The following is a 57,671-nucleotide window of genomic DNA, read 5'->3' as shown; positions in this document are numbered from 1 at the left end:
GTCGAGCTGGAGTGGATGAGCCTCTCCGAGGAGCTGGAAGCCATGGAGCAAGCCTTCTTTGCGTGACACACAGCGGATGGAAGGCACCCGAGTGCAGGCCCACGAGCTGCCCAGCCCGCCCGACTTCTGGGCGTGGAGCACTGGGGCCTATGGCCAGCGCAGCCAGGACTGGCTCCATGTCCAGACGCTGGGGGGCAACGTCAACCTGGCCCTGCTGCTGCACCACCTGGATCTGCTCCGCATCCCGGTCGACCTCACGGACTTGCAACCGGCCCTGGTGCAGACCGAGGCGGTGCTGATCCCCTGGCGCACCCTGCGCCAGCAGGCCAAGGCCAGGCTGGCCGACGACGAGTACCAGACCATGCTGGCCCACGAACTGGAGCTGGAGAGGCTGCAACAGGGAGTCCTGCTGCAGACCCTGCGCGCCCTCACCCTGTTTCGCGGCGACAGCCACAACCTGTCGAACTATCTATCGTTACTGGGAGCCCAGCAGGGCCCCCTCAGAGATCTCATATGCTGAGCTACCGCCACGCCTTTCACGCCGGCAACCACGCCGACGTGCTGAAACACGCCGTCCAGGCCCTGATCATCGAGTCCCTCAAGAAGAAGGAGAAACCCTTCATCGTGCTGGACACCCATGCCGGTGGCGGTCTCTACGACCTGCGCGGCGACTGGTCCCAGAAGAAGGCGGAATACGCCGACGGCATAGGTCGGCTGTGGGACGAGCGGGCCCAGTGGTCCGCCATGGCCCCCTATCTGGGCGTCATCGAGGAGATGAATGCGAGCGGCGAGCTGCACTACTACCCGGGTTCCCCCGAGCTGTCGCGCCGCCTTCTCCGCGAGCAGGACAAGCTGGCGCTGATGGAGCTGCACAACAACGAGGTGGAGGATCTGCGCGCCAACATGGGGTACTACCCCCGCGTCGCCGTGCACCATCGCGACGGCTTCGAGGGGCTGGTGGCCCTGCTGCCCCCCACCCCGCGCCGCGGCCTGGTGCTGATCGACCCGCCCTATGAGCTCAAGGAAGACTACTTCGCCGTGGTCGACACCCTTAAGAAGGCGCAGAAGCGCTGGGCCACCGGCATCTATGCCCTCTGGTATCCCATCCTGGGGCAGGAGGCGGACAAGTCCCGCGACATGCTCAAGGCGATCAAGCGGGAGAACTTCGGCAACGTCCTGGTCGCCGAGCTGGAAGTGGCCGGCCAGACTGCCGACTGGGGCATGAACGGCTCCGGCATGCTCATCGTCAGCCCCCCCTGGATGCTGGACGAGCAGATAGAAGCCTTCCTCAAGCCCCTGTGCGCCAAGCTGGCCCAGGGCGCCGGCGCCCAGTACAGGGTGGAGTGGCTGAACAAGGCCGAGGCCTGACTGTTCATCCGCTGCAAACACGACAAAGCCCCGCAAGGGGCTTTTCTATTGCTGCGGCTGAGGGGACTAGGCTTGCCTGGCATCCGCTCCTGCGGGCATATCCCGCCACAGCGCCAGAATGAGCAGCGCCAGCAGGGCGAAGGGCGGGGCCAGGCAGAGCAGCACGCACAGGACGGTGACAAGCACGGGATGACGGCTCTTGCGCCGGGCCAGTCGCCAGGCCAGGACGCCGACGACGATCATCAGCAGCAGGATAAACAGCACATAGATGTTGGCATTGATGGTCATGAAAGCTCCTTTTTCATGGCAAAAGGCACACTCTAGCGCCGTTGTGGCCCCAGGCAACTCCCGATCCGGTGGGGCTCGCCGGTCGATAGGCTTTTTCTATTTCGCCGATAGATGAGAATGATTTTCATTTGGCGAGATTCTGGGTGATAGTGCCTTCATCGCCAGAGGAGACACCACCATGAAAAAGACCATCAGCTTCGCCATCTTGCACTTCAGTGTCGCCTTCACCGTGGCTTACCTGCTGACCGGCGAGCTGCTGACCGCCAGCCTGATCGCCCTCATCGAGCCCGCCGTCAACACCGTCGCCTTCTACTTCCACGACCTTGGCTGGCACAGGCTCAAACCCGATCACAGCCTGCAGGCCAAGACCAGCAGCTTCGCCCTGGTCCACTTCTCGGTGGCCTTCGGCGTCGCCTTCCTGTTGAGCGGCGAGCTGCTCACCGGCGGCGTGATGGCACTGATCGAACCTGCCATCAACACCCTGCTCTTCTTTTTCCACGAGCGGCTGTGGCGCAGCCGCCAGCCACTGGCGCTGGCCGGCGTCTGATTGTAATGCAGGGCCGCCCGGCGCAAAAAAGCGCTCGGCGGCCTCGTGCCATTATGTTCTAGTAGCGGAATCCCCCCTTGCTGGAACCCTATGGATGAACAAGATCTTGCTTGGCACCCTGCTGTTTTCCCCTCTGCTGGCCGCGGCGGCCACCCCGTCCTTCGAGTGCACCAAGGCAAAAGGCGCCGCCGAAACCCTCATCTGCAAGGATGCCGGACTGGCGGCGCTGGATAACGAGCTGTCAGCCCTCTATCCCAAGGCGATTGCCGGGTTCTCCCCCGAGCAGCAGAAGACGGAGCGCGCCATCCAGCGCGGCTGGATCAAGGGGCGCAACGACTGCTGGAAGGCGGGCGACCTGCGCCAGTGCGTGGAAGAGAGCTACCAGTTGAGGATCACCGAGCTGCAGATCAAGGGCGGCCAGCTGAGGGTGCCGACGCCGGTCGATTACCAGTGCGGCAACAATGTCACCCTCTCCACCTACTTCTACAACGAGGCCAAGCGGCCCGCCGCCATGATCAACCTGAGCGAGGGGGACAACCAGCAGCAGGTGCTCGCCTATGAGACCCCCAGCGCCAGCGGCGCCCGCTACGAGGGGCAAAACCTCACCCTCTTTACCAAGGGGAGCGACGCTAGGCTGGAGCGCCATGGTCAGCTCCCCCTCGTCTGCAACGAGCTCCCGGGCAACTGATCCCCCGCCCGGCCAGGGGCCGGGCAACCACTTCCGTACAGGCAGCAAAAGGTGGCCACTCGCCCCCTTTTACCTATCCCCAGCCCCCTCTCATCAATCCGGCCCGGGCGCCAGGCTTTCGGGCTGGCGTCCATTTGTTGATCTTGCCCGGCAATTCGCCATTTCCCCCTTTCCCTTCGCTCGCGGGCCGATAATATAGCCAATTGGCAACACACGCCTCGTCGGAGTCTCCCCATGAGCCATGCCAACCCTCTCGCAGGTAACGCGCAGCAGGCTGGAGGCTGAGATCCAGTGCGGTAGCGTCGCCAAAGGGCGCGACTGGCAAGGGATAAGTCACTGATTCAACTATGTCGAGTGGAGTGAATGTATGGAAACGCACGCACTGCATCGGGGTCGACTGATCGACCATCTCCAGCTGGTGGTGAAAGACCTGGCCGCCAGCGAGCGCTTTTACAGGGCCATACTGGCCACCCTCGATGTGCCAATCGGCGGCTCGGGTGAGGGTTACTTCTGGGCTGACGAGCTGTTTGTCACATCCATCGACAGCCCTGCGGCGCTCGGCGCACTGACTGGCCGCCATCATCTCGCCTTTCAGGCGCAAGACAGGGCCACGGTGGATCGCTTCTATCAGGCGGCACTGGCCCACGGCGGCCAGGATAACGGCGTCCCCGGCGAGCGTGTCTATCACCCCGGCTATTACGCCGCCTTTGTGCTCGACCCGGACGGCAATAATATCGAAGCTGTGTATCACGGCGAGGCAGCACGCAGCGCGGGGTCGGTGGAAATTCGGTTTTAGAAAAAGAATGGAGCTCAAGTGATATGGGCCTAGCCATGACGCAACGAGGTGACTACGCCTTGTTAAAAATAGTGGACATCCCAAAAATTCGGTTAACAAGGTGTATGCATCTTTGAAGGAATATTTATGTCTATTGAAGTAATTAAAGATCAAATATTTTATTTTTTATCATCAGAACAACCTGAAGTCATGGCTATCAAAGGTGAGTGGGGAGTTGGTAAAACTTTTAGCTGGAAACAATTTCTTGAAGAGGCTAATTCTAAAGGAAAAATAAAATCTGATCGCTATTCTTATGTTTCTCTCTTTGGTATTAATTCATTAGACGCCTTTAAATATACAATTTTTGAGAATGTTATAAAACGAGATATCATCGGTACTCAGGCTAGTATTGAAACGTTCAAAAACAATACTACAAGCCTAATCGAGTCGTTAGGCAGAAATTCTTTCAGCTTATTTAAAGGCACCCCGATAATTAAATCATTCACCCCGGCAATTGAGGCTGTCTCATTCTTATCGTTGAATAACATTCTAATTTGCATTGATGATTTAGAAAGAAAAGGAAAGGGTTTAGATATCAAAGATGTGTTGGGGTTGGTGTCACTACTAAAAGAGCAAAAAAAATGTAAAATAGTTTTACTTCTAAATGATGGAGAAACAGGCCTAGAGGATTATGAAAAATATCGAGAAAAGGTAATAGATATTGAACTTGCATTTACTCCTGTTCCAGCAGAATGTGCGTCCATAGCTTTTTCTGAAAAAACGCCTAACTATTCTAGATTAAGGGAATTAACTACTAGTCTAGGCATTAGAAACATTCGCATCCTGAAAAAAATCGAGAGGTTAGTTACTCTATCTCTTCCTCTTACTAAAGGCTTCGAGCCAGAAATATCAGATCAGGTGATGCACTCACTGGTTTTATATACATGGTGTTATTTCCTCTCAACATCGAATGAGGAAATACCAACTTTAGAATTTACAACCAGTAAAGGCTATACATTGCTCGGCATAGGTGATGAAGATCTCAACGAGCAACAGAAAAAATGGCAAGTTATCCTTCAATCATACAATTATACGCTTACAGATGAACTTGATTTGGTAGTTGCCAAAGCTGTCCAGACAGGTTATTTCATTGAAGAGGAGTTCATATTAAAGGCATCAGAAAAAAACCAACAATTAATAGCATCAAAATCTGAAAATTCATTTTCGGATGCTTGGAAACTTTATCACGACTCATTTAATGACAATGCTGATGAAGTCATTAATGGGTTGTACGACAGCTTCAAAAGAAACTGTAAATACATCACACCTTTGAATTTGAACGGCACCGTCACACTATTTAGAGAATTAGGTGAGGACGACAAAGCATCTGAAATAATTGACCTGTATATAGAAAGTAGAAAAGACGATATTGAAACATTCAATATGGAGGAAGCTAATGTCTTTGGCGATATTAATGACCAAGAGTTAATAAGTAAATTTAACAACGTGTACAATCAAACAATTATCACTAAAACAGCAAGACAAGTATTGGAAGATATAGCTGGTAAAAATGGCTGGAGCCAAAATGACGAAATGGTATTAGCCAAAACATCTGTCGATGAATACTACGATATATTTAAATCTGAAACTGGTCATGTTTTGTCAACTTTTGTTACAACCTGTTTGAGATTCGGCCAGTTTGGTAACGCGAGTGAGCAGCAAAAAGAGATCTCCAAAAGAGCGACCGAGGCACTACGGAAAATTGCTTCAGAGAGTGAAATTAACAGAAGGCGAGTTAAGAAATTCGGTGTAAAAACGGATTAGTAATAAAATATACCGGTCTCGTTATTACCTGACACAGGCCTCAAAACAGTTTCAGGTATACGCTATTCCCCCCGTAGGTTCGAATAGAGAAGCGTATTTGGAGCATCGTCTATAACCCCGCCACGACATAAGCAAGGATCGGGAAATCTCCTTGGAGGGCCCTTTTCGGCTATCTGGTGGCCCTGGCTGGCGTTCCAGAGCCACCATAAACTCAATTTATGGGTTTTCCGATAATGACCCCATATTTGCTTATAGTGGCGTTCACCTGTCCACCAGCGCCTGTTGCGGCCCCATAGCAGGTCAGCTCGGCCATATCCCGCACCTACGGAATGCCAGGGACACGGCGTGAAGTCACAGATCCACACCGTTATCCTCCCTGGGCTGCACCGATGGGGCGCCCCTCCCCCCTGGGGATTCATTCCCCGCTGCCACTGGCCTATAGTGGGCCCCTCTCACACCCCCTTTGCGAGCAGCACCATGTATATCGGCGAATTTGCCCGGCTGGCGGGCACCACCCCAAAGGCGGTCCGCCTCTACGAGCAGCTCGGGCTGCTGCCCGAGCCCAGGCGGCGCGGCAGTTATCGCGTCTACCGGGCCGAGGATCTGGAGTGGGTCGGCTTTATCCGCGAGGCCCAGCGGCTTGGCTGCAAGCTCGGGGAGCTGGTTCCCCTGCTCGCGGGCGTCACCAGCCTCGATCACTTCCCTTGGCAGAAGGTGGAGCAGCTTATCGCGGACAAGCTGGCGCAGATCGAGGCGGAGGTCGCCCGGCTGCAACGCCAGCATCAGGGCTTGAGCCAGTGCGCCACGCTGCTGGCGCAGCACCCCTGCCGCTATGGCGCCCCGGCGCGGCAATCCCCCGACGGGCGGGATCATCCCGCCGCCGCGGATCGGGGGCACAAGGTGGCTTGACTCTGTCCCATGGGACAAGGGGTGTAATGGGGGCTCACTTCAAGGAGCCATACCATGACCCCCAACCTGCTTGTTCTCAACGGCAACCCCAAACCCGACAGCCTCTGCCACGCCCTCGCCCGGGAATATGCCCGCGGCGCCGAGGAGAGGGGCGCCCGCGTCACCCTGCATCACGTGGGAGGGCTCGCCTTCGAGCCGGATCTTCACCACGGCTATGACGAGGCGCAGCCCCTCGAGCCCGATCTGCAGGCGGTGCAACAGAGCCTGGCGCAGGCCCACCACCTGGTGATCGTCGCCCCCGTCTGGTGGGGCCACCTGCCTGCCCGGCTCAAGGGGCTGCTGGATCGCACCCTGCTGCCGGGCTTCGCCTTTCGCTACCAGCCGGGGAAGGCGCACCCAGAGCGGCTGCTCGCCGGCAAGACGGCGCGCCTGCTGCTCACCATGGACAGCCCCCCCTGGTATTACCGCTGGTGGCAGGGTGCCCCCGTGGAGCGTACCCTGGACCAGCCCGTGCTCGGGCTCTGTGGCATCCGGCTAACCCACCGCCAGCATCTGGGGCCCGTCCACACCTCGGATGAGGCGGCCCGCCAGCGCTGGCTCACTCAAGCCGGGGCCGCCGCCCGCCAGGATGTGCGGCGGCTGGGCAGACGCCCCGCCTAACCCCTGCCATGGGCATTTTTTGCCCATAAAAAAGCCCCGCCATGGCGGGGCTTTTTGTCACGGATGGCGCGGGTTATTTCACCGCGATCGGCTCGGCCATGGGGCTCTGAAACTCCTGCTCGGCATCGGCAAAGCGTTCCAGCATGGCCTGGGAAGGGGCCTTGTCCAGCAGGCTGAACACCACTATGGCCAGGGTGGCGAAGACGAAGCCCGGGATGATCTCGTACAGCCCCAGCCAGCCGAACTGCTTCCAGACGATGACGGTCAGGGCGCCCACCAGCATCCCCGCCAGGGCGCCGTTGCGGGTCATGCGCGACCAGAGCACGGAGAGCAGCACCACGGGGCCGAAGGCGGCACCGAAGCCGGCCCAGGCGTAGCTCACCAGCCCCAGCACCCGGTTTTCCGGGTTCACGGCCACGGCGATGGCGATGAGGGAGATCAGCAGCACCATGGCGCGGCCGACCCACACCAGCTCTTTCTGGGAGGCGTTCTTGCGCAGGAAGGGCTTGTAGAGATCCTCGGTGATGGCGCTGGAGCAGACCAGCAGCTGGCAGCTGAGGGTACTCATCACCGCCGCCAGGATGGCGGAGAGCAGCACGCCGGCGACCCAGGGGTTGAACAGGATCTTGGAGAGCTCGATAAAGACGCGCTCCGGGTTGCCGGTGACGCCGGTCGCCTGCTCGGCGAAGGTGGCGAAGTAGGCCAGGCCGAAGAAGCCGATGGCCACGGCGCCGCCCAGGCACAGGATCATCCAGGTCATGCTGATGCGACGGGCACTGGCCATGGAGTGGTGGGAGTCCGCCGCCATGAAGCGCGCCAGGATGTGGGGCTGGCCGAAGTAGCCGAGACCCCAGGCCATCAGGGAGACGATGGCGATGAAGTCCAGGTTCCGGAACATGTCGAGGTTGCTGGCGCTCTTGGCGGCCACCTCCACCATGGCGGTGTCGATGCCGCCCACCGCGATGATGACGAACACCGGGGTCAGGATCAGGGCGAAGATCATCAGGGTCGCCTGCACAGTATCGGTCCAGCTCACCGCGAGGAAGCCGCCGAAGAAGGTGTAGGTGATGGTGGCCGCGGCACCGACCCAGAGGGCGGTGTCATAGCTCATGCCGAAGGTGCTCTCGAACAGGCGGGCGCCGGCCACCACGCCGGAGGCGCAGTAGATGGTGAAGAACAGCAGGATCACCAGGGCGGAGAGGATGCGCAGCACCCGGCTCTTGTCCTCGAAGCGGTAGGTGAAGTAGTCCGGCAGGGTCAGGGCGTTGCGGTTCTTCTCGGTGTGGACCCGCAGCCGGCCGGCGACCCAGCGCCAGTTGAAGTAGGCACCTATGATGAGGCCGATGGCGATCCAGCTCTCGGAGATGCCGCCGATGAAGACGGCGCCAGGCAGGCCCATCAGGAGCCAGCCACTCATGTCGGAGGCACCGGCGGAGAGGGCGGTCACCCAGCTCCCCATGCGGCGGCCGCCGAGAATGTAGTCGTCAAAGTTGCGGGTGGCGCGATAGGCGATGAAGCCGATCAACACCATCCCGAGGATGTACACCAGAAAGGTGATGAGCATGGGGGTGCTAGCTGTCATTCAAAACTCCGTTATGTGACGTCTGTGTCCGTTCTTGTGACGGACTCTTCCTTAAAAAACCGGCCTAGAATAATCAGCAGATCGCCTGATCACAACCATTTTTAACAAATAAAAAACACACAGAAAACGTTTAACACCTAATCAAGTAACCACTCAGAGCCATAAGGGCCGGATTTTATCCCAACCAACCAGGAATTTCCCCTGACGATCCCCTCCCCGAAGACACAAAAAAGCCCCGACAGTGGCCGGGGCTCGCAATCCGGGACCGGGGATCAGCGGTTGATGGCGATGGGCATGCCGCTGCGCTGCTCCAGGGCCTGCTTGACCAGCTGGGAGTCGCTGTCCGCGTGGGCGATGAAACGGGTCACCGCGGTGGACATGGGCAGCGGGGCCGGCAGGCTGGAGTCGAACTCCTCCTGGTTGCGGGAGAGCGGCTGGTGCACTTCCAGATAGCGGCGGCCATCCGGCTCGACAGAGGCCTTGATCGGCTGGTTCACGAACTGGACGCGGGTACCGACCGGAACCTGCTTGAACAGGTACTCGATGTCGTCGTTGCGCAGGCGCACGCAGCCGTGGCTCACCCGCAGGCCGATGCCGAACTGGGCGTTGGTGCCGTGGATGGCGTACATCTTGCCGATGTAGAGCGCGAACAGCCCCATGGGGTTGTCCGGGCCGGCCGGCCAGACCGCGGGCAGGGTCTCGCCGCGGGCGGCGTACTCGGCGTGCATCTTGGCCGTAGGGGTCCAGGTCGGGCCCGCCTTCTTGCGCTGCACGCTGGTCACCCAGTCTTCCGGGGTGTCGGTGCCGAGCTGGCCGATGCCGATGGGCAGCACTTCCACCACCTTCTTGCCCTTCGGGTAGTAGTAGAGGCGCATCTCGGCGACGTTCAGCACTATGCCCTCACGGGGGGCATCCGGCAGGATCAGCTGGTGCGGGATGACCAGCTTCTCGCCCGCCTGCAGCAGCAGGGGATCCGCCTTGGGATTAGCCTCCAGCATGTTGGTCAGGCCGAGCTGGAACTTGGCGGCGGCCGCCTCCAGGGGCTGGCCGGCCTCTTCGGGCGACACCACATAGTCCAGGTTCTCGCCCACCAGGCGGCTGTTGGCCGCAGGCAGGGCATATTCGATGGCGAAGGCGGGCATGGCGGTCAGGATCAGACCGCAGCACAGGGCGGCCGCCGTGTTGTGGAGGAGCTTCATAACTTTCCTGTGATAAGGGGATGGATCAGCACTCTGGCCAGACCGGGAGCGGCTTGCACACCCGGGGCGACGAGAAGGCCGCCATTTTTCTCCTCTGTCTTGCAAATTTCAACCGCCACGTGGCGACGGGTCGGCGATTAAATAGGGGCGGCGCCCCTCCCCCATGTCACGTGAAAAGCAGCATCAGCCATTTTTCCAAGCATGCATGTCATAACCGGTTGGAGACTGATGCAGGCGTAGATGGAATTGCTCGATAATGGAAAATATGTGGTCGAATATATCAGCCTGTATTCCCTCGTACTCGGCCCAGGCGGTGGTCGCCGTGAAGCAGTAGATCTCGAGCGGCAGGCCGTCCGGGGTCGGTGCCAGCTGGCGCACCATCAGGGTCATGTCCTTGCGAATGCCGGAGTGGGCGCGCAGGTAGGCATCGAGGTAGGCCCGCAGGGTCCCCAGGTTGGTGAGATGGCGGCCATTGATGGGGCAACTGATGGCATCGCTGAGCTGCTGGTTGTAGCTGCTGAGTTCCTGCTCCTTGCGGCTGAGATAGGGGGCCAGCAATCTGGCCTGCTTGAGCCGCAACTGCTCCTCCGCGGTGAGGAAGCGCACGCTGGTCATGTCGATGTTGACACTGCGCTTGATGCGCCGACCGCCGGATTCGGTCATCCCCTGCCAGTTCTTGAAGGAGTCCGAGATGAGGGCATAGGTGGGGATGGTGGTGATGGTCTTGTCCCAGTTCGACACCTTGACCGTGGTGAGGCCGATGTCGGTCACCTCGCCGTCCGCCCCGTACTTGTCCATCTGCAGCCAGTCACCGACGCTCAGCATGCGGTTGGCGGAAAGCTGGATCCCGGCCACCAGGCCGAGGATGGGGTCCTTGAACACCAGCATCAGGACCGCAGTCATGGCCCCCAGGCCGCTGAACAGGAAGAGTGGCGACTTGCCGAGCAGCAGGGCGATCATCAGGATGCCCACCAGGATGCTGGCCACCAGTTTCACCCCCTGGAAGATGCCGCGCAGGGGCAGATCCCGTCCGAGCCGGGTATGGCGGCTCACCGACAGCAGGCAGTCGAGCAGGGCGAACAGCGCCAGCAGCAGGAACAGCAGGATCCAGAGCTGGGCCACCAGTTCGATCAGTTGCAGGCTGTCGGACGCCCTGGGCAGCCAGATCTCCGCCTGACCCAGCAGCACGGCCCCCTGCAGCACGAAGGCGAGCCGGTAGAAGAGCCGCTGCTGCAGCTGGGGCGGCAGCCACACCTGCTTGGTCTTGCCGAGCAGAGCCACCAGACGTACCAGCAGGATGCGATGCAGTACCAGGTGCAGCACCAGGGCGGTCAGCACGATGAACCCCAGGGCGATCACCAGGGCCATCATGGCAGTAACCTCTACTCCCAGACTGGCAAGCCAGTCGAAAAACATCTTCTTCATCGCACTCTCCGCAATATCACACTGCGGTCAGGGTACGTATCTGGTCCGTCATGTCAAATGACAGGCCGCTCACTGGGCGCCGGAAATGACAACGCCCGGCAGGGGCCGGGCGTTGATTCGCTGCGAGGTGGCCTTAGCCGACCAGGCTCAGGGCATCGCGGGCGATGACCAGCTCTTCGTTGGTGGGCATCACCATGGCCAGGCGGCTCTCTTTGGTGGTGATAGGGCCTTCACCGCCCAGCACGGCGGCGTTGTTGGCCTCCTTGTCGACCTTGAAGCCGAACAGGGCCAGGCGCTCCAGCACCATCTCGCGCACCATGGCGGCGTTCTCGCCGATGCCGCCGGTGAACACCAGGGCGTCCAGGCGACCGTCCATGGCGGCGGCGTAGGCGCCCACATACTTGGCCACCCGGTAGGTGAACACGTCCAGCGCACGCTTGGCACCGGCGTCGGTGGCGTAGTTGGAGGTGACATAGCGGCAGTCGCTGCTCGCCTCGGTCATGCCCAGCAGGCCGGACTCGCGGGTCAGGGTGTGGTTGATCTGCTCCACGCTGTAACCGAGCTGGTCGTGCATGAAGAAGACCACGGCGGGGTCGATGTCACCGGAGCGGGTGCCCATCGCCAGCCCTTCCAGCGGGGTCAGGCCCATGGAGGTGTCGACGGACTCGCCGCCACGGATGGCGCAGACGGAGGCGCCGTTGCCCAGGTGGCAGTTGATGATGTTGAGCTCTTCGAGCGGCTTGCCGAGCGCCTTGGCGGTCTCTTCGGCGATGAAGCGGTGGGAGGTGCCGTGGGCGCCGTAACGGCGGATGCCGTTCTCCTTGTAGAGCCTGTAGGGCAGCGCGTAGAGGTAGGCCTCCTCTGGCAGGGTCTGGTGGAAGGCGGTGTCGAACACGGCCACGTTCTTCTCGGCCAGGGCCGGGAACACCTTGAGGGCGGCACGGATGCCGATGAGGTGCGCCGGGTTGTGCAGGGGGGCGAACGGGATGGCGGCCTCGATGCCGGCGATCACGCCCTCATCGATGCGCACGGAGCGGGAGAACTGCTCGCCGCCGTGCACAATGCGATGGCCGATGGCCACCAGCTGCTCGGCCAGCGCGGGATCCTGGGGCAGGATGTGACCCACTATGTGGTCGAGGGCTTCCTGGTGCGCGGCACCCGCGCCCAGCATGGCCTCGCCCTTGGCCCCGTGGAGTTTCCATTTGATGCGTGCATCGTCCAGATTGAAGCATTCGGCCAGGCCGGACAGCATGTCCTCACCCGTTTCGGCGTCCATTACGGCAAATTTCAGGGAAGAGCTACCGCAGTTAAGGATCAATACCAACTTGCTCATGTTCTACATCTTCCTGTGCTTCGGCTTTATGCCGACAGTGTCGTGTCATCCAGCGATGGATGGGATTCCCCTGCCGGGGGCTTATGGTCGCAGGAAAGTGCGCCCAATTTTTCAAACTGTCTGGCGCCGACCGCCAACTCTGGGCCTGGCGCGCTTATCCTTTCAAACTGTCTGGCGCCGACTCATAGTCTGGCGCGCTTATCCTTTCAAACTCTCTGGCGCCGACCCATAATCTGGCGCACTCATAGAATCATCGATTCGGTCTGCGCAGTGCGCTCCGCAGGCGGCCGGTACGGGCGATCAGAGCCCGGCCAGCAGATCCCGGTGCACCTTGACCACCAGCTTCTTCACCTGAGCCGGCGAGTGGGGGGTGCAGAGGGGGCGATGCAGTTCTCCCGGCCAGAAGATGGCAAAGTCGCCGGGCTGCAACGCCAGATAACTGGTCTGTTCGTCGTCGACGAACCAGAGATCGGGGTAAGGATGATCGGCGCCCTCCCCCTCATAAACATGGGGACCGACGCCGATCCACTCCTCGCCGCGCAGCAGCAGCTGGATGTCCAGGTACTGCTGATGGAACTCGCCGCGGCGATCCGCCACCGGCTCGGTCAGATCCTCGCTCACCAGGCAGAACAGCCTGAGGCCGTCTATCTCCTGTTTGCCGAGGGGGGCGTTCAGCCAGCGCTCGACGCCCTGCACCACCTCGACCATGATGCGGTCCAGCGGGGCGGGCAAGGGGGTGCGTTGCAGGGTATTCAGACTGCCGGTGATCATGGGGCTCGCATCCTTAGGTGTATCCGTGGTCCATCTTTCTTCATCAACGAAAAAGGACCCGCAAAGGTCCTTTTCGTGGTGTCACCTGCCATCCGTGCAGGCTTGAACTGCGTCTCTCGCGACGAGGACGCCGGCTCACTGTTGCACAGCCGCCCGCACCTTGCCAAGAGATAGTCGCTCGTTCACTCGATGATCGTACCAGTTGAAACAATATTATTCACTACCCAATCACCCCTGACTTTGACCAGACGCAAAAACGGGAGCATCTGCTCCCGTTTTTTTCGCATCACCTGGTGATAACCGGTGCCATTCAAACCTTGCCGGCGTTTTCCACCGGTTTGGCGTACATGGCGCGCCAGATGACCTTGTGCTCTTCTGGCACCTCCGACTGGCGAGTCAGGAAGGCGGTCTGCTCTATGGTGCTGGCCTTGCCGGGCACATCCGCCGCCAGATAGTTGCCGGGGAAGAGGCGATAGCTGCTCCAGATGGCCTTGTCGATCAGGGCGGCCAGCTCGTCCGGATCGCTGAACCCCTCGGTGATGGGGGCGCCGAAGGAGACGTGTACCCGCCCCTTCTGGCCGACGATGCCGGCGACTATGCTCTCGATGTCCTCGAACTCACCCTTCTCGTAGCTGCCGTTGACCGATTTCTCGTAGAGCTCGCGCGCCTTGGCCTTGTCGGTGGGATCCAGCTCGTAGCTGATGCTGACAGGCACTATGTTGAGGCTGCGCATGTAGTCGACGAACTCGATCTTCTGCTTCTTGCCGTCCACGTAGAACATCTTGAGGATGGCCGGATCCGTCTTGTCATCCCCGTCCTTGGCGCGCCCTTCCTTCTGGGCGATCCAGATGGAGTGGCCTTCGTGCACCGACTGGCCTATGTAGGCCGACAGCTCGCCGAGGGCCTTCATCATCTCCCGCGGCCCCTTGGCGGAGCGCTTGACGATGAAGCTCTTGTTGAGCTTCATCAGCTCGGTGGCGCAGGGCTTGCGCAGCAGGTTGTCACCGATGGCGATGCGCACGGTATCGAAGCCGTGGGTATGCAGCCCCCAGTTGACGAACGCCGGATCCATGGCGATGTCCCTGTGGTTGGAGACGAACAGGTAACCCTGCTCCTTCTTCAGGTGCTCCAGGCCGGAGAAGCTCACCCCCTGGGTGGAGGTGGCGATCATCCGGGTCATGTAGCGGGTCACCCCCATCTGCACCTGGTGAACCGTGCTGACCTTGGCCCACTTGTGGCGCAGGAACTGGCGGATCAGCGGGCGGATGGCCCAGCCCAGCCAGCTCATCAGGGAACCGAAACGGTATTTGGCGATGGCGCCGATAAACTCGTCATCCTGGATCAGCCGCTCGATGGCAGCCGGCACTTCTTCATCGCGATAGGGGCGAATGTCCGCGAATCTGTCTACTTCTGTCACAATGTCTGCCTTGCAAGTATGGAGTCGCGGCCAGCGTCTGCCGGCCGGGAAAATTCAGGGCGCAATTTTACACGCTTTTGTGGTCAGGGGTATGAGACGCATACAGATAGTGCGATCTTGCCGTGAAAAAGCCCTCTGTGGACCGGGCGCCATCGCGAGCCGTGCCGAGGGAATGCGGGCTGGCGCCGGTTAGACGGCGGGGTTGATCCGCGCGGTGAGGACATGATCCTCCCAGCGGCCGTTGATCATCAGGTAGTCCCGGGCATAGCCTTCCCGCTCGAAACCGAGCCGCGTGAGCAGGGCGCCGCTGCGCAGGTTGGCGGGCATGTAGCTCGCCATGATGCGGTGCAGGCCGAACTCATTGAACAGGTAGTCGATGCCGGCGCTCACCACTTCCCGCATCACCCCCTGCCCCTCGTGCGCCTGGTCGATGGCATAGCCCAGGTGGCACGCCTTGAACATGCCCATCATGATCTGGGTGAAGTTGCAGGTGGCCAGCACCCGCTCCCCCTGGGGGTCGAGCGCCACCAGTTGCACGGCGCTGCCGTCGAAGAACTGGCCGTAACCATCGCGCAGGCGCGCCTGCCAGTGGGCCAGGGTATAGAAGCTCTCGTCCCGCCTGGGCTCCCAGGGGGCGAGGTGGGCGCGGTTGCGCAGGTAGAAATCCAGCATCAGACCGGCCCGTTCCGGGGGCAGCACGGTCATCCGGGTACGGGCCGTGACGAGATGGGGCAGCGTCGTCATCTTTCCCCCCGGAAGTGGGAGCCGGACAGGAGGGCCATCAGTGCTCCCTCTGCCTGAGCCATTCGTCCCGCAGCAGGCCGTAGTTGACATGGTCCACCACCCTGTCCGCCAGCCGCTCCGCCCGCCGGGTCACCCCCTCCTGCACCATGCCGAGCCGCTCGCACACAGCCCGGCTCGCCTCGTTCTCCAGGGCGGCGCTGATCTCCACCTTCTCCATCCCCATCTCCTCGAAGGCGTGATGGATCAGGGCCTGGCAGGCCCGGGTGATGATGCCGTGCCCCTGCCAGCGCTCCGCCAGCCAGTAACCGATGCACACCTTGGCCAGCTCATGATCGATCCGGTTGTAGCCGATGACGCCGACCACCTCTCCCTGATACTCGATGGCTGTGGTCAGCCCCTCGCCCCGGGCAAATTTCTCGATGGCATGGCGGATGAAGGTGGCGCTGTCCGAGGGTTGCTGGATATGGGGCACCCAGGGCAGCCACTGACTCAGGTAGTCGCGATTGCGCTGGCAGAGGCGAAAGAGTTCGCTGGCCATGTCGGGTTGCAGGAACAGGAGCGCCAGCTCGTCATCCAGTTGCCATGAAAACATCGCCACTCCCCCTGTTTTGACCCGGCATGCGCCGTCATGGGAGCCAATGTAGTCAATCAATCCCTTGTTTGCCAAGGACTTTCGGCGCGCCTCCCCCGCTGGCAACCCCCATATGGCGATGCCCATCCGGGTGCGTTATCGAGCATGTCATCAATCTCGCCGTCCATTGGATTAACACACTAAAAACGCCCGGTTTTTTGGATGATAAGTGCCACAAAAGTGAATTGTGCTACCCACTTTCTCTGCCCTGTGACAAATGACAGGCCGTTATTTCCCCCCTTCCCACTAGTGTAAGAGCGCCGGGCAACGGACCCGGCGTGCAATCTTCATCGACTAAGGAAAGACGAGATGAACAAAGTCTATTTGGCCGTGGTACTGGCCTGCTGGGGAAGCGCCGCCGTGGCGGCAGAACAGGTGGAAGTGAATCGGGTCGCAGGCCTTCAGGGGGCACCGAGCGGCGCCGCCGGGGTCAGCGCCCTGGCCGGGGATGGCGAGTTTCGGCAGGTGCGGGCGGTCAAGCTGCCCAATGGCCAGCAGCGGGTGCGCTATGAGCAGACCTGGCACGGCATCCCGGTCTGGGGCCAGGTGCTGGTGGCCGAGCACTCCCTCGGTGGCCAGATAAGCCAGGTTTCCGGCACCATGCTGCGCCAGATCGAGGCCGATCTGGCGAGCCCGACCGCCGCCCTCTCCCCCAGCGATGCCGCCAGCAAGGCGCGTGCCGGCGCCAAGGGCAGCAACGAGCGGGTCAAGCTGTTCGTGGTCCAGGATGATGCCGGCCAGGCCCGGCTGGTCTACCTGGTCTCCTGGCTGGCGGCGAGCGAGCAGCCGAGCCGCCCCTTCGTGATGATCGACGCCCAGACCGGCAGCGAGCTCAAGCGCTGGGAGGGGATCAACCACAAGGACGCCACAGGCCCGGGCGGCAACATCAAGACCGGCAAGTACTTCTACGGCGCCGACTTCGGTCCCCTCCAGGTGGACGACAGCTGCCGCATGAGCAGCGCCAACGTGGACACCGTCAACCTCAACCACGCCACCAGTGGCGGCGCCGTGCACCAGTTCACCTGCCCGGAGAACACGGTCAAGGAGATCAACGGTGCCTACTCGCCGCTCAACGACGCCCACTACTTCGGCAATGTGGTGTTCGACATGTACCGCAACTGGTACAACACGGCGCCGCTGAGCTTCAAGCTCAAGATGCGGGTGCACTACAGCCGCAACTACGAGAACGCCTTCTGGGACGGCAGCCAGATGACCTTCGGTGACGGCGCCACCACCTTCTACCCGCTGGTGAGTCTGGACGTGGCGGCCCACGAGGTGAGCCACGGCTTCACCGAGCAGAACTCGGGCCTGGTCTACTCCGGCCAGTCGGGCGGCATCAACGAGGCCTTCTCCGACATGGCGGGGGAAGCGGCCGAGTACTACATGAAGGGCAGCAACGACTGGCTGGTGGGGGCCCAGATCTTCAAGGGCAACGGCTCACTGCGCTACTTCGAGGACCCGACCCGGGACGGCAGCTCCATCGGCCACGCCAGCGATTACTATGACGGCATCGATGTGCACCACAGCTCGGGGGTCTACAACCGCGCCTTCTACCTGCTGGCCAACACCGGCGGCTGGAATACCCGCAAGGCGTTCGAGGTGTTCGTGCTGGCCAACCGCCTCTATTGGGGCGCCAACACCACCTTCGATCAGGGCGCCTGCGGCGTGACCAAGGCGGCCACGGATCTCGGCTACAGCCTGACCGATGTGGCGGCAGCCTTCACCGCGGTCGGCGTCAATGCCAGCTGTGGCACCACGCCGCAACCGGGCAGTGTGCTGCAGAACGGCGTGCCGGTGACCGGCCTCGCCGCCGCCAAGGGGGGCAAGCTGAGCTACACCATAGAGGTGCCCGCCGGCAAGAGCCAGCTGGTGGTCGCCAGCAGCGGCGGCACCGGGGATGCGGATCTCTATGTGAAGTTCGGCTCGGCCCCGACCAGCACCAGCTATGACTGCCGCCCCTACAAGAGCGGCAACGCCGAGACCTGCACCCTGAATGCGCCCAAGGCGGGTACCTGGCATGTGCAGCTGAGCGGGTTCAGCGCCTTCTCCGGCGTGACCCTCAAGGCCAGCTACTGAGCCTGAACAGGCATAAACGGGAATAAGAGAAGAGCGCCGGCCTGGTCCGGCGCTTTTTCATTCCCGCTTGCCCGCCCAGCGCCGGGCCAGAGTGCGGGCCGCCTCCAGCACCCGCTCCTTGGCAGGATTGGGCCGTTTTCCGCTGCGCCAGGCCATCATGACGTCCCAGTGATCCGGCGGCAGATCCACCACGTCCAGCTTCACCAGGCGACCGAACTCCAGATCCCGGGTGATGGCGAGCGCCGGCATCAGGGTGATGAAGCCGTGCTCCAGCGCCAGCTCCCGCGCCGCGCTGGCGGGCTGGATGGCGTGCAGCGGGCTCGCCACCTGGCGCAGCAGCCGCAGCTGCAGGATCAGCTCGTCGCAGCCCGTGCCCCACTGCTGGGGCGCCAGCCGCTCGTTGGCGATGTCCTGCAGGGTCAGCCCCTGCCGCCCGGCCAGGGGGTGGGTGGCGCAGGCCACGGCGATGATGGGGGAACGGTAGAGCAGCTCGAGCTGGATGCCGGCGATGGCGGGACACTTGAGAATGAAGCCGACGTCGGTCTCACCGGTCAGCAGCTCCTGCATGATGATGCCGGAGTGATCCGTGTTGCAGCGGATCTCGAAGGACTCGTCCACCAGGGCCAGCAGCAGGGGACCGAACACCGCCGTGGTCAGAGAGGGCAGGCAGGAGAGCCGGATCCGCGGCAGGGCCGGCGCCCCCTGCATCGCGAGCCGCCCCCCTTCCAGCGCCGTCAGGGCCGCGGTCGCCGCCGGCAGAAACTGCTCGCAGGCCGGAGTCGGGGTGGCGCCACGGCGGTGGCGACGGAACAAGGACTGGCCCAGCTCCTGTTCCAGCACGGCGATCCGCTGGCTGACCATGGGTTGTGACCAGCCGCGAATGGCCGCCACCTTGCTGAAGCTGCCACGGTTGGCCACATCCAGCAGCAATTGCAAATCGTCGAGTGTCACAGCCATAACCAAATCCAATATGAAATATAGCCAGTTGTCGGCTACCACTATATCTGGCGCCCCACCAGAATAGCAGCATCAATCGTCATGAAATGGCAAAACGCCACCGAGTCAGGGACTTGTCATCGCCCTTGGCTCTGTTTGGTGACGGTGCCATTCGGGCAAAAAGACAAAACGACAATATCAACGAAGCGAACAGAGGTAACAGGATCATGGTGGAGCGGGCGAGGCGGTTGGGGCGGTGGTTCTTGGCATTGGATTCCCTCCTGGTGATCCTCGGCTTCTTCGTGGTCATGCCCATGATCAGCCTGCGCTTCGTGGATCAGCTCGGCTGGGCCGCCGGAGTGGTCGGGCTGGCGCTGGGTCTGCGCCAGCTGACCCAGCAGGGGCTGGGGGTCTTTGGCGGCTCCCTCGCCGACAAGTTCGGAGCCCGCCCGCTCATCGTCTGCGGCATGCTGCTGCGGGCGCTGGGGTTTGCCAGCCTGGCTTATGCCCAGAGCGGGCTGGAACTCATCCTCTCCTGCGTCATCTCGGGCCTCGGCGGCTGCCTGTTCGATCCCCCCCGCGCCGCCCTGGTCATCAAGTTCACCCGGCCACGGGAGCGGGGTCGCTACATCTCCCTGCTGATGATGCTGGAGAGCGCCGGCGCCGTGGTGGGCGCCCTGCTCGGCAGCTGGCTGCTGAACTTCGACTTCGAGTATGTCTGCCTGCTGGGAGCCGGCCTGTTCGTCTGCGCCGCCCTGTGCAACCTGCTGATCCTGCCCCCCTACAAGCTCTCGGTGCGACCGACACCGATCCGCGACGGTCTCGGCCAGGTGCTGGCGGACAAGGCCTTCTGCCGGCTGGTGCTGATCCTGAGCGGCTACTACGCGCTCTGGGTGCAGGTCATGCTCATTTTCCCCATCCTGGTCAAGCAGATGGCGGGCAGCACCACGGCAGTGGGCTGGATGTATACCCTGGAGACCGCCATCTCCCTGGCCCTGCTCTACCCCCTGGCCCGTTACGGCGAGCGCCACTTCAAGCTGGAGAACCGCCTGATGGCCGGGGTCTTGCTGATGACGGCGGGGATAGGCCTGGTCGCCTTCGCCACCACCCTGCCCGCCGTCTTCCTGCTGCTCGCCTGCTTCTACCTCGGCATCGTCATCGCCGAGCCGGCGCGGGAGACGCTGATGACCAAGCTGGCCCAACCCGGGGCGCGCGGCAGCTACATGGGCTTCAGCCGGCTGGGGCTAGCGCTCGGCGGCATGACGGGTTACGTGGGGGGCGGTGCCCTGCACGACTACGCCATGGCCCAGGGGCAACCCTGGCTGCCCTGGCTGGTGCTCGGCACCGTCGGCGTCACCACCCTGCTGCTGCTGGCGAACTGCTTCCAGCGCGGCTCCCGCCTGGCCGGGGTCAATGCCTGATCCCCTGGCAATCACGCCATCCAACCCGGGCGCCCTTCTCTTGAGGGGCGCCCTCTTTTTATCCTCCCCTTGCGTCATCCTCCCCCGTTGACCCGTCGCCCCACCCGAAAAGCGCCCATAAAAAAAGCGGCAGATTGCTCCGCCGCTTTGTGTCCATCTGACCGGATTACTTGTCGATGTCCAGCAGGTTGTTGTTCAGCATGTAGTCGATGACCTGATTGGCCGTGGTGCCCGAGCTCCCCGTCAGGGTGTCGAAGGTGTGGTTCACCAGCACGATTTCCTGGGTCACCGGCGCCGCGCTGCTCTCCTTGACCTGCAAGTGCACCCCTTCGCTGTCCTGGAACACCGAGAGCAGGCTCTTCAGGGAGCTCTCGTTCTTGCTGCCATCGCTGTCGAGCAGGTCGCTGAGATCCAGCTTGTCCCCTTCCGACTTGCTGAAATCGACGATGTAGTCCTTGGCGACCTTGCCAGCCTCGGTATCCCCCTTCAGCCAGGTGAAGGCATCGGCTCCTGCATCCCCCTTGAGGATGTCGTCGCCGAGCCCGCCAACCAGGATGTCGTTGCCAAGGCCGCCGCTCAGCACGTCGTTGCCAGTCCCGCCGTACAGGGTGTCGTTGCCGCTGCCACCACTCAGCACATCGCTACCACTCTCACCATAGAGGGTGTCGTTGCCGCTGCCACCGAACAGGATGTCGTTGCCGGCACCGCCATACAGGAAGTCGTCACCGCCCTGACCGAACAGGATGTCATTGCCATCCCCGCCGTAGAGGGTGTCGCCCTTGTCATTGGCCGACGACTGATCGAACTCGCTGGCGTGATCCCTGATGTAGGAATGCACCTGGGCATCGGTCGCCGACCCGGCCCCCAGCTTGCCGCTCACGTACTGCTTGATGGCCGCATAGCCTTCCCCGCCGATACCGGTGAAGCGCACCGCGTCGCCAAACAGGATGTCGTCGCCCGCCCCGCCATTGAAGCGGTCGGCCCCCGGCAGGTTGTTGATGGAGGTCCCCAGGATGGAGTTCGCCAGATCGGAGGCAGACACGTTGGACTGCACCACCTGATCGCTGTCGAACTGCTTCAGGGTATCGATGGAGACGTTGTTACCTATGCCGATGGCCTGCAGAACCACCTTGTTGGCGGCCAGGAGCGGCAAGACGGCCAGGGCGTTTTGCAGCGCCCAGTAGTTGCCGTCATAGGTGGTGGAAATCTCGAAGGTGCCATCCCCCTGAGCTCTCAGGGTGCCGATGGACGTCGAGTTCCACTTGTTGTTGTTGCTGTTCTGCGACCACTGTTGCACCCTTCCGTTGGCATCGATCAGAACCCTGCTGGTGCCGCCTATGGTGGCGTAGAAGGCCTGACCCGGCACATAGTTGTTGACGTTGACGAACGCATCGAGCCGCTCGCCAGTCACCAGGTTAATGACTGGGTTGGTATCCTCATAGCCGTAATAGGTGTTTGGCGCCCCATCAGTGATGAAGTAGGCCAGGTTCTTCGCATTGGCGTTATTCTTGGCGGTGTCGCTGTTGAACCAGTTGGAGGTGGTCTTGAGGGCATCCTCGTAGTTGGTTGCACCACCGTCCCAATAACTGCCATCCATGCTGCCGAGCACACTCTGCAGCTTGGTCAGGGCATTGGGATCCTTCAGATCCACGCTGATGGACTTGTTGGCCTGACTGTCGAAGTCCACCAGGAAGATATTGACCTTGCCCGCTCCCTCGGTCCCGGCACTGTTCTTGAGACTGGCGAAGACTTGGGTCAGTTGGGTCTTTATCGTCTCCATGGCCTCGTTGCCGATACTGCCGGAGCTGTCCACCATAAAGGCGATGTTGTAGTTCTGGCCGGGCAGCACCACGCTGCCATCCAGATCCCCCACCACGATATTGTGCTCGCTGCCATAGGTCCGGTTCTGATCCCCCGGCTCCCCTTCGGTGGCGTTGAAGTAGCTCAGGCGGATGCTGTCATCGTCGGACGCGGAGCTGGTCTGATCGGTCCCCACCTCCTTGGCGATGGCGTCCACCTTGAGATCGACCTGACCGGCATTGTTGCCGGGGACTCGCAGCGTCAGGCCGGTCAGCTTCACATCCAGCGCGCTCGGACTCCACAGGCCGCTGCTGGCGGTGAGAGTGAGCTTGCCATCAACCCCGACGGTCCCCAGCAACTGGTTGCCGTTGTAGAGCTCGGCCCCCTTCGGCATGCCGCTCAGCACCAGGCTGTCGAGTACTTCGCTGCCATCCCGATCGCTCAGGGAGGCGCTCAGCTCCAGCGGGTAGTCGACCACCACCGGCTGCACCAGGGTCAGCTCGCCGGTGCTCTGGTTGAGCTGGTAGATGCCGTCGGCGAACTGGACATATTCCACGTCGTGCAGCGCCTTGGTGATGCCGACGCCCTTCTCCGTGACGGAGAAATCGAACCAGCGATCATTGATCGAGTAACCCTCGCCTTTCTTGATGGCGTAATCGGCACGGTTGCCGGTCAGCACGGCGATATCGGTCCCGGCACCGCCATAGAGGCCATCGCTGCCAAGACCGGATACCAGCACATCATTGCCATCACCGGCGTAGAGGGAATCCCCCTGGGTCGCATTGCCGCCGACCAGGACATCGTTCCCCGCCTGTCCATAGAGCAGATCGCCACCGCCGTGGGTGCTGACGATATAGTCGTTGCCGCTGCCGCCAAGCACCTGCTCCTGGCCACTGCTGCTGTCCGTCAGCGAGTTGGTGATGCCAAGGGCCGTCTTGTTGACGTTGCCGGATTGGAACTGCTCAGTGGTAACGCCCGCGCTCGGGAAGCTCGGGCTGTACAACGGAATGCCATTCCCCGTCAGGGTGACGTTGACGATTGGCTTGTCGGCCACCGCAGTCACATCGATCACCAGCTTGCCGCCGTTGCTGAGGTTGGCGCCGTCGCTTATCTGATAGCCGATGCTGGCATAGTCCCCCTTCAGGTTGCCGATCAGGGCGCCGTTGCCGTTGCCGGCATTGGTGCTCGACTCGTTCAGACCGGGCACGAAGCGCAGATGGCCTGCATTGACCTCTGCATAGGAGATGAGGGCTCCGGTTTGCACCGCAACCCACTGACCCGCAGCGTTCAGATATTCGAGGGTGCCATTCAGCGGCAGGGTGTTGATCTGCACCCCGAGATCGGTCGCGGCCTGATCGTCACTGGCACCGAACTGGGCCCAGGTCAGCACCTGAGGCTTGTCTTCCTGCCCGGCACTGTGGCCCCCGGCAGCCGTCGGCGCCCGATCGTTGTCCACTATGGTGCCGGTGCCGCTCTGGCCACCTATGGTCAACGACAGGGTCTCGTTTGCCTCGACCAGACGGTCGTTCACCGTCGGAATGGTCACAGTGAAACCGGATACCCCGGCCGGTACCGTGATCTTGCCGGTGGTGCTGTTGTAGGTCACGCCGTTGCTGAACTGGGCATTGCCCCAATCTTGGTTGGAGGCGGGGTTGCTGCCGCTGCCCCTGATGGCGAAGTCATATTGCGTCGCCTCCTGGGTCGCGTCGGACAGGGTCACCGTATGTTGCAGGCTGCCACCTTCGGTCACGCTGTCGGCAGAGATCCCCAGCACCGTCGGCGTAAAGAGAGGTTTGGTGGCAAAGGACCCAATGCTGACGTCACCATCCCCATCCACCACCCGGATCTGGAAGTCGATGTCGCCATCTCCCTGGGGCTTGGACATGTTCTGATACTGGAAGAACTCCCACTTGCCGGTGGCCGGGGTGAACTCCAGCCGGAAGACCAGATTGCCACCCGCATCCTTGCCGAGCAGGGTATTGGCCCCGCTTGAGCTGATGGTGACCAGGGAACCGGCGGCCGTCCGCAGGCCGCTCTCGAAGGCGTCCGGATCCAGGACCAGCCCCATAGAGCCCTTGCCATCGGCCCCCCACTGCGGGGTCACGGTACCCGAGCCATAGGCGATGGCCTGCGCCGTGTCGGCACCGAGGAACTCGATGCTCTTCACCGTGAAGTCGCTGTTGTCACCGTAGAGGCCGTTACCATTGCTGGTGGCCTTGATCACCATGGTATCGAAGCCGCCCTGCTGCACCTGGAAGTTCTGGTTGAACTCCCCACCTGCCGCCGTCGAGTTGAATACCAGGGTATTGATCAGTACCCCGCCACGATAGAACTCCACGACCCCGCTCTCCAGCTCGCCACCAAACATCTGGCTGAACTTGATATTGGCGCCATAGGCCACCTTGCCCGCATCCAGCTTGATGATCAGTTGCTCGGAAGCGGAGGAGCCATCCGCGAAGTGGCGGAAATCTATCTCGTTGGCGAGGTTGTGGTTCGGTGAGCCGACGCTGGACACACCAAGTCCGGCGCTGGAGCCGTTGACATTGGCCGCCGTCAGCGTCGAGTCGGTCGCCGAGGTGAAGCCCATCGCCGCGATGCTGAAGCCGTTCGCGTTCAGGGTGGCCTGATTGCCGCTGTATTTGGTCAGATCGAACAGACCAGTCAGGGTGTCAGGGATATTCGTTCTGGTCACGGCCACGGCATCCATGTCGCCTGCCACCGGCGAGTCGTCCTCGACCGAGATGGACAGACTCTTGGTATCGGTGGTCTTGCCATCCGATACCGTCACACCGATCTGGAAGTTCAGTACGTCTTCGCTTCCCTTGACCGGATGGTCAATCGAGGCCTTGAGGGTCACCTCATAGGTCCAGTCCCCCTTGCCGCTGGCATTAGGGGCAGTCAGCTTGACCTCGACCACCGCCTTGTAGTCGGCGGCCCCCACTGCACCTGTATACCCGACCAGCGTCTTGCTGCCCGCATCCCAGCTCCACTGGACCTTGGTCCCACCGGACGTCAGCCCGGCCGGCCCGTTCAGGGATATATTGAGGGTGCTGCTGTCCACATCCCCCACCGAGAGGGTGCCGGACGCCTTGACGGCATTGGTGGTATCCGGGTTGCCGGCCGTGTCTGCAATGCCGTTTACCAGCCCCTCCTCCGAGACGACAGCCCCGTTGGAGATGGTCAGCGTCGGCAGGTCGTTGACCGCATCCACCCTGATGGTCACGGTCGCCGGGCTCGCATCCAGGGCGCCGTCGTTGTCCACCGCCGCATAGTTGAAGCTGGTGTTGCCGTTCCAGTTGGCATTCGGAGTGAAAGTGAGCTTGCCGGCATCTGCCACCGCAATGCTCTGATCCGCTGTCACGGCCACCCCGTTCAGATAGAGGGTGCCGTTGGCCGGCAGGCTCTTGATGGTGAAACTCACCACGCTGCCGTCAATGTCGCTGCCGGAAAGCGGCGGGATGGCGATGCTGGATGCATCTTCCTGACCGCTTGCCTGCTTGTTCGCCGTCTCCGGGGCCTCGTTCAGGATCTCCGCCGTGTCGCGGCCCGGTAGGGAGACATTGCCCGCCGCGTCGGTCTGGGTCGCGGTCACGGTCAACGCCTTGCCGTTGGCCGGGGTCGTCTCGGTCCAGCTGATGGTGCCATTCTGATAGCCGTAGCTCTTGCCATCGCTCGCCAGCAGGGAGCCATCAGCCTTCAGCGTCAGCTGCACCGTGCTGTTCACACCGCCATTGTTGATGGTCAACGTTACCGTGCCACCCGCCACCAGATCACCGTGATTGACTCCAGCTTGCACCTGGATCTGATCGCTGCCGATCTCGGTCTTGGTCAACATCTGGTCGTTGTTGGCATCGTCCACGATGACCACGGTCGGCGCACCGGTCGCGGTGGTGTCACCCAGGGTAGCGCTGTCGCTGCCCGGCAGCGAGACGTTGCCCGCCGCGTCCACGATGGTGGCGGTCACGGTGAGCGTCACCCCGTCCGCCGGACGGTCAACCTCGTAGCCCACCTTGCCCGCCGCGATGTCGGCGTCGGTCAACAGCCGGTCGGCCTGGCCGCTCACCTTGAGGGTGTCCCCCGCCTTGGCATCCTTCGGCAGGCTCACTTCCACGTCCACCTTGCCGCTGATCTCGCTGCGGTCGATGGTGCCGTCGTTGTTCTTGTCTTCGGTGATGACCACGGTCGGCGCACCGGTCGCAGTGGTGTCGCCCAGGGTGGCGCTGTCGCTACCCGGCAGGGATTCGTTGCCCGCCGCGTCGACGATGGTGGCGGTCACGGTCAGTTTCACGCCGTCCGCCGGACGGTCAACCTCGTAGCCCACCTTGCCCGCGCTGATGTCGGCATCGGTCAGCACCCGGTCGGCCTGGCCGCTCACCTTGAGGGTGTCACCCGCCTTGGCATCGCCCGGCAGGCTCACTTCCACGTCCACCTTGCCGCTGATCTCGCTGCGGTCGATGGTGCCGTCGTTGTTGATGTCTTCGGTGATGACCACGGTCGGCGCCCCGGTCGCCGTGGTGTCGCCCAGGGTGGCGCTGTCGCTGCCCGGCAGGGAGACGTTGCCCGCCGCGTCGACGATGGTGGCGGTCACGGTGAGCGTCACGCCGTCCGCCGGACGGTCAAACTCGTAGCCCACCTTGCCCGCGCTGATGTCGGCATCGGTCAGCACCCGGTCGGCCTGGCCGCTCACCTTGAGGGTGTCACCCGCCTTGGCATCGCCCGGCAGGCTCACTTCCACGTCCACCTTGCCGCTGATCTCGCTGCGGTCGATGGTGCCGTCGTTGTTGATGTCTTCGGTGATGACCACGGTCGGCGCCCCGGTCGCCGTGGTGTCGCCCAGGGTGGCGCTGTCGCTGCCCGGCAGGGAGACGTTGCCCGCCGCGTCGACGATGGTGGCGGTCACGGTGAGCGTCACGCCGTCCGCCGGACGGTCAAACTCGTAGCCCACCTTGCCCGCGCTGATGTCGGCATCGGTCAGCACCCGGTCGGCCTGGCCGCTCACCTTGAGGGTGTCACCCGCCTTGGCATCGCCCGGCAGGCTCACTTCCACGTCCACCTTGCCGCTGATCTCGCTGCGGTCGATGGTGCCGTCGTTGTTGATGTCTTCGGTGATGACCACGGTCGGCGCCCCGGTCGCCGTGGTGTCGCCCAGGGTGGCGCTGTCGCTGCCCGGCAGGGAGACGTTGCCCGCCGCGTCGACGATGGTGGCGGTCACGGTGAGCGTCACGCCGTCCGCCGGACGGTCAAACTCGTAGCCCACCTTGCCCGCGCTGATGTCGGCATCGGTCAGCACCCGGTCGGCCTGGCCGCTCACCTTGAGGGTGTCACCCGCCTTGGCATCGCCCGGCAGGCCCACTTCCACGTCCACCTTGCCGCTGATCTCGGTGCGGTCGATGGTGCCGTCGTTGTTGATGTCTTCGGTGATGACCACGGTCGGCGCACCGGTCGCGGTGGTGTCGCCCAGGGTGGCGCTGTCGCTGCCCGGCAGGGAGACGTTGCCCGCCGCGTCGACGATGGTGGCGGTCACGGTGAGCGTCACGCCGTCCGCCGGACGGTCAAACTCGTAGCCCACCTTGCCCGCGCTGATGTCGGCATCGGTCAGCACCCGGTCGGCCTGGCCGCTCACCTTGAGGGTGTCACCCGCCTTGGCATCGCCCGGCAGGCTCACTTCCACGTCCACCTTGCCGCTGATCTCGCTGCGGTCGATGGTGCCGTCGTTGTTGATGTCTTCGGTGATGACCACGGTCGGCGCCCCGGTCGCCGTGGTGTCGCCCAGGGTGGCGCTGTCGCTGCCCGGCAGGGAGACGTTGCCCGCCGCGTCGACGATGGTGGCGGTCACGGTGAGCGTCACGCCGTCCGCCGGACGGTCAACCTCGTAGCCCACCTTGCCCGCGCTGATGTCGGCATCGGTCAGCACCCGGTCGGCCTGGCCGCTCACCTTGAGGGTGTCACCCGCCTTGGCATCGCCCGGCAGGCTCACTTCCACGTCCACCTTGCCGCTGATCTCGCTGCGGTCGATGGTGCCGTCGTTGTTGATGTCTTCGGTGATGACCACGGTCGGCGCCCCGGTCGCCGTGGTGTCGCCCAGGGTGGCGCTGTCGCTGCCCGGCAGGGAGACGTTGCCCGCCGCGTCGACGATGGTGGCGGTCACGGTGAGCGTCACGCCGTCCGCCGGACGGTCAAACTCGTAGCCCACCTTGCCCGCGCTGATGTCGGCATCGGTCAGCACCCGGTCGGCCTGGCCGCTCACCTTGAGGGTGTCACCCGCCTTGGCATCGCCCGGCAGGCTCACTTCCACGTCCACCTTGCCGCTGATCTCGCTGCGGTCGATGGTGCCGTCGTTGTTGATGTCTTCGGTGATGACCACGGTCGGCGCCCCGGTCGCCGTGGTGTCGCCCAGGGTGGCGCTGTCGCTGCCCGGCAGGGAGACGTTGCCCGCCGCGTCGACGATGGTGGCGGTCACGGTGAGCGTCACGCCGTCCGCCGGACGGTCAAACTCGTAGCCCACCTTGCCCGCGCTGATGTCGGCATCGGTCAGCACCCGGTCGGCCTGGCCGCTCACCTTGAGGGTGTCACCCGCCTTGGCATCGCCCGGCAGGCCCACTTCCACGTCCACCTTGCCGCTGATCTCGGTGCGGTCGATGGTGCCGTCGTTGTTGATGTCTTCGGTGATGACCACGGTCGGCGCACCGGTCGCGGTGGTGTCGCCCAGGGTGGCGCTGTCGCTGCCCGGCAGGGAGACGTTGCCCGCCGCGTCGACGATGGTGGCGGTCACGGTGAGCGTCACGCCGTCCGCCGGACGGTCAAACTCGTAGCCCACCTTGCCCGCGCTGATGTCGGCATCGGTCAGCACCCGGTCGGCCTGGCCGCTCACCTTGAGGGTGTCACCCGCCTTGGCATCGCCCGGCAGGCTCACTTCCACGTCCACCTTGCCGCTGATCTCGCTGCGGTCGATGGTGCCGTCGTTGTTGATGTCTTCGGTGATGACCACGGTCGGCGCCCCGGTCGCCGTGGTGTCGCCCAGGGTGGCGCTGTCGCTGCCCGGCAGGGAGACGTTGCCCGCCGCGTCGACGATGGTGGCGGTCACGGTGAGCGTCACGCCGTCCGCCGGACGGTCAAACTCGTAGCCCACCTTGCCCGCGCTGATGTCGGCATCGGTCAGCACCCGGTCGGCCTGGCCGCTCACCTTGAGGGTGTCACCCGCCTTGGCATCGCCCGGCAGGCCCACTTCCACGTCCACCTTGCCGCTGATCTCGGTGCGGTCGATGGTGCCGTCGTTGTTCACGTCTTCGGTGATGACCACGGTCGGCGCACCGGTCGCCGTGGTGTCGCCCAGGGTGGCGCTGTCGCTGCCCGGCAGGGAGACGTTGCCCGCCACGTCGACGATGGTGGCGGTCACGGTGAGCGTCACGCCGTCCGCCGGACGGTCAACCTCGTAGCCCACCTTGCCCGCGCTGATGTCGGCATCGGTCAGCACCCGGTCGGCCTGGCCGCTCACCTTGAGGGTGTCACCCGCCTTGGCATCGCCCGGCAGGCTCACTTCCACGTCCACCTTGCCGCTGATCTCGCTGCGGTCGATGGTGCCGTCGTTGTTCACGTCTTCGGTGATGACCACGGTCGGCGCACCGGTCGCGGTGGTGTCGCCCAGGGTGGCGCTGTCGCTGCCCGGCAGGGAGACGTTGCCCGCCGCGTCGACGATGGTGGCGGTCACGGTCAGCGTCACGCCGTCCGCCGGACGGTCAAACTCGTAGCCCACCTTGCCCGCGCTGATGTCGGCATCGGTCAGCACCCGGTCGGCCTGGCCGCTCACCTTGAGGGTGTCACCCGCCTTGGCATCGCCCGGCAGGCTCACTTCCACGTCCACCTTGCCGCTGATCTCGCTGCGGTCGATGGTGCCGTCGTTGTTCACGTCTTCGGTGATGACCACGGTCGGCGCCCCGGTCGCGGTGGTGTCGCCCAGGGTGGCGCTGTCGCTGCCCGGCAGGGAGACGTTGCCCGCCGCGTCGACGATGGTGGCGGTCACGGTGAGCGTCACGCCGTCCGCCGGACGGTCAACCTCGTAGCCCACCTTGCCCGCGCTGATGTCGGCATCGGTCAGCACCCGGTCGGCCTGGCCGCTCACCTTGAGGGTGTCACCCGCCTTGGCATCGCCCGGCAGGCTCACTTCCACGTCCACCTTGCCGCTGATCTCGGTGCGGTCGATGGTGCCGTCGTTGTTGATGTCTTCGGTGATGACCACGGTCGGCGCCCCGGTCGCCGTGGTGTCGCCCAGGGTGGCGCTGTCGCTGCCCGGCAGGGATTCGTTGCCCGCCGCGTCGACGATGGTGGCGGTCACGGTGAGCGTCACGCCGTCCGCCGGACGGTCAACCTCGTAACCCACCTTGCCGGCAGTGATGTCGGCATCGGTCAGCACCCGGTCGGCCTGGCCGCTCACCTTGAGGGTATCCCCCGCCTTGGCCTCGGCCGGCAGGCCCACCTCCACGTTCACCTTGCCGCTGATCTCGCTGCGGTCGATGGTGCCGTCGTTGTTGATGTCTTCGGTGATGACCACGGTCGGCGCCCCGGTCGCGGTGGTGTCGCCCAGGGTCGCGCTGTCGCTGCCCGGCAGGGAGACGTTGCCCGCCGCGTCGACGATGGTGGCGGTCACGGTCAGTTTCACGCCGTCCGCCGGACGGTCAAACTCGTAGCCCACCTTGCCCGCGCTGATGTCGGCATCGGTCAGCACCCGGTCGGCCTGGCCGCTCACCTTGAGGGTGTCACCCGCCTTGGCATCGCCCGGCAGGCTCACTTCCACGTCCACCTTGCCGCTGATCTCGCTGCGGTCGATGGTGCCGTCGTTGTTCACGTCTTCGGTGATGACCACGGTCGGCGCACCGGTCGCGGTGGTGTCGCCCAGGGTGGCGCTGTCGCTGCCCGGCAGGGAGACGTTGCCCGCCACGTCGACGATGGTGGCGGTCACGGTGAGCGTCACGCCGTCCGCCGGACGGTCAACCTCGTAGCCCACCTTGCCCGCGCTGATGTCGGCATCGGTCAGCACCCGGTCGGCCTGGCCGCTCACCTTGAGGGTGTCACCCGCCTTGGCATCGCCCGGCAGGCTCACTTCCACGTCCACCTTGCCGCTGATCTCGCTGCGGTCGATGGTGCCGTCGTTGTTGATGTCTTCGGTGATGACCACGGTCGGCGCCCCGGTCGCCGTGGTGTCGCCCAGGGTGGCGCTGTCGCTGCCCGGCAGGGAGACGTTGCCCGCCGCGTCGACGATGGTGGCGGTCACGGTGAGCGTCACGCCGTCCGCCGGACGGTCAAACTCGTAGCCCACCTTGCCCGCGCTGATGTCGGCATCGGTCAGCACCCGGTCGGCCTGGCCGCTCACCTTGAGGGTGTCACCCGCCTTGGCATCGCCCGGCAGGCTCACTTCCACGTCCACCTTGCCGCTGATCTCGCTGCGGTCGATGGTGCCGTCGTTGTTGATGTCTTCGGTGATGACCACGGTCGGCGCCCCGGTCGCCGTGGTGTCGCCCAGGGTGGCGCTGTCGCTGCCCGGCAGGGAGACGTTGCCCGCCGCGTCGACGATGGTGGCGGTCACGGTGAGCGTCACGCCGTCCGCCGGACGGTCAAACTCGTAGCCCACCTTGCCCGCGCTGATGTCGGCATCGGTCAGCACCCGGTCGGCCTGGCCGCTCACCTTGAGGGTGTCACCCGCCTTGGCATCGCCCGGCAGGCCCACTTCCACGTCCACCTTGCCGCTGATCTCGGTGCGGTCGATGGTGCCGTCGTTGTTGATGTCTTCGGTGATGACCACGGTCGGCGCACCGGTCGCGGTGGTGTCGCCCAGGGTGGCGCTGTCGCTGCCCGGCAGGGAGACGTTGCCCGCCGCGTCGACGATGGTGGCGGTCACGGTGAGCGTCACGCCGTCCGCCGGACGGTCAAACTCGTAGCCCACCTTGCCCGCGCTGATGTCGGCATCGGTCAGCACCCGGTCGGCCTGGCCGCTCACCTTGAGGGTGTCACCCGCCTTGGCATCGCCCGGCAGGCTCACTTCCACGTCCACCTTGCCGCTGATCTCGCTGCGGTCGATGGTGCCGTCGTTGTTGATGTCTTCGGTGATGACCACGGTCGGCGCCCCGGTCGCCGTGGTGTCGCCCAGGGTGGCGCTGTCGCTGCCCGGCAGGGAGACGTTGCCCGCCGCGTCGACGATGGTGGCGGTCACGGTGAGCGTCACGCCGTCCGCCGGACGGTCAAACTCGTAGCCCACCTTGCCGGCGCTGATGTCGGCATCGGTCAGCACCCGGTCGGCCTGGCCGCTCACCTTGAGGGTGTCACCCGCCTTGGCATCGCCCGGCAGGCCCACTTCCACGTCCACCTTGCCGCTGATCTCGGTGCGGTCGATGGTGCCGTCGTTGTTCACGTCTTCGGTGATGACCACGGTCGGCGCCCCGGTCGCAGTGGTGTCGCCCAGGGTGGCGCTGTCGCTGCCGCCACTGCCCTGGTTGCCCGCCAGATCGGTGTAGCTCTCCGGTTTGACGGTCACGCTGGCGGTGCCTTCAAAGCCCGGGGTCGGGGTAAAGGTCGCGCTCCAGGTCTTGCCGCCATCACTGCTGGTGAGCCCGGTCACGGTGCCACCGACCACATCGAGGTCAGTCAGGTCAAAGCCGGTCACCTGCTCGCTGAAGGTGAAGGTCACCGGGCTGGTCTCGCCCGCGATGATCTGGGTGTTAACGATGTCCACCACCACGCTCGGCGCGGCGGTATCCACACCGTAGCCTTCGCTGTCGGTCGCGGTGGCGCGGTTGCCCGCCGCGTCGGTGCTGGTCACGCTGGCATCGATGGTGCGGTCGCTATCCGCCGCCAGATCGCTGCCCGCCACCAGGATGGTGAAGCGGCCATCGGCGTCCACCGGACCGGTGAACGGTTTGCCGTTGACGGTCAGGGTGACAATGTCGCCGGCCTTGAACTCGCCGCTCACGGTGCCGCTGACCGGGATCGGCTGACCCGCTTCGGCGGCGTTGATGACGTCGTCGGCGGTGATGTCGGCATCCAGGGTGATGCGGGCTTCCGGTGGTGTGGTATCCAGCAGCGTGGTGTCGTCGGTGGCGCTGGCGCGGTTGCCCGCCCCATCGGTCACGCTGGCATCCACCACCAGATTGCCATCCGCCAGCCCGCTCAGGTCGGCGGTGGTCTGGTAGCTGCCATCGGCATCCGTCTGTGCGGTGACGGTCACGCTCTTGCCGTTGGCATCGGTGATGATCAGGGTCACGGTGCGACCCGGGCCTACGTCGGAGGTGCCGCTGATGGGCGCGTTGCCCACATTGCCACCGTTCACCTCATCCAGGCTCACCGTGATGGTGGCGGTGGTGTCCACGCTGCCGTCATCGGTGGCGCTGCCAGTGTTGCCAGCAGGATCGGTCACCTTGGCGGTCACCTCATAGCCGCCATCCGGCAGAGGGGTGAGCACGTCTGTGCTGTAGCTGCCATCCGGCTGCACAGTTGCGGTCAGCGTCTGCTGGTTGCCGTTGGCATCGGTCACCGTCAGTGTCACTGCGCTGCCTGGCGCTGCGTTCGTGGTCCCCGTGATGGTCGGCGTGCTGTCGCTGGTATTGTCCGGGGCATTCACCGTCACGGAAGGCGCCGTGGTGTCCACGCTGCCATCGTCGCTCCCCGTCCCCGTGTTGCCGGCGGGATCGGTGACGGAGGCGGTCACCTGATAGCCCCCCTCGGCCAGCGGCGTGCCGACATCCACGCTGAAGCTGCCATCCGGATTTACCGTGGTGACCAGGGTCTGCTGGTTGCCATTGGCGTCGGTGACCACCAGAGTGACCGTGCTGCCCGCCGGGGCATCCGTGGTGCCGGTCAGGGTCGGCGTCCGGTCATTGGTGTTGTCGGGGGCTGAGACTGTGATGACGGGAGCGGTGAGATCGAGCAGTTCATCCTCGTTGCCTTGCGCGTCCACCAGCGGCGCCACCGCCTCCGGATTGGCGGTATCGAAGCCGGCAGTGGAGATGGTGGCATCGCCGGTTCTGTCGATGGTGATGAAGCCGCCATTGCCGCTCGCCCCCGCGACACCGCCCCCGGTGCCCGCAGCGGGTGCCCCGCCCGCCGCCGACGCCTCAAATGTCTGGGTCGGGTCTATCCCTTCCAGAATGGCCTGCTGCAGGGCCGCAATGTCGTCAGGAGCCCCGGCTTGCGCCCGTTGTGCCAGCTGGGGCTCTTCAGACTCGAGAGTGTTGCTCGGGCTCAGGGTGAAGGTGGTCTCCCCACCCTGGAAGCTGGCCCCTTCCGGAGCAAGCAAGACCGCATCCTTGGGCAGCGCATCGCCTTCTACAAGAAGCGTCTGGCTCCCGTCAGCGGCAACCAGATAGACTTTTCCTTGCAAGTGGCTAACGACGACGGCCTGATCCAATACGATGCGCTTGTTGCTCATGGTTTCTCCTGAAATATCGATGGGCATATGGCTCCAGCGTGCAATTTGCCTGTTAATCGGGCCAGAAACCAGTGAGAAAAATCGAACGAACAGACCGAAATGAGGCCTAGTTTCGCGATGAAACCGAAGGGATGTGGGAAGTGAATAAAATTAACTAAATCAATAGCATCAATTATGACAGCAAGAAGATGGGAGCCGTAATGGCCCCCATTTTTTCCCCATCAGGCACCGGCCCACAGCAGGATGGCCAGCAGCTGGGGAGAGATGATCCGCAGGAACATCACCAGGGGGTAGACGGTCGCGTAGGAGAGCGCGCTGGCCCCGCTGGTAGGGTGCATGCCGTTGGCGAAGGCCAGGGCGGGAGGATCCGTCATGGAGCCGGCCAGCAGGCCGCACAGGGTGAGGTAGTTGACCTTGCCATAATGGCGCGCCAGCATCCCGACCACCAGCAGCGGGATCAGGGTGATCGCCACGCCGTACATCATCCAGGCCGGGCCGTCGCCGTTGATCAGGGTGTCGATGAACCCGGCCCCCGACTTGAACCCCACCACCGCCAGGAACAGCACTATGCCGATCTCCCGCAGCGCCAGGTTGGCGCTCGGCGGCATGAACCAGTAGAGCTTGCCGATGCTGCCGATGCGCGACAGGATGAGCGCCACCACCAGGGGTCCCCCTGCCAGCCCGAGCTTGAGGGCCGCGGGGAAGCCCGGCAGATAGAAGGGGATGGAGCCGAGCAACACCCCCAATCCGATGCCGATGAAGACCGGCAGCATCTGCACCTGCTGCAGCTTCTGCTGCACGTTGCCGACCACGCTGGTCACCGCCTCGATGGCGTCCAGCCGTCCCACTAGGTTCAGGATGTCGCCAAACTGCAGACTGGTCTGGCTGGTCGGGACCAGCTCGATGCCGGCCCGGTTCAGGCGCGAGATGACCACGTCATACTTCTGCTTGATGTCGAGATCGCGGATCCGCTTGCCGAGCACCTGCTCGTTGGTGACCACCACCCGCTCCACCCGCAGCTCGGTGCCCCGGGTGGAGAGGGACGTATCCACCTCCTCCCCCAGCACCAGCAGCACCTTGTGCAGGGCGTGGCGCTCTCCCACCAGGTGCAGCAGATCGCCGAGCTCGATGCGTGAGTCGGGTCTGGGCACCATCAGCTCGTCGCCGCGCTTGAGGCGCGAGCAGATGACGTCGGCCTCGTCCAGGCTGGGGATCTCGCTCAGCATCAGGCCGTGCATGTTGGGGTTGCGCACCGCGATGTTGATGGTTTGCAGGCTCTCCTTGGTCTTGCCCGCCTGCTGCTCGAATGCGGCCGCCTCCTCCTCGATCTTGATGTGGAAGAACACCCGGATGAGCCACATGGTGAGCAGGATGCCGCAGATCCCGAACGGGTAGGCCACCGCGTAGCCCATCCCCATCAGGCCGGTGGAGCCCGGATCCGCCCCGAGCTCCGCCAGGATCTGCTGGCCCGCCCCCAGGGAGGGGGTATTGGTCACGGCGCCGGAGAAGACCCCGAGGATCACCGGCAGCGGCACGTCGAACAGCTGGTGCAGTGCCGCCGCCACCACGCAGCCGAGCAGCACCAGCAGGGCGGCAAAGCCATTGAGCTTGAGGCCCGAGCTGCGCAGGGAGGAGAAGAAGCCGGGACCGACCTGGATGCCTATGGTATAGACGAACAGGATCAGGCCAAATTCCTGAATAAAATGAAGTGTTTGCTCATCCAGCTTCAAACCGGACAGGCCGGCGAAGTGGCCCACTATGATGCCGCCGAACAGCACCCCGCCAATGCCCAAACCCACGCCATAGACCCGCCAGTTTCCCAGCCAGAGCCCCAGCACCGCCACCAGCGACAACATGCTGATGGAAAGCGCGATCTCACTCATCGTTTGCATCCTTTCCAAGCTGAACTGGCCCTAGCTTGTCAGCAAACGAAGGGAGCAACTGTGGGGTGCCGCACGAATTCGGGCTTTGATGAGCGCAAAGATACCAATTAAGGGCTAGATCCGGTCATTGCTCGCCACCATCTTCTGTGGCCGCACGACTCCTGCGACAGGGCCTGGCCCTGTGGCTAGACGTAGCCATAAATGGCCGCGAAGTGGCACAGGCTGCCCCCCAGCACGAACAGGTGCCAGATGGCGTGGTTGTAGGGGATGCCCCTGGCCACGTAGAAGATCACCCCCAGGCTGTAGATGAGTCCGCCGAGCCCCAGCAGCAGGAGCCCGGCACCGTCCAGATGCAGGTAGAGCTGATAGACGACCACCAGGGACAGCCAGCCCAGCATCAGATAGGTGAAGAGCGACAAACGCCTGAAGTGGTTGATGAAGAGCAGCTTGAACAGCACCCCGGCCAGGGCCAGCCCCCAGATCACCACCATCAGCCCCTGTGCCAGCGGCGTATCGAGCGCCACCAGCAGGAAGGGGGTATAGGTGCCGGCGATCAGCAGATAGATGGCGCAGTGATCGAACAGCTTGCACCTGCGCCTGGCCCGCTCCGAGGTCATGCTGTGATAGAGCGTCGAGGCGAGATAGAGCAGCACCAGGCTGGCCCCATAGAGGCCGTAGCTCAGCAGCACCCTGGGTCCCTGATCCCACCCCTTGTGCAGCAGCAAGGCAAGACCCAGTCCGCCCAGCAGCAACCCCAGCCCATGGCTGAGGCGATTGGCCCACTCTTCCCGAGGGGAATACCCCGTCACATCCGTCATCACCACCTCCTGACCTGAACCGGTTCACTCTAGCGGCCGACGTTTCAGGCTACAAGTGTTAGCTCAAAATAAAGAACCAACGGTCGGGGGGCCAGGAGATGGCTGTGCCCCCCGCCCCTTTGGTGTATGCTCTGCGGCCGACGCCGCCGGGACGGATGGCCGCGTCTGCCCGACAATCTGGTCTGGAGAACCCGATGAAGCTGACTGAACTGTTTACACAACCGGATCCTGACTTCGGCCAGGCCATGACGGCCCTGCTGGAGACCTTCCATCACTCCGACGACAGTCAGGCTCCCTATGAACGCGACAGCTTCATCCACCAGCTCGACCAGTCGTCCATGCCTGCCACCGGCATCAGCACGCAAGCCTATCTGGAACGGCTCGCCACCCTGGTGCCCGGCGCATCACACCTGACCTCCCCGCGCTATATGGGGCACATGACGGCGCCCCTGCCAGCCTTCACCGCCGAGCTGTCGCGCCTCTTGGTGATGCTGAACCAGAATCCCATGAAGATGGAGTCCTCCCGCCTGCTGAGCTTCCTGGAGCGGGAGGTGCTGGCCAAGTTGCATCGCCTCGTCTATCGCGAGGACGATGCCTTCTATGCGGCCCAGATGCACGCCAAGGATGCGGCCCTGGGCGTCATGACCAGCGGCGGCACCATCGCCAATGTCACCGCCCTCTGGCTGGCCCGCAACCGGGCCTGTGGCGACAACCTGTTTTCGCTCTTTGAGCAGGGCTATCGCGGCGCCGTGATCCTGGGGTCACGGTTGATGCACTACTCCTTCGACAAGGGGATGGATCTGCTGGGACTGGGCGCCCGCAGCGTCTGGCGCCTCGACACCGACGAACACAACCGGCTCAGCCTGGCCGCGCTGGAGCAGGCGCTGCGCCAATGCAAGGAGCAGAGGCTCAAGGTGCTAGCCCTGGTCGGGGTCGCCGGCAGCACGGACTTTGGCTCCATCGATCCCCTGCCGGAACTCGCCGCCATCGCACGGCGCGAGCAGATCCACTTCCACGTGGATGCCGCCTGGGGTGGCCCGACCCTCTTCTCCCCCCGCTATCAGGGCCTGCTGGAAGGGATCGATCAGGCCGATACCGTGACCCTGGACGGCCACAAGCAACTGCTGGTCCCTCTTGGCACCGGCATGCTGCTCTGCCGCCAGCCGGATCTGATGATGGCGGTGAAGCGCGAGGCGCCCTACGCCATTCGCGCCACCTCCTTCGATCAGGGACGCTTCACCCTGGAGGGCACCCGTCCCGCCAACGCCCTCTATCTGGATGCCGCCTTCCAGATGCTGGGGCGGCAGGGGTATGCCGAGCTCATCGACGCCAACTACGACAGGGCGCGGCGGATGGCGGCGCTCATCGAGGCGAGCCCCGCCTTCGAGCTGATGTCGGCGCCGGTGATGAACCTGCTCTCCTACCGCTGCATCCCGCCCCATCTACAGGACAAGGTCCTGGACGAAGTGGCCAACGACGAGATCAATGCCTTCAACGTGGCACTGCAGAAGGCACAGCGCGCCGAGGGGCACAGCTTCGTCTCCCGCACCCAGCGGGCGGTGAGCCGCTACGGCGAGCAATCGCTCACTCTGCTGCGCGCCGTGCTGCTCAATCCGCTGATCGAGGAGCGCCATATTCGCGAGCTGCTGGCGGATCAGCAGCGGCTGGGGATCGAGGTGGCACGGCAGCTTTTTGGCTGAGGAACTGGGGGGCAAATGAGCGGTCTTATTCATTTGCCGTTGTCTGACGGACAGGTACACTGAGTGAAATTTTGAGGTAATGAGCCCAGCATGAAGCAGTTTATCGAGTTTATCCCCCTGATCGTCTTCTTCGCGGTCTACAAGTTCTACGACATCTACACCGCCACCGGCGCCCTGGTGGTGGTCACCGGTCTGCAGCTCGCCTACGGCTGGATCCGCTATCGCAAGGTCGAGAAGATGCAGCTCTTTACCTTCCTGCTGGTCGGCTTCTTCGGCGGCCTCACCGTCTTCTTCCACGACGACGCCTTCATCAAGTGGAAGGTGACCGTCATCAACGTGCTGTTTGCCTTCGCCCTGCTCGTCAGCCGCTACGGCTTTGGCAAGAACCTGATCAAGCAGATGCTGGCCAAGGAGCTGCAGGCTCCCGACCGGATCTGGGACAACGTCAATCTCGGCTGGGTCGGTTTCTTTGCCCTCTGCGGCCTGCTCAACCTCTATGTGGCCTTCAACCTCTCCCAGGAGATGTGGGTCAACTTCAAGGTCTTCGGCCTGCTGGGCATGACGCTCGTATTCACCCTGCTTAGCGGCGTCTACCTCTATCGCCACATGCCGGCCGAGCAGAAAGCAGAGCAGAAAGCAGAGCAGAAAAAATAACCGCAACCAGAAAAGGATCCTCTCATGTGGTATCTGATCTACTCCGAAGACGTCGCGAACAGCCTGCCACAGCGCAAGCTGGCTCGCCCCGCCCACCTCGCCCGCCTGCAGGCGCTGCAGGATGAGGGGCGCCTGCTGACCGCAGGCCCGAACCCGGCCATCGATGCCGAGGACCCGGCCGATGCGGGTTTCACCGGCAGCACCGTCATCGCCGAGTTTGCCAGCCAGGCCGACGCCAAGGCCTGGGCCGATGCGGATCCCTATGTGGCGGCCGGCGTCTACGCCCGCGTCACCATCAAGCCGTTCAAGAGAGTCTTCTGACCTCATCGAGGCTCATCGCAAACAAAAAGGCCGGACAATGTCCGGCCTTTTCGCATCCGATGCCCGGCTCAGGCCCTGGCCACGAACCAGGGGTTGAGGATATCCGGCTTGTTGTAGCGCAGGGGGGAACCGTCCAGCTGGGTGACGCTGCCCCCCGCCCCCTCCAGTACCGCCTGGGCAGCGCCGGTGTCCCACTCGCAGGTCGGTGCGAGACGGGGGTAGAGCTCGGCCCCGCCCTCGGCAATGATGCAGAACTTGAGCGAGCTGCCCATGGAGACCAGCTCGATATCGCCCCGCTCCATGTCACCAAAGCGGGCCAGGTAATCCAGGGTCTCCCCGGAGAGGTGGTTGCGGCTGCCCACCACGCGCCACGCCTGCCCTTCTTCGTGGGGATGGGTCTGGATGGCCTCATGCCTGCCATCGACCACACGCCAGGCCCCGAGCCCCTTGCCCCCATACCAGAGCTTGTCCAGCACAGGGGCATAGACCAGCCCCCAGACCGGAGCGCCCTGTTCAATCAGCGCGATGTTCACGGTGAACTCGCCGTTGCGGGAGACAAACTCCTTGGTGCCATCCAGCGGATCCACCAGCCAGTAGCGGGACCAGGCGAGCCTGGCCTGCTGGGTCGCCACGTCCGACTCTTCCGACAGCACGGGGATCGAGGGCGTGAGCCGGGCCAGCGCCCGGACGATCACCTCGTGGGCCCCCTTGTCCGCGGCAGTCAGCGGGCTCTCGTCCTGCTTGTACTCCACCGCGAAGGGTTGACTGTAGATGGCCATGATGGCCTCACCGGCGGCGCGGGCGATGGGTTCCAGCTCGGAAATGGTGGGTAGATACATAGAAAAGACATCTCGCTCAAAGGGTTAGTCAGTGTAACCGAGCGGGCATCTTCGGCTTATAGCCGATTTGCCTGAATTATTACCCTGCTACTTTTCACAGACGAAAAGTGACGCAGTCCAGCTAGCTTTCTATAGCCATCCGGCATCCAACAAGGACGTGAAACCATGAACCACAAAGCTCTCGTCGCCGCCCTGTTGCTGGGCTGCCTCCCTCTGCTGACTCAGCCCGTACTGGCCGCCGACAAGCCGGCCACCAAGCCTGCCGCGACCGTCGCGACCACCACTGAGGCCGGCAAGATCAACCTCAATACCGCCAGCGCCGATGAACTCGCGTCCCTGAAGGGCATCGGCGAGAAGAAGGCACAGGCCATCGTCGACCATCGCGAGAAACAGGGCAAGTTCACCTCGGTGGATCAGCTGGCGGACGTGAGCGGCATAGGGCCCGCCACCCTGGAGGCGAATCGGGACATGATTATCGTCAAGTAACCGGTTTGAATCCCCATCATCCCGAGGGCGGCCTGTGGCTGCCCTATTTTTCTTCGGGTATCATGAGCCCACTTCGTATCTTCGGACTCACTCCATGAAAAAGACACCCCTCGTTGTTCGCAAGGCCGTTCTCCCCGTCGCCGGCCTGGGTACCCGCATGCTGCCCGCCACCAAGGCCATCCCCAAGGAGATGCTGCCTGTGGTCGACAAGCCGCTGATCCAGTATGTGGTGCGCGAGGCCATCGCCGCCGGCATCAAGGAGATCATCCTGGTGACCCATTCGAGCAAGAACTCCATCGAGAACCACTTCGACAAGAGCTTCGAGCTAGAAGCGACCCTGGAGAAACGGGTCAAGCGCCAGTTGCTGGAAGAGGTGCAGCACATCTGCCCCAAAGACGTCACCATCATGCACGTACGCCAGGGTGAGGCAAAAGGCCTGGGCCACGCGGTGCTGTGCGCCCGCCCGCTGATCGGTGATCAGCCCTTCGCCGTCCTGCTGCCGGACGTGCTCATCGACGAAGTGGCCAGCGATCTCAAGCAGGACAACCTGGCGGAGATGGTGCACCTGTTCGAAGAGAACCAGATCAGCCAGATCATGGTGGAGGCCGTCCCCGAGAGCGAGGTGGACAAGTACGGCATCGCCGACATCAAGGGCGAGGCGCTGAGCGCCGGCATGTCCCTGCCCATGCAGGCCATCGTCGAGAAGCCGCCCCGTGACGAGGCCCCCTCGAACCTGGCCGTGGTCGGTCGCTATGTGCTCTCCGCCAACATCTGGCCCCTGCTGGAGAAGACCCCGGCCGGTGCCGGCGACGAGATCCAGCTGACCGATGCCATCGCCATGCTGATGGAGAAAGAGCAGGTCAACGCCTACTTCATGAAGGGGCGCAGCCACGATTGCGGCAGCAAGCTCGGTTACATGAAGGCCAACGTGGAGTACGCCGTGCGCCACCGCGAGCTGGACGGCGAATTTACCGCCTGGTTGAAGCAGTTCGTCAAACAGTTGTAATCGCTGAATATTTGCACAACAAGCAGAATAAAAAACTGGGCATCATTCGATGCCCATTTTCATTTTATAAACAAATATTCAACCATCGATAGATAAAATATCGTCAAAACCTGTCATTGTAATTCAATCCTGCTTGTTTTATAAGGAATATGGCTTGTTCCTAGCCCTTGCATAAAATTTCTAAAAAAATATAAGACACAGGTGGAAGTTCCAATGAATAACCCGTCCAAAGGGACCTTTTTAGGTCACCCTAAAGGGCTTTTTTTGCTCTTTAGTACCGAACTCTGGGAGAGATTCTCCTACTACGGCATGCGTGCCGTGCTCGTCCTCTATCTGACCGACATGACCGCCAACGGCGGCATGGGCTGGACCCAGGCCGATGCCCTCAAACTGTACGGCATCTACACCGGCCTGGTCTACATCACTCCGATCATCGGCGGCTGGCTGGCAGATACCTTCCTGGGCCAACGTCGCGCCATCCTGTTCGGTGCCGTGCTGATGGCCGCCGGCCAGTTTACCCTGGCTCTGCCCCACGCCATGTTCCCGGACATGGTCAACACCGTCTTCTACGCGGGCCTCGGCCTGCTGATCCTGGGGAACGGCCTGTTCAAGCCGAACATCTCCACCATGGTGGGTGACCTGTATCAGGAAGGGGATCACCGCCGTGACGGTGCCTTCACCATCTTCTACATGGGCATCAACCTGGGCTCCCTGCTGGCAGGGGTGATCTGCGGCGCCGCCGCCACCGCCTACGGCTGGCAGGCCGCCTTCGTCAGCGCCGGTATCGGCATGCTGCTCTCCCTGGTGGTGCAGGCCACCATGGCCCAGCGTTTCCTCGGCGACATCGGCCGCGTGCCGGCCGCCCAGCGCGCCGCCCTGCAGCGCTCCAAGGAGCAGAAGGCCCCGCTGACCAAGCAGGAAGTGGATCGCATCAAGGTCATCCTGGTGCTGGGTCTGTTCACCATCATCTTCTGGGCCGGCTTCGAGCAGGCCGGCGGCCTGATGAACCTGTACGCACAGGAATATACCGATCGCATGATCGGCAGCTTCGAAGTGCCGACCGCCTGGTTCCAGTCCCTGAACCCCTTCTTCATCATCACCCTAGCCCCCATAGTCGCGGCCATCTGGATCAAGCTCGGCAAGAAAGAGCCGAACTCCCCGGTAAAGTTCGCCATGGGTCTGCTGTTCCTGGCCATCGGCTTCCTGTTCATGATCGGTGCCGTGCTGGAGCAGGGGGGTGATCAGGCTGTCAAGACCTCCATGTTCTGGCTGGTCGGCGCCTACCTGTTCCATACCCTGGGCGAGCTCTGCCTCTCCCCCATCGGCCTCTCCATGGTGACCAAGCTGGCTCCGCTGCGCCTGGCCTCCCTGATGATGGGTGCCTGGTTCGGCTTCGTGGCCCTGGCCAACTATGCCGCCGGTTTCATCGGCTCCTTCGTCGGCGAATCCGGTGCCATGGCCATCTTCGGTGGCATCGCCCTGGCCGCCGTGATCAGCGCCCTGATCCTGCTGACCATGGCCAACCGCCTGGTCTACTGGATGCACGGTGCCGAAGGCCCCGCCAAGGAGCCGGAGCAGGAGAACAAGCTGCAGTCCGCCACCGTCTGATTCGGTCAGGATTGTGCAATGCAAGCAGGGCGCCCATGGGCGCCCTGCTTGTTTGTGCCGTCGTCGGCGTGCTCAGTGATGGCGTACCTGCATCTTCAGGGCGCTGCCGCTGTCGCTGCGAAACAGCAGCTCGAACGGCTCATGCCAGCTGCGCCTGTGCAGCGCATAGCGGCTGCTGCGCATCAGGCCGAGCGGCAGCCCGCCACAACGCATCAACCAGTGGGGGGAAGTGAGACCGGCATTGGCGAAGACCAGCCCGTCCTCCTGATCGAACAGCAGCGCCGCCATGGCGAAGGAGTGGCGCAGGCCAGATTCCAGCAGTTGCAGGTTGAGGTAGTCCAGCAGCCTGTGTGGCTGGGTCAGGAGTCGGCTCTCCTGCTGCTGGAACTGGCGATAGGGGCCGTTCATCAGGGAGCGCACCAAGGCCCCGCAGAAGGCGGCGTCCACACCGAGGATGGGCAGCTCCATCACCAGCACCAGCAGCTTGTCGTCCAGCTTGAAGGTATCGGGGATGAAGAGGTTCCCCATGCCGGCAAAGGTCACCTGCCAGGGTCCCCACTCCTGCATGCCCGGCGGCGCCAGCCAGGCCAGCAGGCGACTGGAGGCCAGATCGTGCCCCCGGAAGAAGTCGATGTGTTCCATCAGCTCCAGTTGCTGGCTCTGGTGGCCGTTGTGCATCAGGCACTGATCGATGCTGCGCCGGATCTGCTCATAGTCATCCACCGGCTTGATGAAGAAGTCGCGGGCCCCCGCCCGCAGCGCCCGCTCGATCGCAGCCATCTGATCCTGGCCTGAGATGACGATGACGGGCACCTCGGGGTAGCGGGCACTGAGGCAGGCGATCACCTCATGGCCATCCATGTTCGGCATGTTGAGGTCACACAACACGACATCGGGGTGATAGAGCGCCGCCGCCGAGAGCCCCTCTATTCCATCCTCGGCCTGGAAGACGCAGGCCCCGTCGTGCTCGAGATAAGATACCAGCGAGTGGCGAAAAACCGCTTCGTCTTCCACCACCAAGATCCGTAGTCCGGCTTTTGACATCTTGACAAAGCTCTTATTAGTCAAATGGTTATTTGAGCATTAAGACTAGATCATGGGGGTTGAATCCCGCCACTCCATCTTGCCGCCAACGGTCGCGATGTCTGCCAACCATTTGAAATGGACTGATTATTTTATCAACACTCCCTGTGCGGTCATGGCCGCCTTGAAGAGCGGATGCCCCGTCCAAGATCGTCTCGAATTGTGTGAGACCCCGCCATGAGGGATAATGCCCCCCACTCCAGATCGTGAAGCAGACCATGACGCCAGCCGAATACAGCGCCCTCGCCCATCCCAGACTCTCCCATCCGGCACGCAGCCTCTATACCCTGCAGCTGCGCCGGCTGGTGCTGGAAAATCGGCAGCAAAGGCTCAACTACCCTGAACTGGGTCGCGCCCTGGCGGTCGTCGATCCGGGCAATCCCGGCGGTTTCAGCTATCAGGTCAACGCCCGCCAGCTGACCGAGCTGCTCGACGAGCTGATGGAGGCCGAACTGCTGCAGGTCGAGGCGCAGGCTGACAGTGAGCACTACCATCAGTGCCCCTTCCTGCTGCCACTGCTGAGCCAGCGGGTACGCAGCCCGCTGCCGGAGCGGCCGTTCCAGATGCACCTGCAGTGGCGGCCGGATGAAGAGCTGCCCGCCCTCGCCCGCCTGTGCGGAGTGATCGACGCCAGCTACAGCGAGGAGGATCTCGGCGAGTTCATCGCCTACTGGCTCGGCCGCCCCGAGGTGTTCGATTCCCAGCACCAGTGGATGCTGAAATTCATTCGCGCCCTTAAGGGTCGGCGCTATGCCCGTCGCCAACCGACTGTGGTAGCGGGATATCAGCAGATCACCCCGGCCCCGGCCGAGACGGGCCCGAGCAAGCGGGCACAGGAGATGATCGAAGTGGCCAAGCGTCTCGCTCAGGAGCCGGAGAATGATTGATCCCGGGTATTCGCCGCTGGCACCATTAGCCGTATCATCAGACGCTTGCCATTTCCCTCGCAGAAGGAGCCATTCATGACAGATCCGCACGACCCACTGCGCGAGGAGCTGCAGGAGATCGAGGCAAGACGCCAGAAGATCGCCAAGGCCAAACAGGATCAGCGCGTGCGCGATCCCGAGCTGAGCCGGCATGTGGGTGGCCTGCTCGAGCGCATCCGCCGCCTGCAGGCCCAGACCGGCGGCACTCAGTACGACTACGAGACCCTGCGCAAGGAATACGACGCCAAGGCCAATGCCGAGGTGCGCGAGCTGCAGAAGGCGGCACGCCAGGAACGGATCCAGAAGCTGATCGCCCAAGCCGATCTCAACCCCGACTGGATCTTCGACAAGATGGACGCCACCGATCCCGCACTGCAGTATCCCATCGAGACGGCCCGCTACTTCATCAGCGGTTTCGAACACTGGGAGAAGAGCGGCGGCGGCTGCATGCTCATCTATGGCGACTACGGCACCGGCAAGTCGACCCTGGCGGGCGCCGTGGCCCACGAGCTGATCGAGCGCCACCAGAAATCGGTGATCTTCCAGCAGTGGGCCTCCATCGTAGACAGGCTCTTCTTCAACGTCATCCAGGATCAGGAGGAGCGCAACCAGTACCGCCGCGCCCTGGAAGAGGTGGATCTGCTGATCATCGACGAGGTGGCGGCCAACCGCGCCAAGATGGCGGAGAGCCAGTCCAGCTTCCTCGGCCACCTGCTGCGCCGGCGCCGCAACCTGTCGAAAAGCGTCATCATCATCACCAACCACGGCCCCCAGAGCCTGCATCAGGCCATCGGCGACTTCAGCTTCGAGGCGATCAAGGCGTTCAACCCGGTGGACATTCACCTGAGCGGCCCCAGCCGTCGCCCCAGCATAGGCAACTATCAGGGTTGACTCCTCGGGCCGGCGTCCCCGACGTCCGGCCCGTCATTTCCCCTCTCGTCCTCACAAATAAAAACGGCTCTCATTTACAGGAGGGCTGCGCCCTCCTAGGCTAACCCTTTTCTTCAAAGGGAGCCTCTCATGCCAACCACACTCATCTTCGGTGCCAGCCGCGGGCTGGGCCGTGCCTTCACCGGGCAGGCGCTGCGCCAGGGTCACAGGGTCGTCGCCCTGGTGCGCCATGCCGACATGGCCGCCGAACTGCAATCTCTGGGTGTCGAGGTCGTCACCGGGAATGCCCTGGACCCACAGGCCGTGACCATGGCATGCCAGGCAGCCGACAACGCTGCGCGAGTCATCTCCACCCTCGGCAGCTTCCGCCAGGCCGAGCCCGTCGACTACCTGGGCAATCGCCTGGTGATCGACGAGATGGAGCGGGCCGGGCTCAGCCGCCTGCTGCTGGTGACCTCCCTCGGTTGTGGCGATAGCTGGCAATACCTGCCCCAACGGGCGCGGGAGGCCTTCGGTCACGAGGTGAGGCTCAAGAGCCTGGCGGAGAGCTGGCTGCAGACCAGCACCCTTGACTGGACCATCTTGCGGCCCGCCGGCTTGCAGGATGGGGAGGCGACGGGACAGGCCGAGCTGAGCCAGAACAAGGAGCTACACGGCCTGGTGCGCCGCCAGGATGTGGCGATACGGGGTATGCAACTGCTCACCGACCCGCAGGCCCTTGGCCAGATCTATGCCATCGCCGACCCCAGCCTCAGCCGGGGGTGAGCGGGGCGAATAGCAAAACGGTCAGCCCAGGGGCTGACCGTTTTGTTGTTCACCTTGCGTTGATGGCCTCTAGCGAGAAGAAGGTTCACCCGCTCCCGCCGTGGCCGGCTCATCCGGCGTTCCCTGATGGCCCGCAGGGCGCGGCTGCCGCCGATGAAGCAACCAGCAAGCCAGTGTTCCATACAGCAGCGCCAACCCCCACAGCCGCCACCAGTAGGCAGAGACCTGGGCAAAGCTCGCCCCCATCTGGTTGAGGCGCAGGAAGCCTTCGATGGCCGGCGTGCTCGGCGCCCACTGGGCCAGCCAGTTGAGGGGGGCCGGGATGAGCTCAAGGGGCCAGATAAAGCCGGCGAGGAACACCAGCGGCAGGGATGACACCAGCACCACCTGGGTCGGCAGATCGCGCCGGGTAAACAAGGCCCCCAGCACCACACCTAGCCAGGTGGTCGCCAGCAGGAATGGCAGGGTGAACAGCCAGAGCGCCCCCGGCGTCGCGGTGCGGGCAATGCCGTAGTGATCGAAGCAGAAGCCGAAGAAGTAGGTCACCGGCAGCACGAAGAGCCCCCCCACCACCAGGGTGCGGGCCAGCAGCAGCGCCAGCACGGGGGCACTCTGCCAGTAACCTGACTCCCCACGGCGGCTGCGCTGGTTCTGGGTCGCCCCCAGGATGCCGGTGCCCATGAGTAGTACCTGGTGCAGGATCAGCACGAATACCGCCGGCACCACGTAGTTCACATAGCCCATGGTGGGGTTGAACACAGGCAGCACGTTGAGGGCCACCGCATTCCAGCCCATGGCGGCCTGGGGCAGCGCCTCCCCATGGCTCAGCAGCCGGGCCACCTTGATCTGGGCGGCGAGCGTCCCCCCCGCCTGGGCCAGCCCTTCGGCTATGGTGCCGTAGACCAGGAAGTAGGAGGCATCGCCCGCATAGCCCAGGGTCACGCTCCTGCCCAGCATCAGGTCCCGATAGAAATGGCGGGGGATGTGCAAGATGCCGCTCGCCTTCCCGGCCACCATCATCTGGCGTGCCTCATCGAGGGAGTCTGCCCGCGCCACCAGTTTGACCTGCGCCGTGGCATCGGCCATGAACTCCAGCTGGCGCGAGAGCTGGCTGCCATCCTCGTTAACCACCACCACGGGCTCTTCCCGCGGCAGCTGGTGCAGGTAAGGCTGCGGATAGAGGAAGGAGTAGAAAAGCACGCCGCCAAACAGGGTCAGCATGATGGCGCGATCCGCCAAGAGGGTGCGCAGCTCCAGGCGCAACAGATCGACAAACCCCAGCATCACTCAGGCTCCTTCTCGGCGATTGCGACGGATTGACGGACCAGTTCCGCCTGCTGCCGGTAACGGCGCACCACCAACAGCAGGGGCAGCAGAAACAGCAGCAGGGCCCCGAGCTGGGGCAGGGCCGCCGTCAGCGGCTGGCCGTAGTTGCTCTGCCCTATCTGCAATTCCACGTAGTGGGAGATGGGCAGCAGGCCGCGCCAGAACTGGGCCACATCCCCCATGGCGCTGACCGGAAAGGTGACCCCCATGAAGGCGAAACCCGGCGCAGTGTAGGCACCGGCCAGAGAGAGCGCCCGCGCCGGATCCCGGATGATGGCGTAGAAGAAGGCCCCCATGGTGACACAGGCGGCCGAGGCCAGCCCCAGCCCCGCCGTCAGCACCAGCCAACTGCCTTGCATGGGGTACCCCAGCCCCTTGAACAACAGCAGGCTCCACGCCAGCCCCCACCCCCAGCCGATGAGCACATGGGGCAGCAGGGTACGCCAGAGGCCGAACCAGACCCCTCTGGTGGTCCAGTCCAGCCCGAGGCGATCGGTGCGGGCCAGGGCATTGAGGCCATAGAGCACCACCAGGATCTGCCACACCGCAGGCAGCAGGGCGCTCAACAGAAACTGGGCGTAGCTGGAATTGAGGTTGTAGAGCGCAGTCACCTGGCTCGCGATGGGCATCGACTGCCCCAGCGCACCGGGCAGCGCCTTGCCGTCGGCCATGGCCTCCAGTACCCCTACCTGGCCGTTGAGAGTCCCCACCACCTGGGCCAGCGCGGAGTTGACCAGCTTGGCGATCAGGATGAACTGGCCGTTGTTGAACACCGTCACCCTGGGCTGGGTCCCCTCGCGGGCGTCCCGCTCCAGGTGATGGGGGATCACCACCAGGGCATAGATGTCTCCCCCACGCAGTGCCCTGGCCCCCTCGTCGATGGTGTCGAACTGCCGCGCTATCTTGAGCCCGGCGGAGCCATCGAGAGAAAACGCCAGTTGGCGGGAGAGGGCACTGCGATCCAGATCCACCAGACCCACCTTGAGGTCACGCGCCAGTCCGGCCGAGAAGATCCAGCACAGGATCCCTATCAGCACCAAGGGGACCCAGCTCGCCAGCGCCCGGCCGAACGGATCCTGCCACAGCAACCGCCATTCGCGTCCCATCAGAGTTCGACCAGCACGCTCATGCCGACCCGCAACCCCTCAACCGGCTGCAGGGGGCGCGCCTCCACCTGGAAGCTCTTCATATCGAACCCCTGGCGGGTGTCGGTGGCACGCCAGGTGGCGAAATCCCCCATCACCGCCACATGGGTCACCTTGAAGCGCACCTGCTGATCCCCCAGGCCGGGAATACGGGCATCAAACTCGGTACCGACCGGGAACCTTGGCAGCAGGTCTTCACGCACATGGAACTGGGCCCAGGCATCCTTCATGTCGAGCAGGGTCACTACCGGGAAGCCCTGGGGGGCCAGCTCGCCGCTGCGCAGCAGCACCTGGGCGACTTCCCCCTCGTGGGGGCTGGCGATGCGGGTGTCGGCCAGATAGGCCTCCACTTCGGCCACTCCCCCTGCCGCCATCTTGGCCTGCTCGCGGGCCGCGATCTTGGTCTCTTCCCGCGCACCTTCCAACGCCATCTGGTATTGCTGCCAGGCCATACCCTCGCTGTATTTTGCCGCTTGCCAGGCCGTCCAGGCCTCGTCACGCTTTTGCAGCGACATCACGCCATCCCGGTGCAGGCTGGCGATGCGTTCATAGGTCTTGCCATGGAGCAGGGCGGCCGCCTTGGCCTGCTGCCACTGATCCTTGGCGGCGGCGATCTGCTGGACTCGCGCCCCTTTCTCGGCCTCCTCGGCCATGGCGCCGGCCGCCGCCTGGCCCGCCTTGGCCTGGCTCAGCTTGGCCTCGATCTCGGGGCTCGCCAGGGTGAACGCCAGCTGTCCCCTGGCCAGTTGATCCCCCTTCTTCACCAGCACCTCGTCGATACGGCCCGCCACCTTGGAAGAGACCGAATACTGCTGCGCCTCTATCTGCCCCTGCAGCCGGACCGGTTCCGGCTGATAGGCCAGCCAGAAGCGCCAGCCGAGCCAGAGGACCAGCAGCACCAGGACCAGGGGCTGCAACCAGGGCTTGCCCTGGCTCATCTTCTTCTTGATGGGGGGATGACTCATGAATTCACCTCGGCAAACGGGCGACCCTTGGCGGTCGACACGGACATGAAAACGGGAACGGAGTGGCGCGTGCTCATGAGTTCACCTCGATGGCCTGGCCATGCTGATACTGGTTGAAACTGTTCATCTGGCCGGAGAGCGCCAGCAGGCGGGCCAGGGAGATCACATATTGGTAGGCGGCAGCGGCGCGCTGGGTCTTGACCCCGGCCAGCTGGGTCTGCGCATCCACCACATCCAGCGAGGTGGAGAGCCCCTGCCCGAACGCCTTGTCACGCAACCGCACGTTCTCCTCGGCCAGCGCCTGGGTCGAGGAGAGGGAGTGGTACTCCTCCAGCCCCTGGGCCGCCTCGCGCCAGGTCTTCTCGACCAAGAGCTCCAGATCCTGGCGGGTCTTGGCTTGCAGCAGGTTGACCTGGAGTTCGGCGCTCTTGGCCGCCTGGACCGTCTCGGAGCGGCCATCGCGGCTCACCAGCGGCATGCTGACCCCGACCCCGACCAGCCAGTCCGGTGTGGTCTTGGAGACGATGGAGTCATCCTCATAGAGGTTGTAGTTGCCGAACAGGAACAGCTCGGGGGCGTATTTGCCCTTCTCCAGCTTGATCATGCCCTGGGCCTGCTCCTTCTTGGCCGCCAGCAGCTTGAGGCCTGGGTGCACCGCCAGGGTCTCCTGCACCAGGGGAGCGAGCTGTGGCATCCCCTCGTTGATGAAGAGGCGGGTATTGGGCTCAGCCTGTTTGAGCTTGAGCAGGTGACCGAGGGCCAGCTGGGCGATCTCCAGACTGCGTCGCGCCTTCTGGGTGTCGATGCGTGCCCTGTCATAGGCCGACTGGGCCGAAAGGCGCTCCACCTTGGCGATCTGGCCCTGGGCCTCGAGTTTGTTGGCATGATCCAGGTGATGGGCAAGCCCCTCCTCGATCTCCTGCTTGGTTTGCACCACCTGGGCCGCCAGCACCACGCCGAAGTAGGTCTGGGAGAGGCTCTCGAAGGTGGACTGCTGCTTGAGCACCAGCAACTGCTCGGCCTCGCTCACCTGGGCCTGACGAATGTCCTGGGCCGCATCGATGCGCCCGCCGGTGAACAGTGGCCACAGCATCTTGACCGAACTGGTGACCACGTTCTGCTTGGTGAGCGGGGTGACGAAGTCGCTCGGGCTGAGATTGAGCGCCTGCATGACGGGCCCCAGCACCTTGCCGAACTCGGGGTGGTTGGCTATGGGGTTGAGATCCAGCATGTCCAGCTCCATCGGCTGATCGAGGTGGGTATAGCTGGCCCCCACATCCACCTTGGGCAGGTACATGGCCTTGGCCGCCTCCCGCAGTTGCTGGGCCCTCTCCACCCCGGCCTGCTCTGCCGCCAGTCCGTCATCCTGCTGGATGACCCGGCTCCAGGCCTCGCTGAAGCTGACCGTCTGCGCCTGGGCCGACCCCAGCATCATACCCAGCAGGCATGGGCAGAGCGATTTGATGAACCTTGCCGTCATACATCCCCGATCCGTTTGTAATGAAATTGTGTGGAGCTTTTGCTCGATTCAGGCCCGCTATCATAGCCTAAACCGGCCAGGGAAGGAGACTCACAATTCACCGCGCCCCTCACTCATTTGACCCTGAACATGCTCCCAGACAATATGCCCGATTTTCAAGCACTCCTGAATTTGCAAGCCTTGGCTCGACGTTTTTTTCAGAAAAAAATGGCTGACGCTCAAATACTAACCTTTTCTCCTGACTAAAAAATGCGTAATATACGCCGCCCTAAGCCGATGGTAACCGTGTAATGCAGATAGGTCCCCACACGCTTGAAACTCCCCTGATCGTGGCCCCCATGGCCGGTGTAACAGACCGACCATTTCGTGAACTCTGTTTGCGATTGGGAGCCGGCATGGCCGTTTCCGAGATGCTGCTGGCCAACCCGGATGTCTGGGATACCCAGAAAACCCGGATGAGAATGGATCACTCTGCAGAAGGTGGCTTGCGATCGGTCCAGATTGCCGGTGCCGACCCCGAGATGATGGCGTTTGCTGCCCGCTACAACGTGGAGCAGGGCGCTCAGATCGTCGACATCAACATGGGATGTCCGGCAAAAAAAGTGAATAAGAAGCTGGCAGGTTCCGCCCTGCTGCGTCAGCCAGACCTGGTCAGATCCATCTGCCGGGCCGTGGTGGACGCGGTGGAGGTGCCTGTCACCTTGAAGATCCGCACAGGATGGGATCCGGATAACCGCAATGGCGAGGAGATCGCCCGAATCGCCGAAGATTGCGGTATCGCGGCCCTTGCCGTGCATGGTCGTACCCGTGCTTGCCTCTACAAGGGTGAAGCGGAGTACGACACTATCAGGGCGATTAAGCAGGCCGTATCGATTCCTGTTGTCGCCAATGGCGACATCGATAGCCCGGAGAAGGCCCGGTATGTCCTCGACTATACCGGTGTCGATGCCGTGATGATCGGCCGTGCTGCGCAAGGACGACCCTGGATTTTCCGGGAAATCCGCCATTTTCTTGAGACGGGCACCAAGCTGCCACCTCCCGACAGGGAAGAGGTTCGCACCCTGATGAACGAGCATGTCACCAATCTGCACCGGTTTTACGGTGCCTATCTGGGGGCACGCATTGCCCGTAAACACGTGGGCTGGTATCTGGATGAAGAAGAGGCGGGCCGAGAATTCCGTAAGCACTTCAATGCCCTGGATTGTGCAGACGCACAGCTTGAGGCACTCGAAGCGTATTTCGATGGATTAGGTTAACGCATAACTAAAGAGCCGACCGAATATGTTCGAACAAACCCTGACTTCTGATGCATTGGTAACAACTACTCACAATCACGCTGCCGAGCCGACCCAGCGCCCCCTGCGTGACTCTGTGCAACAGGCCCTGCGTAACTACCTGGCCCAGTTGAACGGTCAGGAAGTGATTGATCTGTACGATATGGTTCTCTCCGAAGTCGAAGCTCCCATGCTGGACGTGATCATGCAGTACACCCGTGGCAACCAGACTCGCGCCGCCGTGATGATGGGCATCAACCGCGGTACCCTGCGCAAGAAACTCAAGCGCTACGGCATGAACTGATCCCGGTCATTCTGCTGCTGTGCAGACGAAGGCGTATCCCAGCGATGGGATACGCCTTTTTCTATGGTCGGTCATTTCGACGCGGGCTATCACTCGGCTGCCAACTTGACCCCCAACCCCACGAACAGGCCCCCCATCACGCGGTTCAGCCAAGTTGCTACCCGGGCGGGCAATCGCACCTTGCGGCTTGCAAACGCGGTGGAAAACGCCAGCAGATGGCACCAGATCATGCCGTTGAGGTTGAAGATGCAACCCAGCACGATGAAGGCCAGCGCCTTCTGTGGTGCAGCGGGATCGATGAACTGGGGCACGAAAGCGAGGAAGAAGAGCGCCACCTTGGGGTTGAGCACATTGGTGAGCAACCCTTGCCGGAAGATCCGCCCATAGGAGAGCCTGGGCAGTGCCACAGCCTCATTCCCGGCGCCCGCAGCTCCAGTCCTATGCCTGAGCAGTGATATCCCCAGATAGACCAGATAGAACGCCCCCATCAGCTTGATGACGGCGAACAGCTCAGCCGAGGTGCTCAGCAGGGCCGACAGCCCCAGGGCTGCGGCCAGCACGTGCACCATGGTGCCCGTTCCTATCCCCAACGCCGCCACCGAGCCGGCTCGCCAGCCTTGTGAACCGCTGCGCAGCATGATGAGCATGGAATCCGGTCCCGGCATCATGTTCAACAGCAGACCGGAGACGATAAACAACGCCAGATCGTGGATCCCCAACATACACAGCTCCCTTGTCGATGAGATTCACAGTCTAAGGATCCGGCAACGCTTGTCACTCCCTCCCGCCGCAATAGTGATCATCAGAAAAAGGAATGGTAACTCATTGCACCCAAGGTCATCAGCCCCCAGGGCGACTGGAAACCACCTTGGCAGGCAGACTCTTTATGCGGAGGAAAGGGGATGGCAGATGCAATAGAAGCCGGAGGAGTAGCGGAGTAAAGATAGGCAAGGCTACGCGGGAGCCGAATTTCAGGCAAATAAAAACCCCGCTCAAATGAGCGGGGTTCTTCGTGTTGGGTGCCTGGCAGTGTCCTACTCTCGCATGGCGAATGCCACACTACCATCGGCGCTACAGCGTTTCACTTCTGAGTTCGGCATGGGGTCAGGTGGTTCCACTGCGCTATTGCCGCCAGGCAAATTCTTCAATCCAGAAAGCTGACGTGAATAACAACTCGGCTAGTTTGCTTTGTCATTACCACTGAATTTGTAAGTAGTTCATGCACTTGCTACAAGTCTTCGAACACTTCTTGGGTGTTGTATGGTTAAGCCTCACGGGTAATTAGTATGGGTTAGCTCAACACGTCGCCGCGCTTACACACCCCACCTATCAACGTTGTGGTCTCCAACGGCCCTTTAGGACCCTCAAGGGGTCAGGGATGACTCATCTCAGGGCTCGCTTCCCGCTTAGATGCTTTCAGCGGTTATCGATTCCGAACTTAGCTACCGGGCAGTGCCACTGGCGTGACAACCCGAACACCAGAGGTTCGTTCACTCCGGTCCTCTCGTACTAGGAGCAACTCCCTTCAATCATCCAACGCCCACGGCAGATAGGGACCGAACTGTCTCACGACGTTCTGAACCCAGCTCGCGTACCACTTTAAATGGCGAACAGCCATACCCTTGGGACCGACTTCAGCCCCAGGATGTGATGAGCCGACATCGAGGTGCCAAACACCGCCGTCGATATGAACTCTTGGGCGGTATCAGCCTGTTATCCCCGGAGTACCTTTTATCCGTTGAGCGATGGCCCTTCCATTCAGAACCACCGGATCACTATGACCTACTTTCGTACCTGCTCGACCTGTCCGTCTCGCAGTTAAGCTGGCTTATGCCATTGCACTAACCTCCTGATGTCCGACCAGGATTAGCCAACCTTCGTGCTCCTCCGTTACTCTTTGGGAGGAGACCGCCCCAGTCAAACTACCCACCAGGCACTGTCCGCGAGCCCGATTCAGGGCCCTGCGTTAGAACATCAAACATACAAGGGTGGTATTTCAAGGACGGCTCCAGCGCAACTGGCGTCACGCCTTCAAAGCCTCCCACCTATCCTACACATGTAGGTTCAATGTTCAGTGCCAAGCTGTAGTAAAGGTTCACGGGGTCTTTCCGTCTAGCCGCGGGTACACCGCATCTTCACGGCGAATTCGATTTCACTGAGTCTCGGGTGGAGACAGCATGGCCATGGTTACACCATTCGTGCAGGTCGGAACTTACCCGACAAGGAATTTCGCTACCTTAGGACCGTTATAGTTACGGCCGCCGTTTACCGGGGCTTCGATCAAGAGCTTCGCTTGCGCTAACCCCATCAATTAACCTTCCGGCACCGGGCAGGTGTCACACCCTATACGTCCACTTTCGTGTTTGCAGAGTGCTGTGTTTTTGATAAACAGTCCCAGCCATCTGGTCACTGCGACTCCCGTCAGCTCCATCCGCAAGGGACTTCACCAACAAGAGCGAACCTTCTCCCGAAGTTACGGTTCTATTTTGCCTAGTTCCTTCACCCGAGTTCTCTCAAGCGCCTTGGTATTCTCTACCCGACCACCTGTGTCGGTTTGGGGTACGATGACTTGTAATCTGAAGCTTAGAGGCTTTTCCTGGAAGCAGGGCATCAATGGCTTCCGCACCGTGGTGCGTTCGTCTCGTGTCTCAGTGTTGTGTCTCCGGATTTGCCTAGAAACACCACCTACGCACTTTCACCAGGACAACCGTCGCCTGGCCCACCTAGCCTTCTCCGTCCCCCCATCGCAATTACAAGTCGTGCAGGAATATTAACCTGCTTCCCATCGACTACGCCTTTCGGCCTCGCCTTAGGGGTCGACTCACCCTGCCCCGATTAACGTTGGACAGGAACCCTTGGTCTTCCGGCGAGGAGGCTTTTCACCCCCTTTATCGTTACTTACGTCAGCATTCGCACTTCTGATATCTCCAGCATGCCTCTCGACACACCTTCGCAGACTTACAGAACGCTCCCCTACCACTCACACTTAGTGTGAATCCGCGGCTTCGGTGCCTGGTTTGAGCCCCGTTACATCTTCCGCGCAGGCCGACTCGACTAGTGAGCTATTACGCTTTCTTTAAATGATGGCTGCTTCTAAGCCAACATCCTAGCTGTCTGAGCCTTCCCACATCGTTTCCCACTTAACCAGAACTTTGGGACCTTAGCCGGCGGTCTGGGTTGTTTCCCTCTTCACGACGGACGTTAGCACCCGCCGTGTGTCTCCCGGATAGTACTTACTGGTATTCGGAGTTTGCATGGGGTTGGTAAGTCGGGATGACCCCCTAGCCCAAACAGTGCTCTACCCCCAGTAGTATTCGTCCGAGGCGCTACCTAAATAGCTTTCGGGGAGAACCAGCTATCTCCGAGTTTGATTGGCCTTTCACCCCCA

General features: G+C 62.7%; 42 protein-coding genes and 2 rRNA genes (2 of these 44 running past the window's edge). 22 read left to right on the top strand and 22 right to left on the bottom strand.

Going from position 1 to position 57,671, the window contains the following annotated elements; translation table 11 throughout:
- The 3 genes in view from R2B70_RS03985 to R2B70_RS03975 are tightly spaced (each overlapping or abutting the next) and all read left to right on the top strand, a layout consistent with a single transcriptional unit that may run on beyond the window.
- Positions 1–66 carry the end of an ABC transporter ATP-binding protein gene (locus R2B70_RS03985; RefSeq protein ID WP_042073985.1) on the top strand. The gene continues 1,845 nt to the left of window position 1, outside the view, so only the last 66 of its 1,911 coding nucleotides appear in the window; its start codon lies off the left edge, out of view; the stop codon is at positions 64–66.
- On the top strand, positions 59–520 hold the full coding sequence (locus R2B70_RS03980; RefSeq protein WP_318162698.1) for a DUF2390 domain-containing protein: 462 nt from the start codon (positions 59–61) through the stop codon (positions 518–520). The genes R2B70_RS03985 and R2B70_RS03980 overlap by 8 nt, the downstream gene beginning before the upstream one ends.
- Positions 514–1,368, top strand: coding sequence for a 23S rRNA (adenine(2030)-N(6))-methyltransferase RlmJ (locus tag R2B70_RS03975; protein WP_318162697.1), 855 nt, complete (start codon positions 514–516; stop codon positions 1,366–1,368). Before R2B70_RS03980 ends, R2B70_RS03975 begins: the two co-directional genes overlap by 7 nt.
- 66 nt (positions 1,369–1,434) lie before the next feature.
- Here the strand turns inward: R2B70_RS03975 and R2B70_RS03970 are convergent, their stop codons facing one another.
- Positions 1,435–1,656 (bottom strand): hypothetical protein, encoded by a 222-nt coding sequence (locus R2B70_RS03970; RefSeq protein WP_042073989.1) that lies wholly within the window; start codon positions 1,654–1,656, stop codon positions 1,435–1,437.
- A 178-nt stretch (positions 1,657–1,834) separates the two neighbouring features.
- Here R2B70_RS03970 and R2B70_RS03965 point away from each other — a divergent pair, with 178 nt between their 5' ends.
- The 6 genes from R2B70_RS03965 (at position 1,835) to R2B70_RS03940 (ending at position 7,059) form a co-directional block, all read left to right on the top strand.
- The gene (locus R2B70_RS03965; protein WP_318162696.1) at positions 1,835–2,203 is read left to right on the top strand and encodes a DUF2061 domain-containing protein; all 369 of its coding nucleotides are present in this window, start codon (positions 1,835–1,837) and stop codon (positions 2,201–2,203) included.
- Between the two features lie 94 nt (positions 2,204–2,297).
- Positions 2,298–2,891: an MliC family protein gene (locus tag R2B70_RS03960; protein ID WP_318162695.1), complete on the top strand. Its 594-nt coding sequence runs from the start codon at positions 2,298–2,300 to the stop codon at positions 2,889–2,891.
- Between the two features lie 367 nt (positions 2,892–3,258).
- Positions 3,259–3,687, top strand: a complete 429-nt coding sequence (locus R2B70_RS03955) for a VOC family protein (RefSeq protein ID WP_318162694.1) — start codon at positions 3,259–3,261, stop codon at positions 3,685–3,687.
- Positions 3,688–3,813: 126 nt separating this feature from the next.
- A complete protein-coding gene (locus R2B70_RS03950) occupies positions 3,814–5,490 on the top strand; it encodes a hypothetical protein (protein WP_318162693.1) in 1,677 nt (558 codons plus the stop codon).
- Between the two features lie 477 nt (positions 5,491–5,967).
- The gene (locus tag R2B70_RS03945; protein WP_318162692.1) at positions 5,968–6,399 is read left to right on the top strand and encodes a MerR family transcriptional regulator; all 432 of its coding nucleotides are present in this window, start codon (positions 5,968–5,970) and stop codon (positions 6,397–6,399) included.
- 54 nt (positions 6,400–6,453) lie between these two features.
- Positions 6,454–7,059, top strand: coding sequence for an NAD(P)H-dependent oxidoreductase (locus R2B70_RS03940; RefSeq protein WP_318162691.1), 606 nt, complete (start codon positions 6,454–6,456; stop codon positions 7,057–7,059).
- A 73-nt stretch (positions 7,060–7,132) separates the two neighbouring features.
- Here the strand turns inward: R2B70_RS03940 and putP are convergent, their stop codons facing one another.
- From putP to R2B70_RS03900, 8 genes are all read right to left on the bottom strand, one after another.
- On the bottom strand, positions 7,133–8,641 hold the full coding sequence (gene putP, locus R2B70_RS03935; protein WP_318162690.1) for a sodium/proline symporter PutP: 1,509 nt from the start codon (positions 8,639–8,641) through the stop codon (positions 7,133–7,135).
- A gap of 272 nt (positions 8,642–8,913) precedes the next feature.
- A complete protein-coding gene (locus R2B70_RS03930; RefSeq protein ID WP_209795048.1) occupies positions 8,914–9,840 on the bottom strand; it encodes a L,D-transpeptidase family protein in 927 nt (308 codons plus the stop codon).
- 183 nt (positions 9,841–10,023) lie between these two features.
- Positions 10,024–11,265, bottom strand: coding sequence for a mechanosensitive ion channel family protein (locus R2B70_RS03925; protein ID WP_318162689.1), 1,242 nt, complete (start codon positions 11,263–11,265; stop codon positions 10,024–10,026).
- A 133-nt stretch (positions 11,266–11,398) separates the two neighbouring features.
- Complete coding sequence (locus tag R2B70_RS03920) at positions 11,399–12,598, bottom strand: acetate kinase (RefSeq protein WP_318162688.1); 1,200 nt, start codon at positions 12,596–12,598, stop codon at positions 11,399–11,401.
- Positions 12,599–12,898: 300 nt separating this feature from the next.
- A complete protein-coding gene (locus R2B70_RS03915; RefSeq protein ID WP_318162687.1) occupies positions 12,899–13,369 on the bottom strand; it encodes a YhcH/YjgK/YiaL family protein in 471 nt (156 codons plus the stop codon).
- Between the two features lie 310 nt (positions 13,370–13,679).
- Positions 13,680–14,786 carry a 1-acyl-sn-glycerol-3-phosphate acyltransferase gene (locus R2B70_RS03910; protein WP_318162686.1) on the bottom strand — a complete coding sequence of 369 codons (1,107 nt, stop codon included), beginning with the start codon at positions 14,784–14,786 and terminating at the stop codon, positions 13,680–13,682.
- Positions 14,787–14,975: 189 nt separating this feature from the next.
- Positions 14,976–15,530, bottom strand: a complete 555-nt coding sequence (locus R2B70_RS03905; protein ID WP_318162685.1) for a GNAT family N-acetyltransferase — start codon at positions 15,528–15,530, stop codon at positions 14,976–14,978.
- Between the two features lie 37 nt (positions 15,531–15,567).
- Positions 15,568–16,122 carry a GNAT family N-acetyltransferase gene (locus tag R2B70_RS03900; protein WP_209795053.1) on the bottom strand — a complete coding sequence of 185 codons (555 nt, stop codon included), beginning with the start codon at positions 16,120–16,122 and terminating at the stop codon, positions 15,568–15,570.
- 348 nt (positions 16,123–16,470) lie between these two features.
- Here R2B70_RS03900 and R2B70_RS03895 point away from each other — a divergent pair, with 348 nt between their 5' ends.
- Entirely contained in the window at positions 16,471–18,237 is a 1,767-nt protein-coding gene (locus R2B70_RS03895) for a M4 family metallopeptidase (protein ID WP_216989615.1), read from the top strand.
- Positions 18,238–18,294: 57 nt separating this feature from the next.
- Here R2B70_RS03895 and R2B70_RS03890 read toward each other — a convergent pair whose 3' ends face one another.
- Positions 18,295–19,194 (bottom strand): LysR family transcriptional regulator, encoded by a 900-nt coding sequence (locus R2B70_RS03890; protein WP_042074010.1) that lies wholly within the window; start codon positions 19,192–19,194, stop codon positions 18,295–18,297.
- 206 nt (positions 19,195–19,400) lie between these two features.
- On the opposite strand from R2B70_RS03890, the gene mdtH reads away from it, so the two are divergent.
- Positions 19,401–20,594, top strand: coding sequence for a multidrug efflux MFS transporter MdtH (gene mdtH / locus R2B70_RS03885; RefSeq protein WP_042074011.1), 1,194 nt, complete (start codon positions 19,401–19,403; stop codon positions 20,592–20,594).
- Positions 20,595–20,760: 166 nt separating this feature from the next.
- Here the strand turns inward: mdtH and R2B70_RS03880 are convergent, their stop codons facing one another.
- The 3 genes from R2B70_RS03880 to trhA form a co-directional block, all read right to left on the bottom strand.
- On the bottom strand, positions 20,761–34,809 hold the full coding sequence (locus tag R2B70_RS03880; protein ID WP_318162683.1) for a retention module-containing protein: 14,049 nt from the start codon (positions 34,807–34,809) through the stop codon (positions 20,761–20,763).
- Between the two features lie 221 nt (positions 34,810–35,030).
- Positions 35,031–36,692, bottom strand: a complete 1,662-nt coding sequence (locus R2B70_RS03875; protein ID WP_042076775.1) for a putative transporter — start codon at positions 36,690–36,692, stop codon at positions 35,031–35,033.
- Between the two features lie 185 nt (positions 36,693–36,877).
- Positions 36,878–37,510, bottom strand: coding sequence for a PAQR family membrane homeostasis protein TrhA (gene trhA / locus R2B70_RS03870; RefSeq protein WP_318162682.1), 633 nt, complete (start codon positions 37,508–37,510; stop codon positions 36,878–36,880).
- A 194-nt stretch (positions 37,511–37,704) separates the two neighbouring features.
- Here trhA and R2B70_RS03865 point away from each other — a divergent pair, with 194 nt between their 5' ends.
- The 3 genes from R2B70_RS03865 (at position 37,705) to R2B70_RS03855 (ending at position 40,185) form a co-directional block, all read left to right on the top strand.
- Positions 37,705–39,210, top strand: a complete 1,506-nt coding sequence (locus tag R2B70_RS03865) for an aminotransferase class V-fold PLP-dependent enzyme (protein ID WP_318162681.1) — start codon at positions 37,705–37,707, stop codon at positions 39,208–39,210.
- A gap of 90 nt (positions 39,211–39,300) precedes the next feature.
- Positions 39,301–39,864, top strand: a complete 564-nt coding sequence (locus R2B70_RS03860) for a septation protein A (protein ID WP_318162680.1) — start codon at positions 39,301–39,303, stop codon at positions 39,862–39,864.
- Positions 39,865–39,888: 24 nt separating this feature from the next.
- Positions 39,889–40,185 (top strand): YciI family protein, encoded by a 297-nt coding sequence (locus R2B70_RS03855; RefSeq protein ID WP_318162679.1) that lies wholly within the window; start codon positions 39,889–39,891, stop codon positions 40,183–40,185.
- 68 nt (positions 40,186–40,253) lie between these two features.
- On the opposite strand, the gene cysQ is transcribed toward R2B70_RS03855, so the two are convergent.
- Complete coding sequence (gene cysQ / locus R2B70_RS03850; protein ID WP_209795103.1) at positions 40,254–41,024, bottom strand: 3'(2'),5'-bisphosphate nucleotidase CysQ; 771 nt, start codon at positions 41,022–41,024, stop codon at positions 40,254–40,256.
- Positions 41,025–41,189: 165 nt separating this feature from the next.
- On the opposite strand from cysQ, the gene R2B70_RS03845 reads away from it, so the two are divergent.
- From R2B70_RS03845 to R2B70_RS03835, 3 genes are all read left to right on the top strand, one after another.
- Positions 41,190–41,510: a ComEA family DNA-binding protein gene (locus R2B70_RS03845; RefSeq protein WP_042076786.1), complete on the top strand. Its 321-nt coding sequence runs from the start codon at positions 41,190–41,192 to the stop codon at positions 41,508–41,510.
- A 94-nt stretch (positions 41,511–41,604) separates the two neighbouring features.
- Positions 41,605–42,516, top strand: coding sequence for a UTP--glucose-1-phosphate uridylyltransferase GalU (galU, locus tag R2B70_RS03840; RefSeq protein WP_209795104.1), 912 nt, complete (start codon positions 41,605–41,607; stop codon positions 42,514–42,516).
- Between the two features lie 213 nt (positions 42,517–42,729).
- Entirely contained in the window at positions 42,730–44,124 is a 1,395-nt protein-coding gene (locus R2B70_RS03835; RefSeq protein WP_209795105.1) for a peptide MFS transporter, read from the top strand.
- A 72-nt stretch (positions 44,125–44,196) separates the two neighbouring features.
- Here R2B70_RS03835 and R2B70_RS03830 read toward each other — a convergent pair whose 3' ends face one another.
- The gene (locus tag R2B70_RS03830) at positions 44,197–45,168 is read right to left on the bottom strand and encodes a response regulator (RefSeq protein ID WP_042076792.1); all 972 of its coding nucleotides are present in this window, start codon (positions 45,166–45,168) and stop codon (positions 44,197–44,199) included.
- Positions 45,169–45,425: 257 nt separating this feature from the next.
- Here R2B70_RS03830 and R2B70_RS03825 point away from each other — a divergent pair, with 257 nt between their 5' ends.
- The 3 genes from R2B70_RS03825 to R2B70_RS03815 all read left to right on the top strand — a co-directional run bounded on the left by R2B70_RS03825 (position 45,426) and on the right by R2B70_RS03815 (position 47,789).
- Positions 45,426–46,094, top strand: a complete 669-nt coding sequence (locus R2B70_RS03825) for a DnaT-like ssDNA-binding domain-containing protein (RefSeq protein WP_219144301.1) — start codon at positions 45,426–45,428, stop codon at positions 46,092–46,094.
- Positions 46,095–46,169: 75 nt separating this feature from the next.
- Positions 46,170–47,024, top strand: coding sequence for a DnaA ATPase domain-containing protein (locus R2B70_RS03820; protein ID WP_318162678.1), 855 nt, complete (start codon positions 46,170–46,172; stop codon positions 47,022–47,024).
- A 129-nt stretch (positions 47,025–47,153) separates the two neighbouring features.
- Entirely contained in the window at positions 47,154–47,789 is a 636-nt protein-coding gene (locus R2B70_RS03815) for an SDR family oxidoreductase (protein ID WP_318162677.1), read from the top strand.
- 69 nt (positions 47,790–47,858) lie between these two features.
- Here the strand turns inward: R2B70_RS03815 and R2B70_RS03810 are convergent, their stop codons facing one another.
- The 4 genes from R2B70_RS03810 to R2B70_RS03795 all read right to left on the bottom strand — a co-directional run bounded on the left by R2B70_RS03810 (position 47,859) and on the right by R2B70_RS03795 (position 52,705).
- Positions 47,859–49,073, bottom strand: a complete 1,215-nt coding sequence (locus R2B70_RS03810) for an ABC transporter permease (RefSeq protein ID WP_318162676.1) — start codon at positions 49,071–49,073, stop codon at positions 47,859–47,861.
- Complete coding sequence (locus R2B70_RS03805) at positions 49,073–50,221, bottom strand: ABC transporter permease (RefSeq protein WP_318162675.1); 1,149 nt, start codon at positions 50,219–50,221, stop codon at positions 49,073–49,075. Before R2B70_RS03805 ends, R2B70_RS03810 begins: the two co-directional genes overlap by 1 nt.
- A complete protein-coding gene (locus R2B70_RS03800) occupies positions 50,221–51,225 on the bottom strand; it encodes an HlyD family secretion protein (protein WP_318162674.1) in 1,005 nt (334 codons plus the stop codon). The genes R2B70_RS03805 and R2B70_RS03800 overlap by 1 nt, the downstream gene beginning before the upstream one ends.
- Positions 51,226–51,298: 73 nt before the next feature.
- The gene (locus R2B70_RS03795) at positions 51,299–52,705 is read right to left on the bottom strand and encodes a TolC family protein (protein WP_318162673.1); all 1,407 of its coding nucleotides are present in this window, start codon (positions 52,703–52,705) and stop codon (positions 51,299–51,301) included.
- Between the two features lie 290 nt (positions 52,706–52,995).
- Here R2B70_RS03795 and dusB point away from each other — a divergent pair, with 290 nt between their 5' ends.
- Both dusB and fis read left to right on the top strand, forming a co-directional pair.
- Entirely contained in the window at positions 52,996–53,961 is a 966-nt protein-coding gene (gene dusB / locus R2B70_RS03790) for a tRNA dihydrouridine synthase DusB (RefSeq protein ID WP_042076799.1), read from the top strand.
- A 25-nt stretch (positions 53,962–53,986) separates the two neighbouring features.
- Positions 53,987–54,283: a DNA-binding transcriptional regulator Fis gene (fis, locus tag R2B70_RS03785; RefSeq protein WP_005309538.1), complete on the top strand. Its 297-nt coding sequence runs from the start codon at positions 53,987–53,989 to the stop codon at positions 54,281–54,283.
- Between the two features lie 89 nt (positions 54,284–54,372).
- On the opposite strand, the gene R2B70_RS03780 is transcribed toward fis, so the two are convergent.
- The 3 genes from R2B70_RS03780 to R2B70_RS03770 form a co-directional block, all read right to left on the bottom strand.
- Positions 54,373–55,005 carry a LysE family translocator gene (locus tag R2B70_RS03780; RefSeq protein WP_318162672.1) on the bottom strand — a complete coding sequence of 211 codons (633 nt, stop codon included), beginning with the start codon at positions 55,003–55,005 and terminating at the stop codon, positions 54,373–54,375.
- A 299-nt stretch (positions 55,006–55,304) separates the two neighbouring features.
- Positions 55,305–55,419: ribosomal RNA gene (gene rrf, locus R2B70_RS03775) — 5S ribosomal RNA — on the bottom strand.
- A 124-nt stretch (positions 55,420–55,543) separates the two neighbouring features.
- Positions 55,544–57,671 (bottom strand): 23S ribosomal RNA (locus R2B70_RS03770); it runs 761 nt beyond the window's last position.

The sequence above is a fragment of the Aeromonas sp. XH genome (assembly GCF_033348475.1).
Lineage (GTDB): Bacteria > Pseudomonadota > Gammaproteobacteria > Enterobacterales > Aeromonadaceae > Aeromonas > Aeromonas sanarellii.
Note: the sequence above shows the minus strand (reverse complement) of the source record. Positions and strands in the feature narration are given on the sequence as shown.

Excerpts from the sequence above, each read along its gene's own strand:
- R2B70_RS03975 (WP_318162697.1), top strand. The coding sequence starts at position 514 with ATGCTGAGCTACCGCCACGCCTTTCACGCCGGCAACCACGCCGACGTG.
- R2B70_RS03970 (WP_042073989.1), bottom strand. The coding sequence starts at position 1,656 with ATGACCATCAATGCCAACATCTATGTGCTGTTTATCCTGCTGCTGATG.
- R2B70_RS03965 (WP_318162696.1), top strand. The coding sequence starts at position 1,835 with ATGAAAAAGACCATCAGCTTCGCCATCTTGCACTTCAGTGTCGCCTTC.
- R2B70_RS03960 (WP_318162695.1), top strand. The coding sequence starts at position 2,298 with ATGAACAAGATCTTGCTTGGCACCCTGCTGTTTTCCCCTCTGCTGGCC.
- R2B70_RS03955 (WP_318162694.1), top strand. The coding sequence starts at position 3,259 with ATGGAAACGCACGCACTGCATCGGGGTCGACTGATCGACCATCTCCAG.
- R2B70_RS03950 (WP_318162693.1), top strand. The coding sequence starts at position 3,814 with ATGTCTATTGAAGTAATTAAAGATCAAATATTTTATTTTTTATCATCA.
- R2B70_RS03945 (WP_318162692.1), top strand. The coding sequence starts at position 5,968 with ATGTATATCGGCGAATTTGCCCGGCTGGCGGGCACCACCCCAAAGGCG.
- R2B70_RS03940 (WP_318162691.1), top strand. The coding sequence starts at position 6,454 with ATGACCCCCAACCTGCTTGTTCTCAACGGCAACCCCAAACCCGACAGC.
- putP (WP_318162690.1), bottom strand. The coding sequence starts at position 8,641 with ATGACAGCTAGCACCCCCATGCTCATCACCTTTCTGGTGTACATCCTC.
- R2B70_RS03930 (WP_209795048.1), bottom strand. The coding sequence starts at position 9,840 with ATGAAGCTCCTCCACAACACGGCGGCCGCCCTGTGCTGCGGTCTGATC.
- R2B70_RS03925 (WP_318162689.1), bottom strand. The coding sequence starts at position 11,265 with ATGAAGAAGATGTTTTTCGACTGGCTTGCCAGTCTGGGAGTAGAGGTT.
- R2B70_RS03920 (WP_318162688.1), bottom strand. The coding sequence starts at position 12,598 with ATGAGCAAGTTGGTATTGATCCTTAACTGCGGTAGCTCTTCCCTGAAA.
- R2B70_RS03915 (WP_318162687.1), bottom strand. The coding sequence starts at position 13,369 with ATGATCACCGGCAGTCTGAATACCCTGCAACGCACCCCCTTGCCCGCC.
- R2B70_RS03905 (WP_318162685.1), bottom strand. The coding sequence starts at position 15,530 with ATGACGACGCTGCCCCATCTCGTCACGGCCCGTACCCGGATGACCGTG.
- R2B70_RS03900 (WP_209795053.1), bottom strand. The coding sequence starts at position 16,122 with ATGTTTTCATGGCAACTGGATGACGAGCTGGCGCTCCTGTTCCTGCAA.
- R2B70_RS03895 (WP_216989615.1), top strand. The coding sequence starts at position 16,471 with ATGAACAAAGTCTATTTGGCCGTGGTACTGGCCTGCTGGGGAAGCGCC.
- R2B70_RS03890 (WP_042074010.1), bottom strand. The coding sequence starts at position 19,194 with ATGGCTGTGACACTCGACGATTTGCAATTGCTGCTGGATGTGGCCAAC.
- mdtH (WP_042074011.1), top strand. The coding sequence starts at position 19,401 with ATGGTGGAGCGGGCGAGGCGGTTGGGGCGGTGGTTCTTGGCATTGGAT.
- R2B70_RS03880 (WP_318162683.1), bottom strand. The coding sequence starts at position 34,809 with ATGAGCAACAAGCGCATCGTATTGGATCAGGCCGTCGTCGTTAGCCAC.
- R2B70_RS03875 (WP_042076775.1), bottom strand. The coding sequence starts at position 36,692 with ATGAGTGAGATCGCGCTTTCCATCAGCATGTTGTCGCTGGTGGCGGTG.
- trhA (WP_318162682.1), bottom strand. The coding sequence starts at position 37,510 with ATGACGGATGTGACGGGGTATTCCCCTCGGGAAGAGTGGGCCAATCGC.
- R2B70_RS03865 (WP_318162681.1), top strand. The coding sequence starts at position 37,705 with ATGAAGCTGACTGAACTGTTTACACAACCGGATCCTGACTTCGGCCAG.
- R2B70_RS03860 (WP_318162680.1), top strand. The coding sequence starts at position 39,301 with ATGAAGCAGTTTATCGAGTTTATCCCCCTGATCGTCTTCTTCGCGGTC.
- R2B70_RS03855 (WP_318162679.1), top strand. The coding sequence starts at position 39,889 with ATGTGGTATCTGATCTACTCCGAAGACGTCGCGAACAGCCTGCCACAG.
- cysQ (WP_209795103.1), bottom strand. The coding sequence starts at position 41,024 with ATGTATCTACCCACCATTTCCGAGCTGGAACCCATCGCCCGCGCCGCC.
- R2B70_RS03845 (WP_042076786.1), top strand. The coding sequence starts at position 41,190 with ATGAACCACAAAGCTCTCGTCGCCGCCCTGTTGCTGGGCTGCCTCCCT.
- galU (WP_209795104.1), top strand. The coding sequence starts at position 41,605 with ATGAAAAAGACACCCCTCGTTGTTCGCAAGGCCGTTCTCCCCGTCGCC.
- R2B70_RS03835 (WP_209795105.1), top strand. The coding sequence starts at position 42,730 with ATGAATAACCCGTCCAAAGGGACCTTTTTAGGTCACCCTAAAGGGCTT.
- R2B70_RS03830 (WP_042076792.1), bottom strand. The coding sequence starts at position 45,168 with ATGTCAAAAGCCGGACTACGGATCTTGGTGGTGGAAGACGAAGCGGTT.
- R2B70_RS03825 (WP_219144301.1), top strand. The coding sequence starts at position 45,426 with ATGACGCCAGCCGAATACAGCGCCCTCGCCCATCCCAGACTCTCCCAT.
- R2B70_RS03820 (WP_318162678.1), top strand. The coding sequence starts at position 46,170 with ATGACAGATCCGCACGACCCACTGCGCGAGGAGCTGCAGGAGATCGAG.
- R2B70_RS03815 (WP_318162677.1), top strand. The coding sequence starts at position 47,154 with ATGCCAACCACACTCATCTTCGGTGCCAGCCGCGGGCTGGGCCGTGCC.
- R2B70_RS03810 (WP_318162676.1), bottom strand. The coding sequence starts at position 49,073 with ATGCTGGGGTTTGTCGATCTGTTGCGCCTGGAGCTGCGCACCCTCTTG.
- R2B70_RS03805 (WP_318162675.1), bottom strand. The coding sequence starts at position 50,221 with ATGGGACGCGAATGGCGGTTGCTGTGGCAGGATCCGTTCGGCCGGGCG.
- R2B70_RS03800 (WP_318162674.1), bottom strand. The coding sequence starts at position 51,225 with ATGAGTCATCCCCCCATCAAGAAGAAGATGAGCCAGGGCAAGCCCTGG.
- R2B70_RS03795 (WP_318162673.1), bottom strand. The coding sequence starts at position 52,705 with ATGACGGCAAGGTTCATCAAATCGCTCTGCCCATGCCTGCTGGGTATG.
- dusB (WP_042076799.1), top strand. The coding sequence starts at position 52,996 with ATGCAGATAGGTCCCCACACGCTTGAAACTCCCCTGATCGTGGCCCCC.
- fis (WP_005309538.1), top strand. The coding sequence starts at position 53,987 with ATGTTCGAACAAACCCTGACTTCTGATGCATTGGTAACAACTACTCAC.
- R2B70_RS03780 (WP_318162672.1), bottom strand. The coding sequence starts at position 55,005 with ATGTTGGGGATCCACGATCTGGCGTTGTTTATCGTCTCCGGTCTGCTG.